Genomic DNA, 56,107 nt, shown 5'->3' on the forward strand with positions numbered 1-56,107 from the left:
GTGAGGGAAACGCCCGGTCACATTCCGAACCCGGAAGCTAAGCCTCACAGCGCCGATGGTACTGCAGGGGGGACCCTGTGGGAGAGTAGGACACCGCCGGACTTCCTTTAACAGAAAGGCCACCCAACGCAGGGTGGCCTTTCTGCGTTAACATGCTCGACGGAAGGAGTCCCGACATGGCCGAAGATGGCAAGCCCTCGCGCGACCGCAAGGATGACGACGCGAGGCAGTCTCGCCGCTATGTCGATGGAGACCGTTCCGAGCGCTCTTTCCGTCAAGGCCCTGCCCGCGGCGATCGTCCGCAGCGCAGTGATGGGGACCGTCCGCGCCGTGAGAGTGACCGCCCGTACCGCGCTGGTGGGGATGATCGTCCGCGTCGCGATGGTGACCGTCCGTTCCGTGGTGGCGATGACCGACCGCGTCGTGACGGCGACCGCCCGTTCAGGGGCTCGGCCGCTCGCACGGATCGTCCTCGCGGTGACGGTGACCGACCTTATCGCTCTGGTGGGGACGACCGACCCCGCCGGGATGGGGATCGTCCCTCTCGGGGTTCCGCCGACCGCACCGATAGGCCGTTCCGCGCTGGCGATGACCGACCGCGTCGGGACGGGGACCGTCCGTACCGGGGCTCTTCGGATCGCACGGATCGTCCGCGTCGTGACGGTGACCGTCCGTTCCGCGGGGGCGACGACCGACCGCGCCGCGACGGCGACCGTCCGTACCGGGGCTCTTCGGATCGCACGGATCGCCCGCGTCGTGACGGTGACCGTCCGTTCCGTGGTGGGGATGATCGACCGCGTCGTGACGGTGACCGTCCGTTCCGTGGTGGCGTCGATCGTCCGCGTCGCGATGGTGATCGTCCGCGTCGCGATGGGGATCGTCCGTTCCGCAGTGGTGGGGATGACCGACCGCGCCGTGACGGCGACCGTCCGTACCGTGGCGGCGACGACCGTCCGCGCCGGGACAGTGACCGCCCCCGTCGTGACACGTATGCGGCAGACCGCCCGCGCGACCCCGAGATTCCCGATGACGTCACGGCCCGCGATCTGCATCCTTCGGCCCGCAACGAGCTGAAGACCCTCAGCAAGGAGAACGCCGAGCAGGTTGCGCGTCATCTCGCCATGGCGGCCCAGCTCATCGACGAGGATCCCGAGCGTGCGCACCTGCATGCGCTGGCGGCCTCCCGTCGCGCCGGCCGCGTCGCGGTGGTCCGCGAGTCGGTGGCGATCACGGCCTACGCCATGGGCGACTTCGCCCTGGCGCTGCGAGAGCTGCGCACCTACCGTCGCATCTCCGGGAGCGATGACCAGATCGCACTCATCGTCGACAGCGAGCGCGGCATGGGGCGTCCTGACCGCGCGCTGGAAGAGGCGCGTTCCGTCGACCGCGCGGCCCTGCCGACCGCGACCCGCGTGGCGCTGGCGATCGCGATGTCGGGAGCACGCTTGGACCGAGGGGAGACCGAGCTGGCACTCGGCGAACTCGAGATCCCCGAGCTCAACCCCGACCTCGCGTTCGACTGGAGCCCTGCGCTCTTCGCCGCTCGTGCCGCAGTGCTCGAGGACCTCGGTCGCCTCGAGGAGGCGTCGTTCTGGCAGGAGCGCGCCGAAGTGGCGTCGGCGGCCCTGGGGCATGGCGACGACGAGGAGCTCATCATCGAGGACGCCTACGAAGACCTCGCCGACGAACCGGAGAGCATCGAGTTCGACGGAGACGAGCCTGTCGAGGCCGAGCATATCGAGGCCGAGAGCGCCGACTCCGATGGTGCCGACTCGGATGGCGCCGAGCCCGCAAGCACGGAGCCGGGCGAGGCAGAGCAGCCGGAGGACGCGGAGCGATCCGAGTGAGCCTGTTCTCCCGGGAGAAGCGCACGCCGCTGACCGACGTCGACGTGGTGCTCGCCGATCTCGACGGCGTGGTCTATGCCGGGGCCGGCGCGATCCCGCACGCGATCGACAGCCTCAAGAAGGTCGAGGCATCCCGTCGCCTCGGGTACATCACGAACAACGCCTCGCGCACCGACGCGTCGGTCGCCGCACACCTGACGGAGCTCGGCCTGTCCGTCGCCCCGGACGAGGTCGTCACCAGTCCGCAGGCCGCGATGCGCCTCGTCAGCAGCCTGATCCCGGCCGGATCCACGATCCTTGTCGTCGGGGGAGAGGGTCTCGTCGACGAGGTGCACAAGGCCGGGTTCCGGGTCACCCGCAGTGCCGACGACTCGCCGGCTGCCGTGGTCCAGGGCTTTGCGCCCGAGGTGGGCTGGAAGGACCTGGCGGAAGCTGCGTTCGCCCTGAAGCTCCCCGAGGACGAGGGCGGGATCCCCTGGATCGCGACGAACACGGACTGGACGATTCCGCAGTCGCGCGGCGTCGCACCCGGCAACGGAACGCTGGTGTCGGCCGTGCACACGGCGATCGGTCGTCTTGCGACCGTGGCGGGTAAGCCCGAGACGCCGATCTTCGAGGAGGCTGTCGCGCGGTTCGATGCGAAGCATCCGCTCTTCATCGGCGACCGTCTCGACACGGACATCGCAGGGGCGTCCCGCGCGGGCATCGAGTCGGTCCTGGTGCTCACAGGCATCGACCGCCCCAAGCATCTTCTGGCTGCCGCCGAGGGATCGCGTCCGACCTACATCCTCGGCGATCTGCGCGAACTGGACGAACCGTACCCGCAGACGCAATTCAAGGGCGACACCGTCACAGTGCGGGGCGCGTCCGTCCGCGTCGACGGCCCGGACGTCACGATCCTCAGCGAGGGCGACCGCCCGATCGACCTCGTGCGCGCTGGCGCCGAGGCGATCTGGCGCACCGGCCGGCAGATCTTCGGCTTCCGCGTGCCCGAACGCCTGTACGCAGATCCGTTCCACCGCCCGTAATCCGTCGGAACGTCGCCGTCTCGCCGTAGGCTGAGAGGGTGAGCGAGAACACGGAACCGGATCCTTCGGACGGACTCTGGAGTCGGCTGCGCCTGATCGAAGGGCAGCCGCTGGATTCTCGCGCCGCCGCTTACCAGACTCTGCACGACGACCTGGCACGTCGGCTGGAGAGCGCGCCGCGCGTCGCCGCGTCCGCGCAACCGGGCCCCGATCGCGGATGACAGCCCGACTGGATGCCGCACTCGCAGAGCGCGGTCTCGCGCGGTCTCGCACGCACGCGGCCACGCTCATCGACGGCGGTCTCGTCACAGTGAACGGGAAACCCGTGGTCAAGGCGTCCGCCAAGGTCGAAGACGGCGACGTGATCGATGTGGCCGGGGCCGATCATTACGTCAGCCGCGGCGCGCACAAGCTCATCGCCGCGCTGGACGGATTCGGCCTCGATCCTTCCGGATCCGTCGCTCTGGACATGGGTGCGTCCACCGGCGGCTTCACCCAGGTCCTGCGTGAGCGCGGGGCACGGCGGGTCCTCGCCGTCGACGTGGGGCATGAGCAGCTCGCGGCGTCGGTCCGGGCGGACCCTGGCGTGATCGCCGTGGAGGGGTTCAACGTCCGCCACATGGATGCGGAGGCGTTGGCCGCCGCGACCGGGGAGAGCTTGAGGCCGTCCCTCGTGGTCGGTGACCTGTCCTTCATCTCCCTGACGCTCGTGCTCCCCGCGATCGCGATCACGGCCGCGCCCGAGGCGGACGTCGTGCTGCTCATCAAGCCCCAGTTCGAGGTGGGGCGCACGGCGGTGCGAGGCGGGCTCGTGACCAACCCGACGATCCGTGCCGACGCGGTGGCCCGTGTGCTGTGGAGCGCGTGGGATCAGGGGTTCGGCGTCCGCGGTCTGCTGCCGTCGCCGATTCTCGGCACGCATGGCAACGTCGAGTACCTGGTGCATCTGCGAGCGGGGGATCGTTCCCGAGGCTCGGAAGGCAATCCGACAGAATGGATGAGCACGATCGACGAGATGGCAGGAGGCCGATGAACGAGCGCAGGATCCTCGTCGTCGCACACGCACGCCGCGATGAGACCGTGCAAGCCGCCCGACGGGTCGTCTCCGCGCTCCGTGGCGCGGGGGCCCGACCGGTGATGTCGGCGGACGACCGTGCCGAGCTGACGGCCGAGGACGAGTTCTTCGCCGACCTCGACGTGCTCGGATCGGACATCCCGGTCGAGGACATCGAGCTCGCCATCGTGCTGGGCGGTGACGGCACCATCCTGCGTGCGGCCGAGCTCGTGCGCGACGGCACCGCACCCATCCTCGGCATCAACATGGGCCACGTCGGCTTCCTCGCCGAGATTGAGCGCGACGACATGGACGCCGCCGTGGCGCGCGTCATCGACCGCGACTACTCCGTGGAGGAGCGCATGGCGCTCGCCGTGCGCGTGAAGGACGCCGATGGATCCGTCGTCTACAGCACCTGGGCGCTGAACGAGGCGACGGTGGAGAAGGCGAGTCGCGAGCGGATGATCGAGGTGGTCGTCGAGATCGACGGGCGCCCGCTGACGAGCTTCGGCTGCGACGGCATGGTCGTGTCCACCCCGACGGGGGCGACCGCATACAATTTCTCGGCGGGCGGACCGGTGATCTGGCCGGGTGTCGAAGCCATCGCCGTGGTGCCGCTGTCGGCCCATGCCCTGTTCGCGCGACCGCTCGTGGTCGCACCCGGCGCACCCGTCGCGATCGAGCTGCTGGACCGCAACGACGGCACCGCGATCCTCTGGTGCGATGGGCGGCGTTCGCACGAGCTTCCGCGCGGCGCGCGCGTCATCGTACGCCGGTCCTCGCGTCCGGTGCGCCTGGCGCGGCTGCACCCGAGCGTGTTCACGGACCGGCTGGTGCGCAAGTTCCAGCTGCCGGTCTCCGGCTGGAGGGGATCCGAGTCGTGATCGAGGAGATGCGCCTGCGGGATCTCGGAGTCATCGCCGAGGCGGTGCTGCAGATCGGGCCGGGATTCACCGCGATCACCGGTGAGACCGGCGCCGGCAAGACCATGGTCGTGACGGGTCTCGGACTCCTGCTGGGAGCCAGGGCGGACTCCGGCGCCGTCCGCGCGGGCGCGGCGCAGGCCTCCGTCGCCGGAGTGTGGATCGTGCCGACGAGGGGATCCGTCGCGGACACCGTCGCCGATGCCGGAGGTGAGCTCGAACCCTACGACGACGAGCGCGGCGAGCTGTACGTCTCGCGCACGCTCAGCGCCGAGGGGCGCAGCCGCGCGAGCGTCGGCGGGCGCGCGGCCCCGGCCGGGGTGCTGGCCGACCTCGCAGACGATCTGGTCGTCGTGCACGGGCAGTCCGAACAGCTGCGCCTGCGGTCCGCCGCCGCGCAACGAGACGCGCTGGACCGCTTCGGCGGATCCGCGATCGCGGTCGTCAGGACCGAGTACGAGGCCGCCTGGGAGCGCTGGCGCACCCTGTCGGCCCAGCTCGAGGAGATCAGCGGCAACCAGGAGCGGCGTCGGAGGGAGGCCGAGGACCTTCGCGAAGCGCTGGCGCTCATCGAGGCCACCGATCCACAGCCGGGGGAGGACGACGCGCTCGCCGAGCGCGCCGAGCGCCTCGCGAACGCCGAGGAGCTGCGCCAGTCCGCGGCCCTCGCCCGGGCGGCGCTGTCGGACGAGGACGGCGACAACGACATCACGACGCTGGCAGCCGAAGCACGGCGTGCGCTGGAGCGAGCGGGCGATCCCGAGCTCACGTCGATCGCCGAGAGCATCGCCGAGATCGGCTACCGCGCCGCCGATATCGCTGCGCAGCTGAGCGGCTACCTCGCCGATCTCGACGAGTCCGGGCCGCATGAGCTGGCGGCGGTCGAGGAGCGCAGAGCGGCTCTCGCAGGCCTCGTCCGCGCCCATGGGACGCTCGACGCCGCACTGGACCTGTGGAACACCGGATCCGCGCGGCTCGCCGAGCTCGATGACGACTCCGACCACATCGAACGGCTCACCGTCCAGCGCGACGCCGCCCGCGCGGCCCTCGACGAGGCGGCCGCGGCGCTCACGGCGACGCGCACGGAGGCCGCCGGCCGGCTCGGTGCCGCCGTGACCGAGGAGCTGCACGCCCTCGCCATGCCGGATGCCCGTCTCGTCGTCGCGGTCACCGAGGGAGCCGAGAGCGCGCACGGCCGCGACGACGTCGCCATCCTGCTCGCCCCGCATCCCGGGGCGGATCCGCGATCCGTCGCGAAGGGCGCCTCGGGCGGCGAGCTGTCGCGTGTGATGCTCGCGATCGAGGTCGTCATCGCCGGCACGGATCCGGTCCCGACCTTCGTGTTCGACGAGGTCGACGCCGGCATCGGCGGTGCCGCGGCAATCGAGGTGGGCCGGCGCCTGGCACGCTTGGCGCGCACCTCGCAGGTCATCGCCGTCACGCACCTCGCCCAGGTGGCGGCCTTCGCGAACAATCACCTGAGCGTCGTGAAGGCGAACGACGGACAGGTCACGGCCTCCAGCGTCCGTCGCCTCGACGGCGAGGATCGCGAGGCCGAGATGGCGCGGCTGCTGTCCGGTCTCGCCGATTCGGGCGCCGCCCTCGAGCACGCGCGCGAACTGCTCGCGCTGCGGGAGGACTGAGCCCGAGGTCTTTGCGGAGGACGCGCCGGCAGGTCAGCGCAGGTCGCGCACCGAGTCGCGCACGATTACCGGCATCGGCAGGAGTTCGTGCGCCAGATCGCGCTCGCCGAGCAGCATCTCCACGCCGACTCGCGCCATCTGCTCGTAGGGGAGCCGTGCGGTGGTGAGACCTGGACGGACCAGCGAGGCCAGATCCTCGTCGTCGAACGACACGATGGAGATGTCCGCGGGGATGCGCAGGCCGCGCTCGCTCAGCGCCTGATAGATGCCGAAGGCGACACCGTCGGTGGCTGCGATGATCGCGGTCAGGTCCGGGTGGGCGTCCAGCATCCGCTGGGTCTGCACGAAACCGTCGGCCGTCGTCCAGTTCTCGAGGACGACCTCGACCGGACCGGCGATGCCGCGCTCGGCGAAGGCGTCCCGCATGCCGTCGAGGCGCCGCGCGATGGTGACGGATCGGCGCGGATCGCTCGCGACATGCGGGATGTCGCCGACGAAGCCGACGCGTGTATGGCCGGCATCCAGCAGCACTGAGGCCATCGCATGGCCCGCGGCGTACTCGTCCGGCAGGACGCTGGGCAGGTCATCAGGCGTGCGACCGTTGACGATGACGACGGGGATGCCGCGCGGAGCCGCCGGCACATCGACCATGCGCGCGGCCATCAGGCCGACGATCACGCCGTCGACGCGGCGATCGATGAGCTCGTCGAAGGCAGCGGCCAGCTGCGTGGGGTCATCCCCGGTCTCGGCGATGAGCACGGTATGGTCCAGCTCCTTCGCGGCGCGCAGGGTCCCGCGCACCATCGCCGACGCGAAACGGGTGATCGTGACCTGATCCGAGATGAAACCGATCGAGCGGGTCTTCCCCGAGCGCAGGCTCTGCGCCGCCGGGTTCGGCTTGTAGCCGAGCTGCGCCGCGGCGGTGCGCACCCGTTCGACCGCATCCTCGGACAGCCGGGAAGGACGGTCGTTGAGGATGAGGCTGACCGCGGTCTTGGACAGACCGGACAGCCGTGCGACGTCCGCCAGCGTCGGTCTCGGTGCGGTGGACATCGGCGGCCTCCTCTCCTTCGCGTTCCTCTAACCTAGCCGATCCGCCACATTTGGTGAATTAATTTATCAACGTCTGTTGCGGACCACCCACGGCAGGTGTTACCGTCGGATAAATCGGTTCACCACCCGTTGATCTGCGCAGGATTGCGCAAAGCCGATTCACTCTCAGAGAGGAGAAGTTGATGGCACGCGAGTTCGGACCTGTCATGGGACGACGTGATCTTCTGCGGCTCGGAGGCTATGGCCTCGCAAGCGCCGCCCTGCTGGGCATGGGGGCGGGCCTGACGGGCTGCGCACCTTCAGGGGGCGGTTCGAGCACCGGCACCCTGACCATGCTGTACTTCGGCGATCAGAAGTCGGCGACCACCCTGCAGAACGCCCTCCAACCCAAGGTCAAGAAGATCGACAAGGACCTTTCGCTGAAGGTCAGCGCGATCAACGGCAAGGACTGGAACGACTTCCTCGCCAAGGTGCTCACCCTGATCGCTTCGGGACAGGCTCCCGACATCGTGAGCGTCGCGACGGAGGGCTTGCAGCTCATGGTCGGCAAGAAGCTCATCACGCCGCTGGACAGCTATGTCACCAAGGACATGTCGACCCTGAAGTCGAGCTACTTCAACGACATCCACCCGGCGCTCATCGAGGCCATGATGGTCGACGGGCACCTCTACAACATGCCCGACAGCTTCAACGCCGGCAGCATGTTCTACAACTCCGACGTGCTGCAGAAGGCGGGGGCCTCGGCGCCGGCCGCGGGCTGGACGATGGACGACTTCCACTCCACCGCCGAGAAGATCTCGAAGCTCGGCGGCGACATCCTTCCCTTCGACTGGGTGGTGCGCCTCTGGGGCAGCTGGACGTCTTTCCTCTACGCCAACAACGGGAACCTCATCGAAGAGGGCAAGTACGGCGGCGGGGACTGGCTCTGGAGCAAGGCCTACGAGGCGGGCGACAAGAGCATCCAAGGACGCCAGGGCGGATGGAAATGGGGCGCGCCGACGGCGAACTCCGACGCCGCGATCGAGGCGCTGCAGTACGTCATCGACCTGCAGAAGGCCGGCTACTCGCCCTCACCCGACGTGGGCGGCGGCGGCACCCTCCAGGGGCTGTTCTCGTCCGGCCGCATCGGCATGACGATCGGCGGAGGGTTCTGGGCGGGCGGTCTGCACAACGCGGGCATGAAGGACGGCAGCTTCGAAGTGCAGGCGTTCCCGACCTGGAAGAGCAACAAGTCGCTGTTCGGCACCGGCGGGTACTCGATCTTCGAATCGTCTAAGAAGAAGGACGCCGCCTGGGAGGTCATCAAGATGATGATCGAGGCGGAGACCTTCGACATCATGTTCCCGGGCAACATCACCACGACAGGGCGCAAGTCGCTGATGACCGCGGAGCGGTACGCGAGCACGGGCCCGAAGAACTGGCAGGTCTTCTACGACCAGCTCGACGGCTCCGTCCCCATCTCGGCGCCGTCGTACTACAACGCGCTCGCGACCTCCCTCAACCAGCGCACGACGGAGGCCATCTCCTCGGGGAATGCGAAGGCGGCGCTCGACGCGATGCAGTCCGACCTCGAGAAGGTGGCGAAGGGCAGCTGATGTCCGCGACCACCTCCATTCCGCACGCAGCACTGCGTGTGTCGCCGGGCGAGGTGAAGCCTCCCCGGGCCGTCCGCCGCCCTGGTGCGCGCCGGGCGGCCCGGCGGGAGGGGATGTTCGGCTACGCGATGATCGCGCTGTCGATGCTGTTCGTGACGGTGTTCACGTTCATCCCCATCCTGGCCTCGCTCGGGCTGTCGTTCTTCCACTGGGACGTCATCTCCCCGCCCACCTGGGCGGGGCTGGAGAACTACCAGCGCTTCTTCACCGACGGTCCCGTGCTGCAGTCCTTCGGCGTGACGACCGTCATGGCGATAGCGATCGTCGCCCTCCAGCTGACACTGGGGCTGTTCCTGGCGGTGCTGGTCAACCAGCGCACCTCGACCTTCGGGCGGACCTTCTTCCGCACGGCGTTCTACCTTCCGCTGCTCGCCTCGACGGCGGCGGTCGCCATCTTCATGGGCTACCTGTTCGACGCGAAGTTCGGCGCCATCAACTACTACCTCGGCCTCCTCGGGATGTCGGACGTGCCGTGGCTGACCAGCCCCTTCGGCGCCCAGGTGACGATCGTGCTGATCGTGGTCTGGCAGCAGGTCGGCTTCACCTTCGTGCTGTTCGTGTCCGCCCTCATGGCGGTGCCCACGGACGTGCTGGAGGCGTCGTCGATCGACGGTGCGGGTCCGCTGCGCACGCTGTTCCGGATCAAGATCCCGTTGATCAGTCCCACGATCCTGTTCGCCGCCGTGATCGCTTTCATCAACGCGATGCAGCTGTTCGACCAGCCGTTCATCATGACGAAGGGCGGGCCGGGCACGGCCACCACGACCGCGACGATCTCGATGTACCAGACCGGGTTCCAGAACCTGCAGTTCGGCTACTCCTCGGCGATCGCGATCATCCTCCTCCTGGTGATCCTCGCGATCACCGGGATCCAGTTCCTCGCCTCCCGGAAGCTGGTGTTCTACCAATGAGCGCGACATCCTTGATCGTGACGGGCCGCCGCCGGCGGTCCCGCAGCGGCGGTCCCTGGGACCGCTCCTGGAGCGTCGGCAAGATCGCCGGCCTCGTCGCCCTGATCGTCGCCGCGGTGTTCGCCCTCGGCCCGTTGCTGTGGACGCTGACCACGTCGCTGCGGTCGCCCTCGCAGGCGTTCAACAACCCGCCTCAGTGGATTCCGTTCAACGCCGACTTCAGCAACTATGCGGCGGTGTTCGACCAGATCCCGATCGGGCAGTTCTTCCTGAACAGCACGATCGTGACCCTGCTGATCGTGGTCGGCCAGACGATCACCTGCACCCTGAGCGGGTACGCGTTCGCGATGATCTCCTTCCCGGGCAAGAATCTGATCTTCGGCGCGTTCCTGGCGACCATGATGGTGCCGTTGCAGACGATCATCATCCCGGTGTTCCTCATCGTGAAGTCACTGGGACTTCAGGACGGGCTCGGTTCGCTGATCGTCCCGGCGCTCGGCAGCGCATTCGGCACCTTCCTGATGCGGCAGTACTTCATGCAGATGCCCAGGGAGCTCGGCGAAGCGGCGCGGATCGACGGGGCGACGCAGTTCGGTGTGTTCTTCCACGTGTACGCGCGGATGGCCGCGCCGGCGATCTCGACGCTGGCGATCCTGAACTTCTCCGGGTTCTGGGCGGAGTTCTACCGACCCCTGATCTTCCTGCAGGATCAGAGCACCTTCACCCTGCCGCTCGGCCTGGTCGGACTGCAGGGAAACCTCGGCACGGGCTCGATCTCGGTCGTGCTGGCCGGAGTCGTGCTGTCGATGATCCCGAGCGTGCTGCTGTTCATCGTCGCCCAGCGCTACTTCATCGCCGGCGTCACCGCGGGTTCCTCCCGATGAGCGCCGCCCCCGTCTTCTTCCGCCCCGAGGGCGCCTGGGTGGGCGATGTCATCCCGTTCCAGCAGGACGGCGTCTTCCATCTCTGGTACCTGTACGAGGATCGCGCCGTGCCGAGCACGGGAATGCCCTGGCACCTGGTCACGACCACCGACTTCGTGGACTTCGTCGATCACGGGCTCGCCGTGCCGAGCGGCGGTCCGGACGCGGAGGACTTCAACGTCTACACGGGCTCGGTCGTGCTCGACGACGACGGGGTCGCGCACCTCTTCTCGACGGCGCAGAACCCTCGTCGGGTCGGAACGGATGGGCGCCCGCGGCAGCTGGTCGCCCATGCGACGAGCGCGGACGGCCTGCGCGACTGGGGCAAGCACCCGGAGCACACCTTCGGCGCGACCGAAGGATATGAGACCGGCGACTGGCGGGATCCCTTCGTGTTCCGCGATGGCGACGTGTGGCGGATGCTCGTCGCGGCTCGTCACGAGGACGGTCCGGAACGGCGGCGCGGAACGATCGCGCAGCTGACGTCGACGGATCTCGTGTCGTGGACTCCGGTTCGGCCGTTCTGGGATCCCCGTCGGTACATCGCGCACGAGTGCCCCGACGTGTTCCGCTGGGGGGACTGGTGGTACCTGGTGTACTCCGAGTTCTCCGATGCGTTCTGCACCCGCTACCGGATGGCGCGGTCGCCGAGCGGGCCCTGGCTGACGCCCGAGCACGACACGATCGACGCGCGGGCCTTCTATGCCGCCAAGACCGTCGAGCGCGAGGGACGGCGGTTCTTCGTCGGCTGGATCTCGACCCGCGAGGGCGGCTCGGATGACGGGGCGTGGCAGTGGGCGGGCACGATGGCGGTGCTCGAGGCCGATCAGGATCCGGACGGGACTCTCGCATTCCGTCTTCCCGACGAGTTCGCCGCATCGTTCTCGGTGCCGGTCGCGTCCGGATTCTCCGCACTGCCGGCGTCGTTGTACGGCGCGGACCGGTTCGCCCAGCTCATCGGCGATGCGGATCTGCCCGATTCGTATCTGCTGACCGCCGAGATCGACATCGCGGCCGGCGTGGAAGAGGTCGGGCTGCTGGTGCGCGCCACTGCGGACGGCGACCAGGCCGGAGCGATCCGGCTGGAGCCACGACGCGATCGGGTCGTCTTCGACCGCTGGCCACGAGCCCTCACCGGCGGCGAGCAGTGGCAGATCTCCGGCGACGTGCCGTTCGTCCTCGAACGCCCCTGCCCGCTGGCACCGGGGCGCCACCATGTGCAGATCGCGGCCGACGGCGACATCCTCGTCGCGGTCATCGATCGTCGGGTCGCTCTGAGCACCCGTCTGCACCGCCGCGCGGGCGAGCGCATCGGCTTCTTCGTCAACGGCGGCGCCGCCGAACTCGTCTCCCTCGACGTCCGCATCCGGTCGTGAGGAAAACCGCCGTCATCAGCATCCCCGGAGAATCGCCGTGACCCCATCGCTCATGCACTTCCGTCCTGCACGCAACTGGATGAACGACCCGAACGGGCTCGTGTTCCACGGCGGCCGGTACCACCTCTACTTCCAGTACAACCCCGAGGGCGCGACCCACGGCTTCATGAGCTGGGGGCACGCGTCCAGCACCGATCTCGTCCGGTGGGAGGAGCATCCGGTCGCGATCCGCTACACGGACGAGCACGAGATCTTCTCGGGCTCGGTCGTGTTCGACGAGCACGACACCAGTGGCCTCGGCGCTGCGGGGACGCCGCCCCTCGTCGCGGTGTTCACGCTCGCCGACCAGGTCGCGCGCCATCAGGCACAGGGCATCGCCTCGAGCCTGGACGGCGGGCGCAGCTGGCGCCTGTACGAGGGCAACCCGGTGCTGGACCGGGGGTCTGCCGACTTCCGGGATCCGAAGGTGTTCCGCTACTCAGGGCCGGCGGGCGAGTACTGGGTGATGGTCGCGGTCGAGGCCGTCGAACGCCGCGTCGTGCTGTACCGTTCCGACGATCTGAAGACCTGGGCATACTTGTCCGATTACGGTCCGCGTGGGGCGACCGGGGGTGTGTGGGAGTGCCCTGATCTGTTCCCGCTCGCGGTCGACGGCGATCCCTCCGAGGTGCGCTGGGTGCTGCTGATCAGCCTCAACCCCGGTGGCATCGCCGGGGGATCCGGGACGCAGTACGTCATCGGCTTCTTCGACGGGGTGCGCTTCGTCGCAGACGAGCCGATCCCCCCGGCGGCACCCGGTGAGGGGTGGGAGAACAGCCGTGTTCAGCTCGAGGCATGCGACTGGCTCGACCACGGGCGGGACTTCTACGCCGGGGTGACGTTCTCCGGACTTCCCGATGAGGAGCGGATCCTCGTCGCGTGGATGAGCAACTGGGATTACGCCGGGCTCCTCCCCGTGGACGTCGGATCCCCGCAGCGCGGTGCCATGGCGCTCGCGCGCCGGCTGTCCCTCGTCCGCGCGGATGGGCGGGTGCGACTGCGTCAGGAGGCGATCGGGCCGGAGGTCGCGACGATCGTCGCGCGCGCCGACGTGCGGGCGGAGGGGCCGGTGGAACTGATCGGCGAACTGCCGGATCGGTGTCGGATCGATGTGTGCGTCCGTCTGGACGGAGCCGACGGTTTCGACCTGAACCTGGGCGACACCTCGATCGTGGGGTACTCGGCGGCCGAGGGCATCCTGTGGCTGGATCGACGTCTCGCCGCCGACACGATGCCCGACGGATTCGCCAGCATCGAGCAGGTGCGGATCGGTGCGCACGGGCGCATCGAACTGGTCATCTGGCTCGATCGTGACGCGATCGAGGTGTTCGCGTCCGGGGGCACCCGCACGATCACCGATCTGCTGCCCGAGCGCGACGACGCGGGCGCGTCGATCGCGGGGCGAGGCGGTAGCGTTCTCATCGAGCGGTTCGAGGTGGGCGCAGTGCGCGACCTCGTCCGCACAGGGAGTTCGGCCGACATGAAGGGGCAGACGGCGTGACGGAGCAGGTGGCAGTGATCGGAGAGGCGCTCGTCGACGTCGTCGAGGGAGGCGAGACGCACCCCGGGGGATCACCCATGAACATCGCTGTCGGGCTCGCGCGACTGGGGCACCCCACGACCCTGCACGCGCGGATCGGCGCCGACGCCCACGGCGATCTGGTCCGCGCGCACCTCGACGAAGCCGGCGTTGCGCTCGGCCCCGACACGCTCGTGCCGGGATCCACCTCGACGGCGATCGCGCGCGTGGATGCCGACGGCAAGGCCAGCTACGAGTTCGACATCGACTGGGACATCCCGGTGCCCGACGTGAGCGGCGCCCGCCTCGTGCACACCGGATCGATCGGCGCGCTGCGGGAACCGGGCGCCACGGCGGTCCGTGCCGCGCTCAGCGCGGCCGCGCCCGGGACGCTCCTGACGCTCGACCCCAACATCCGCCCTGATGTGATCGGCGCGCGCGACGAGGTGCTGCGCCGGGTCGCCGACCTGGCCGGGCTGTGCCAGGTCGTCAAGCTCAGCGACGAGGATGCGGCCTGGCTCGCCCCGGAGGCGACGCTCGAGCGGGTGCTCTCCGACCTCGCCGCGCACGGTGCGCGGTTCGTGGTCGTCACCCGCGGGGCGGAAGGATGCCTCGCGCTCGTGGACGGCGCATGGTTCGCGCGTCCGGCGCGTCCCGTCGTCGTCGCGGACACGATCGGCGCGGGCGACGCGTTCATGTCCGGGCTGCTGCACGCCCTGCTGCATGACGGCACCGACCGTCTGCTCGCGGCGGGGGAGCCGCTCGGGGACGACGCGGTGCTCGCGGCTCTGGAGGCCGCCCTCACCAGCGCTGCGCTGACCGTGGCCCGTGCAGGAGCGAACCCTCCGACCTCGGCGGAACTGGACGAGGCACTCCGCGCGTCGCGCGAGTGACGCAAGGCGATCGCGCTGATAGGATTAAAGCCCGTGATGCAGAACTCAGCCGCGCGGACAGACAACGACACCACCAAGCACATCTTCGTGACGGGCGGTGTCGTTTCCTCGTTGGGCAAGGGCCTGACGGCAGCCAGCCTCGGCAACCTGCTCACCGCCCGCGGACTGCGCGTCGTGATGCAGAAGCTGGATCCCTATCTGAATGTGGATCCGGGCACGATGAACCCTTTCCAGCACGGCGAGGTCTTCGTCACGGATGACGGTGCGGAGACCGACCTCGACATCGGACACTACGAGCGCTTCCTCGACATCGAGCTGAGCCAGGCCGCGAACGTGACGACCGGCCAGATCTACTCGCAGGTCATCGCCAAGGAGCGCCGCGGCGAGTACCTCGGCGACACCGTGCAGGTCATCCCGCACATCACCGACGAGATCAAGCGCCGCATGCGCCTGCAGGCCGATGAGACGCCGCGCCCCGACGTCATCATCACCGAGATCGGCGGCACGGTCGGCGACATCGAGTCGCAGCCGTTCATCGAGTCGGCGCGTCAGATCCGCCATGAACTGGGCCGCAAGAACGTGTTCTTCGTGCACGTGTCGCTGGTGCCGTTCATGGGTGCGTCCGGCGAGCAGAAGACCAAGCCGACCCAGCACTCCGTCGCGACGCTGCGCTCGATCGGCATCCAGCCGGACGCGCTCGTGCTGCGCAGCGACCGGCCCGTCACCGACTCGAACAAGCGCAAGATCGCGCTCATGTGCGACGTCGACGAGGATGCGGTCGTGAACGCGGTCGACGTGCCCAGCATCTACGACATCCCGACCATGCTCAACGACCAGGGACTCGACACCTACATCGTCGAGGCGCTCGGGCTCGGCAAGGCCACCGATGTGGACTGGTCGCGGTGGCAGAAGGTGCTGCAGGCGGTGCACAACCCGAAGCACGAGGTCACGATCGGCCTCGTCGGGAAGTACATCGACCTGCCCGACGCCTACCTCTCGGTCACCGAGGCGCTCAAGTCCGGCGGCTTCGCACACGAGGTCGCCGTGAAGATCCGCTGGATCCCGTCCGACTCCTGCGAGACCCCTGAGGGGGCGGCGAAGGCGCTCGCCGACGTCGATGGCATCTGCGTGCCCGGCGGCTTCGGCATCCGCGGCATCGAGGGCAAGCTCGGGGCGCTGCGCTTCGCCCGTGAGCAGGGCATCCCGGCCTTGGGACTGTGCCTGGGACTGCAGTGCATGGTCATCGAGTACGCCCGCAACGTCGCCGGGATCGAGGGTGCCTCGTCCAGCGAGTTCGACCCCGACACCGCCGAGCCGGTCATCGCGACCATGGCTGAGCAGGTCGAGATCCTCGACGGCGGCGACCTGGGTGGCACCATGCGCCTGGGGCTGTACAAGGCGGCGCTCGGCGAGGGTTCGCTCGCCGCCGAGCTCTACGGTGCGACCGAGGCCTCGGAGCGGCACCGCCACCGCTACGAGGTGAACAACGCCTATCGCGACCGCCTGGCGGACGCGGGGCTCTCGTTCTCCGGCCTCAACCCCGAGCTCGACCTCGTCGAATACGTGGAGCTGCCGCGCGACGTGCACCCGTTCTACATCGCCACCCAGGCGCACCCCGAGCTGCGCTCGCGCCCGACCGAGCCGCACCCGCTGTTCCGCGGGCTCGTCGGCGCCGCCATCGAGCGGCACCGCTCCAGCGAGCTGTTCGACGACGAGGACTGACGTGACCGACCCCACCGCCGCGCCGCGGGACGAGCCGCTCGAGGCCGAGGTGCTCGCCAGCGCCGAGGTCTATCGCGGCGCGGTGTGGGGGATCCGGGAGGATCGCGTCCGCTACGGCGGCGGTGAGATCGTGCGGCAGTACATCGATCACTCCGGCGCCGCGGCAGTCGTCGCCATGGACGAGGACGGGCGGGTGCTGCTCATCCAGCAGTACCGGCACCCGATCCGTCAGCGCGACTGGGAGCTGCCCGCCGGACTGCTCGACGTCGTGGGTGAGGATCCGATGGACGCCGCGCGGCGCGAACTCGCCGAGGAGGCGGATCTCGTGGCCACCGGGTGGGAGCCGCTCGTCTCCACCTATACGACACCGGGCAGCAACTCCGAGATCGTGCACATCTACCTCGCCACGGGCCTGAGCCCGGCGAGGGAGACCTTCGCGCGCACGGACGAGGAGGCCGACATCCGGCTCGCCTGGGTGCCGCTGCACGAGGCCGCTGATGGAGTGCTGGCCGGACGGCTGCGCAACGGAATCCTCGCGGTGGGCGTGCTGGCGGCCGAACGGCGCCTGTCGTCCACGGGGCGGCAGAGCCGCGGAGCCTGAGGTGCAGCTCGACCGGGCGCTCGACGCGTATCTCCGGCACGTGACGATCGAGCGGGGGCTTGCCGGGCACACGCTCGCCGCATACCGGCGCGACCTGGACGGATACCTGACGTGGCTGGGCGCGCAGGGGATCACCGACACCGAGGCGATCACCGCAGAGACCGTCGCCGCGTTCGTCGCGGAGCGCGCGAGCTCCGAACCGCCACCGGCCGCATCGAGCCTCGCCCGACTGCAGTCCTCCGTGCGCGGCTGGCATCGCTTCCTCGCCCGTGAGGGCATCGCCGACGCGGATCCGAGCGCGCGCCTGCGTCCGCCGAAGCAGCCTCGGCGCCTGCCGAAGGCGCTGACGATCGACCAGGTCGAGCGGCTGCTCAGCGCCCCGTCGGCCGAGGATCCGATCGGGGTCCGCGACCGTGCCCTCCTCGAGCTGCTGTACGCCACGGGCGCGCGCGTCTCAGAAGCGGTCTCGCTGGACGTCGACGACCTCGCGCACGGCGAGCTGCTGAGGCTGCGGGGCAAGGGGTCCAAGGAGCGCATCGTGCCCGTGGGCTCGTATGCCAGGGCCGCGGTCGACGCGTATCTCACCAGGGTGCGTCCGGCGCTCGCGGCGAAGGGGCGCGCGTCGGCGAAGCTGTTCCTCGGCGCACGTGGCGCGCCGCTCAGCCGTCAGAGCGCTTGGCTGATCATCCGCGCCGCCGCCGAAGGCGCGAAGATCACCGCGGAGGTGTCGCCGCACACGCTCCGGCACTCCTTCGCGACCCACCTGCTGCAGGGCGGCGCCGACGTGCGCGTCGTGCAGGAGCTTCTCGGGCACGCCTCGGTCGCGACCACGCAGATCTACACGCATGTCTCGGTCGACACCCTGCGTGACGTCTACGTCACGGCGCATCCGCGAGCACGCTGAGCGCAGCTCATGTTTCCGGCAGGTGACATTTTCAATGGTTTGAAGTCAGACCATTGACACTGGCTGATCCGAGTCGCCAGAATCGCTGCACACGCTCCCTCCACTGAAAGCAGGCAGCACTCCATGAGCGAATCGACAAAGGCGCCCGACTCACACCCGATCGACGACGACGCCGCAGCCCTGGCCGCCCTGGGCTACAAGCAGGAACTGCACAGAGGGATGTCGGGGTTCAGCAACTTCGCCGTCTCCTTCTCGATCATCTCGATCCTCGCGGGGTGCATCACCTCGTATGCGATCGCCCTGAAGTCCGGCGGACCGTCCGCCATCAACATCGGCTGGCCGCTCGTCGGCGTCTTCGTGCTCATGGTCGCGCTCGCGATGGCCGAGGTGTGCTCGAAGTACCCGACCGCCGGCGGGCTCTACTTCTGGGCCGGCCGCCTCGCGAAGCGCAACAAGCGCCAGTGGGCGTGGACCGTCGGCTGGTTCAACTTCCTCGGCGAGGTCGCGGTCACCGCCGCGATCGACTTCGGCGCCGCGACCACGATGATGGCGTTCGCCAACCTCGTGTGGGGCGTGGAGGTGAACCCCTTCAACACGTTCGGGCTCTTCGTCGTCCTGATCGTGATCCATGGCCTGCTCAACACCTTCGGCGTCAACATCGTGAGCCTGCTCTCGAACGTCTCGGCCTGGTGGCACATCGTCGGAGTGCTCATCATCGTCGCGGTGCTGTGGATCATGCCGACCCAGCATCAGTCGGCCGGCTGGACCTTCACCGGCTTCTACAACGGCACCGGCTGGTCGTTCGCCCCGTACGTGTTCCTCATGGGCCTGCTCATGGCGCAGTACACCTACACCGGATACGACGCCTCGGCCCACGTCGCGGAGGAGACGAAGAACGCCTCCATCGCCGCCCCGAAGGGCATCGTGATGAGCGTCGTGATCTCGATCATCGGCGGCTGGATCCTGCTGTACTCGATCACCGCGGCCATCCAGGACTCCTCGGACAAGGGCATCGAGAAGCTGCTCGGCAGCGCGACGGGCCTGCCACCGGCGCAGATCTTCCTCGACGCGCTCAACAACCCGACGATGGCGAAGTTCCTGCTCTTCATCGTCTGCGGCGCCCAGTTCTTCTGCGGCATGGCCTCCGTCACGGCCAACTCCCGGATGAGCTACGCGTTCTCACGCGACAACGCGATCCCCGGGTCGCGGCTCTGGGCGAAGGTGAACAAGCGCACCGGAACCCCGACGAACTCGATCTGGCTCTGCGTGGTCCTGTCGATCATCCTCACGATCCCCGCGATGTGGAACCTGACGGCGTACCTCGCGGTCACCTCGATCGCCGTCATCGGTCTGTACATCGCGTACGTGACCCCGGTGTTCCTGCGGCGCCTCGACAAGAGCTTTGTGCCGGGACCGTGGAACCTCGGGCGGTGGAGCACGATCGTCGGCTGGATCGCCGTCGTGTGGGTCGTCGTCATCATCATCCTGTTCGTGCTTCCCCCGGTGAATCCGGTCACGATCGACACGTTCAACTACGCACCGATCGCGGTGATCGTGGTGGCGCTCCTGGCCACCGCCCTGTGGTTCGCTTACGGTAAGCGCGACTTCATGGCATCCAGCGTCGAGGCCGAGCACCTCACGGTCGCACCGGACAAGCTCCTGGAGGAATGATCAGGACATGACGGACGCGATGGACTCTCCTCTGGTGGATGCGGCGCTGCACCCGGTCCGCGGCCACATGGCCTTCGAGAGCTGCGTGGAGCAGCTCGGATCGGCCATCAGGCTCGGGATCTTCCGGGTGGGGACGAAGCTGCCCGGCGAGCGTGAGCTCGCCGAGAAGCTCAGCGTCTCCCGCGCCACCCTGAGAGAGGCCATCAGCGCCCTTCGCGCCGCCGGGCTCGTCACGACGACCCGGGGGCGCGGAGGGGGCACCGTCGTCCTCCCGGCCGCGGAGCAGTGGCCGACAGACCAGACCCCGCCGCGACGTGCCGAGATCGACGACGTCATCGTGTTCCGCTCCGTCATCGAACCGGGCGCCGCGTATCGCGCGGCCCTGACCGACCTCGATGCTGCGCAGCGCACGCTCCTCACCGACAGCCTCGCCGACCTGTCCGCGGCCGAGACCCCCGCCGACTACCGGCAGGCGGATGCTCGGCTGCACCTGGCGATCGCGACGGTCTGCGGATCCGATGAGCTGGCGCGCTCCTGCAGCGCCGTCCAGGTGCGGATCCACCAGCTGCTCGCCGAGATCCCCTTCCTCAAGACCAACATCGACCATTCCGAGACCGAGCACCGCGCCATCGTCGCGGCGATCCTGGACGGCTCCGCCGACCGGGCCCGCGACATCATGACCGCGCACTGCGACGCCACTGCCGCGCTTCTCAAGGGCCTTCTGAAGTAAAGGACACCGCTGCACATGACCTCCTCCGACCTCACTGTCCCCGTCCGCAACGACCGGATGCTCACCGTCGAGCAGCTGCGCGGGCGGATCCTCGACGGCTCGCTCGACACCGTGATCCTCGCGTTCACCGACATGCAGGGGCGGCTGCAAGGCAAGCTCCTGCACGCACGCTTCTTCCTCGACTCGGTCCTCGGGCACGGCACCGAGGGCTGCAACTACCTGCTCGCCGTGGACGTCGAGATGAACACGGTCGACGGCTACGCGCACGCCTCCTGGGCCGACGGCTACGGCGACATGGAGTTCGTGCTGGATCTGGCGACCATCCGGCTGCTGCCGCATCGTCCTGGCACAGTCATGATCCAGTGCGACCTCGCAGGGACGAACGGCGACGCCGTGCGAGTCTCGCCGCGCGAGATCCTGCGGGCGCAGACGGAGCGCGCGGCCGCTCACGGCTGGAAGGCCCTCGCCGGCACCGAGCTCGAATTCGTGATCTTCAACACGCCGTACGACCGGGCGTGGGACACCGGCTATCGCGATCTGGAGCCGGCCAACCGCTACAACATCGACTATTCGATCCTCGGATCCACTCTCGTCGAGCCGCTCCTGCGCGAGATCCGCAACACCATGTACGCCTCGGGGCTGAACGTGGAGTCGGCGAAGGGGGAGTGCAACTTCGGCCAGCACGAGATCGCGTTCCTCTACGACGAGGTGATCACCACGGCCGACAACCACGCGTTCTACAAGACGGCGTCGAAGGACATCGCCCGCCAGCACGGCCAGTCGATCACGTTCATGGCGAAGCCGAACCAGCGCGAGGGCAACTCCTGCCATGTGCACATGTCGCTGCGGGGCAAGGACGATGACGCCCTGGTGTTCTGGGATGCGGAGCGCGGTGCCCGCACAGCGCTGTACGACCACTTCATCGCCGGCGTGCTGGCGACCATGCGCGACTTCACGCTCTTCTACGCGCCGAACATCAACTCGTACAAGCGATTCGTGAAGGGCTCGTTCGCACCGACGGCGGTCGCCTGGGGCATCGACAACCGCACGAGTTCCGTGCGCCTGGTCGGCCGCGGCGCGGGCGCGCGCATGGAGAACCGTCTTCCCGGCGGCGACATGAATCCGTACCTGGGGCTCGCGGCCATGCTCGCGGGCGGTCTGTACGGCATCGAGCACGAGCTGACGCTGGAGCCGGAGACCAAGGGCAACGCGTACGAGTCCGGAGCGCCGACCGTGCCGTCGACCATGCACGAGGCGCGCGAGGCCCTCGCACAGTCCGCGATCGCGAACGAGGTGTTCGGGGAGGACGTCGTGCGGCACTACGTGAACTACGCCGACGTCGAGATCGCCGCCTTCGACGCGGCGGTCACCGACTGGGAGCTGCGCCGCGGCTTCGAGCGGCTGTGAACAGGTTCATCGGAGACTTCGAAAGGCTGTGGGCATGAGGATCCCTTCTTCCCGCTATGGCGCGGCCGGCGCCTTCACCGTGCTGAACCCCGCCACCGGACACCCGGTGGGGGAGGTCGGGCTCGCGGACCTCGCCGAGACCGATGCGGCGATCGAGCGCGCCCATCGCGCATACCCCGCGTGGCGGGCGATCGCCCCGGGCGAGCGCGCGAGGCTGCTGCGTGCGTTCGCGAGCGTCGTCGAGGCGCACATCGACGAACTCGCCGCGCTCGAGGTCGCCAACGCCGGCCACACGATCGGCAACGCGCGCTGGGAGGCCGGCAACGTCCGCGACGTGCTGAACTACTACAGCGCGAGCCCCGAGCGGCACTACGGCAAGCAGATCCCCGTGGCGGGCGGCATCGACGTCACCTTCCACGAACCGCTCGGCGTGGTCGGCATCATCGTGCCGTGGAACTTCCCGATGCCGATCGCCGGCTGGGGGTTCGCCCCCGCGCTCGCCGCAGGCAACACGGTGGTTCTGAAGCCCGCCGAGCTCACTCCGCTCACCGCGATGCGCCTGGGTGAGCTCGCGCTCGAGGCCGGGCTGCCCGAGGGCGTGTTCACCGTCATCACGGGCAAGGGCAGCGTGGTCGGCGACCGGTTCGTCACGAACCCCCTCGTGCGCAAGGTGTGCTTCACCGGATCCACCGAGGTGGGCAAGGGGATCATGCGCGGCTGCGCCGATCAGATCAAGCGCGTGACGCTCGAACTCGGCGGCAAGAACGCGAACATCGTCTTCGACGATGCGGACCTCGAGGCGGCGGCCGCGGCGGCCCCGGGCGGAGGTCTCGACAACGCAGGGCAGGACTGCTGCGCCCGCTCTCGGATCCTCGTGCAGGAGAACGTCTACGAACGCTTCCTCGAGCTGCTTCAGCCCGCCGTCGAGGCGTTCCGGGTGAAGGATCCCTCCGCCGAGGACGCGGAGATGGGACCGATGGTCTCGGCGCGGCAGCGGGACGCGGTCGCAGCGCACCTGGACGGCGCCGACATCGCGTTCCGCGGGCGGAGTGTCGAGGGCGCGGACTGGGACGGCGGGTTCTGGCTCGCTCCCGCCGTGGTGCTGCCGCGCAGCGCGAGCGACCCGGTGTGGGCGCAGGAGCTCTTCGGCCCCGTGCTGGCCGTCATGCCGTTCCGCGACGAGGCCGACGCGATATCCAAGGCCAACGACACCGAGTACGGCCTGAGCGGATCCATCTTCAGCCGCGATATCGGCCGCGCCCTGCGCGTGGCCCGCGGCGTGGAGAGCGGCAACCTCTCCATCAACTCGCACTCCTCGGTGCGCTACTGGACCCCGTTCGGCGGGTTCAAGCAGTCCGGGCTCGGGCGCGAGCTCGGACCGGACGCGCCGGACTCCTTCTCCGAGGTGAAGAACGTCTTCATCTCGACGACGTACTGAACTCCTCCCCACACAGCGAAAGGCATCACAGGAATGGGAAAGCTCGAAGGCAAGGTCGGTGTCATCACCGGCGGCTGCAGCGGTATCGGACTGGCGACGGCGAAGAAGTTCGTGGCGGAGGGTGCGAAGGTGGTCATCGGCGACCTGGACGAGGCGAACGGCCCCCGCATCGCGGAGGAGCTCGGCGGCGTGTTCGTCAGGGTGAACGTGACCGATCAGGCCGAGGTGGAGAACCTCTTCAAGGTCGCGCACGACACCTACGGCCGCATCGACATCGCCTTCAACAACGCCGGGATCTCGCCCGCGTCCGACGACTCTATCCTCAAGACCGGGATCGACGCCTGGAACCTGGTGCAGGACGTCAATCTCACCAGCGTCTACTACTGCTGCAAGGCGGTGCTGCCGTACATGCTCGAGCAGGGCAAAGGATCCATCATCAACACCGCATCGTTCGTGGCGATCATGGGCGCCGCGACGTCGCAGATCTCGTACACGGCCTCCAAGGGCGGCGTGCTCGCGATGACCCGCGAGCTCGGCGTGCAGTTCGCCCGCAAGGGCATCCGCGTCAACGCCCTCTGCCCCGGCCCGGTGAACACGCCGCTGCTGCAGGAGCTCTTCGCGAAGGACCCCGAGCGCGCCGCGCGCCGGCTCGTGCACGTGCCGATGGGGCGTTTCGCCGAGCCCGAGGAGATCGCGAATGCGGTGGCGTTCCTCGGCAGCGACGAGTCGAGCTTCATCACGGCGATGGACTTCCTGGTCGACGGCGGCCTCTCGAACGCGTACGTCACGCCGCTGGATTCGGACTTTGACTGACACGCGCCCCGTCATCGGGCTCACGACCTACCGCCAGGCCGCCGACTGGGGCACCTGGCGGCAGGTCGAGGCCGACCTCCTGCCGAGCGACTACGCGCGCTCGATCGAGCGCGCGGGCGGCGTGCCGCTGCTCCTGCCCCCGGTCGCGGCGGCGGGCGCCGCGGGCGACGTGCTCGCACGCCTGGACGGGCTCCTGATCGCGGGCGGCGCCGACGTGAACCCGGCCCGATACGGGCAGGAACCGGATCCGAGTGTGGTGCGCTGGTACGACGACCGCGACGCGTGGGAGCTCGCGCTGCTCGCCGAAGCGGAGCGGATCCGCCTGCCTCTGCTCGGGATCTGCCGCGGCATGCAGGTGATGGCGGTCGCCGCTGGGGGGACCCTCGTGCAGCACCTGCCCGATGTGGTCGGCCACGATGAGCACGGGGGAGGGCCGACGTCGTACGGCTCGGCTGCGGTGCGCATCGATGCCGAAGGGCGGGTGGCGGACCTGGTGGCGCCCGAGATCACGGTCCCCGTGCACCATCACCAGGCCGTCGCGGAGCATCCGGGCTATCGCCCGGTCGCGCACGACACCGATGGCGTGCTGCAGGCCATGGAGGGCGAGGGTGATCGGTTCGCGGTCGGAGTGCAGTGGCATCCCGAGACCGATGAGGATCCCGGCCTCTTCGGCGGACTGATCGCAGCCGCGAAAGAGCGCATGCGCAGCCGCTGATACCGCCGGATCGGCGTGTGGAGCCGGAGCCGGAACCTCGTCGGCGGCTATGATCGTTCGAGCACGACGAGCAGGAGAAACGTGGCGAAGAAGACGAAGGACGACACCCCGATCGGGCCGACCGGGCGTCCCTACCAGGGCTTCCCCATCCCCGCTCCGCTGAAGGCTCACGGCCCCGCGCGCATCATCGCCCTCTGCAACCAGAAGGGTGGCGTCGGCAAGACCACGACGTCGATCAACCTCGCCGCGTCGTTCGCCGAGTACGGCCGTAAGGTGCTCGCCGTCGACTTCGACCCGCAGGGCGCGCTGTCGGCAGGCCTCGGGATCCCGACCCACGACATCCCGACGGTCTACGACCTGCTGCTGGATACCAAGCGCGATCCGCGCGAAGTGATCGTGCACACCCACGTCGAGGGTCTCGACCTGATCCCCGCGAACATCGATCTGTCGGCCGCCGAGGTGCACCTCGTCAACGAGGTCGCCCGCGAGACGATCCTCTCGCGCGTGCTGCGCCAGGTCGCGGGGGAGTACGACGTCATCCTGATCGACTGCCAGCCTTCGCTGGGTCTGCTCACCGTGAACGCGCTCACCGCTGCGCACGGCGTGCTGATCCCGCTGGAGTGCGAGTTCTTCGCGCTGCGCGGCGTCGCCCTGCTCATCGAGACGATCGACAAGGTGCGCGACCGGCTGAACCCGTCGATCATGCTCGACGGCCTGCTCGCCACCATGTACGACGCGCGCACTCTGCACTCCCGCGAGGTGCTGGAGCGCGTGGTCGAGGCGTTCGGCGACGATGTGCTGGAGACCGTGATCGGGCGCACCGTCAAGTTCCCCGACGCCTCGGTGTCGGGCGTGCCGATCACCGAGTTCGCGCCGGAGCATCCCGCCGCACAGGCGTACCTGCGACTGGCCCGGGAGCTGGTCGCCCGTGGCGCCGTCGCCTGACTCGGACGCATTCGCGCCGGAGACGGCGGAGCCCGGATCGGTCCCCGAGGTCGCCTCCGGGTTCCGCGTCTCCCTGTCGAACTTCGACGGGCCGTTCGACCTGCTGCTGAATCTCATCTCGAAGCACGAGATGGACATCACCGAGGTGTCGCTGAGCAAGGTCACAGACGAGTTCATCGCGTACCTGCGCGAGCTCGGCCCCGACGAGGATCTCGACGAGACGAGCGAATTCCTCGTCGTCGCGGCGACCCTGCTCGACATGAAGGTCGCCGGGCTCCTGCCGCAGGGCGAGCTCGTGGATGCGGAGTCCGTCGCGCTCCTGGAGGCCAGGGATCTGCTGTTCGCGCGCCTGCTGCAGTACCGCGCGTTCAAGGAGGTCTCCGCCTGGTTCGCCCGCAGCCTGCAGTACGAGGATCGGCGCCACGCCCGCGCGGTGCGGCTGGATGAGAAGCACCGTGCGCGCACGCCGGAGCTGGTGTGGACGCTCAGCGCCGCGGACTTCGGCACGCTCGCCCTGCTCGCGTTCGCGCCGAAGGAGATCCCCACGGTCGGCCTCGACCACCTGCATGCGCCGCTCGTGAGCATCCGCGAGCAGGCCGCGATCGTGGTCACGCTGCTGCGCAGCGCCGAATCCGTGACGTTCCGCGAGATCGTGGCGGGGGCTGTGGAGCCCGGGATCGTGGTGGCGCGCTTCCTCTCCGTGCTCGAGCTGTACCGGCATGCGGCGCTGAGCTTCGAACAGCTGGAGCCGCTCGGCGAGCTGACCCTGCGCTGGTCGGCCGAGCACTGGACCGACGAGATGCTGGCCACGTTGGGAGCCGACTATGACCGATGACACCATGACCGATGAAACGGTGACCGATGACGCCGTGACCGTGGAGCAGCCGCTCACGGAGAAGCTCGAGGCGATCCTGCTCGTCATCGACGAGCCGCACAGTCTCGTCTCGCTCGCCGCGGCCGTCAGCGCGCCCGTGCCGGCGGTGCGCCAGGCGATCGAGTCCCTCGTCGACGAGTACGACGGCCGAGGGCACGGCCCGCGGCGCGGCTTCGAGCTGCGCGAGGTCGGCGGGGGCTGGCGGCTCTACGTGCGCGAGGACTACGACGACCTGGTCGCCGACTTCGTGGGCGGCCAGGCGCCGGCAAGGCTGTCCCAGGCAGCGCTGGAGACGCTCGCCGTGATCGCCTACAAGCAGCCGGTGACCCGCAGCCAGGTGGCCTCGATCCGGGCGGTCAACGTCGATTCGGTGGTGCGCACGCTGCTGGGGCGAGGGCTCATCACCGAGCTGTTCCAGGACTCCGAGACGGGCGCGATCAACTACGGCACGACCGACGCCCTGCTGCAGAATCTCGGCATCAACTCGCTCGACGAGCTGCCGCCGATCTCCCCGCTGCTGGACGACGGCTCCGAAGGCTTCGACGAGAGGATCGCCCGATGACCCCCGCCCCCGCTGACCCGTTCGCCGCCCCTGAGGGCGTGCGGCTGCAGAAAGTGCTCGCGAACGCCGGCGTCGCGTCGCGTCGCGTGATCGAGCAGTACATCGTCGAGGGACGGATCAGGGTGAACGGATCCGTCGTCACAGAGCTCGGCCGACGGATCGACCCGGAGAACGATCTCGTCGACGTCGACGGCACAGCCGTGCAGTTGGACACCGGCAAGCGCTACGTCATGCTGAACAAGCCCACCGGCGTGGTCAGCACGATGAAGGACGAGAACGGCCGGCCGGATCTGCGGCGCTTCACCAAGGACTACGAGGAGCGTCTGTACAACGTCGGTCGCCTGGATGCCGAGACCAGCGGGCTGCTCATCCTCACGAATGACGGAGATCTCGCCCACGTACTTGCGCACCCCTCGTTCGGCGTGACAAAGGTCTATATCGCGAAGGTCGAGGGCACCGTCACCGCGCAGACTATTGCGAAGCTCACACGGGGTGTCGACCTCGAGGACGGACCGATCGCCGCCGACAAAGCCCGCCTGCTGGATTCGTCCGCGGGATCCAGCCTCGTCGAGCTCACGCTGCACTCCGGACGCAACCGGATCGTGCGCCGCATGCTCGCCGCGGTCGGACACCCGGTCACCGAGCTGGTGCGGCGCCAGTTCGGCCCGCTGCACCTGGGAACGCTCCCTGCGGGGAAGTCCCGCGAACTGACTAAAATCGAACTCGGCGCGCTTCTGACCCTGTCGCGCCAGGATTCCCCCGCAGAAGGCGCGTCGAATGCGCCGGTGACCGACCGGGGAGACGCGCAGGAGAACGAGTGAGCGACACGAGCAGGACGCCGATCGAGCGTGCCGCGCGGCTGTCCGGAACCATCCGGATCGTCGGCGCGGGCCTTCTCGGCGCCAGCATCGGGCATGCCCTGACGGCGAAGGGCGTCGACGTCGCCCTCGCCGACACCTCTCCCGCGCAGCTGCGCCTCGCGATCGACTACGGCGCGGGCCGCGCCGCCCGGACCGATGACGCACCGTCGCTGGTCGTCGTCGCCGTGCCACCGGACGTGACGGCCGACGTCATCGAGGCGGAGCTCGCCCGGTTCCCGGGGGCCGTGGTCACCGATGTCGCGAGCGTCAAGCTCGAACCGCTGCGCGTGCTCCGCGAGCGCGGCGTCGACCTGACGCGCTACATCGGATCCCATCCGCTCGCCGGTCGCGAGCGCGGCGGAGCGATCTCGGCGCGGGCCGACATCTTCATCGGACGCCCGTGGGTGGTGTGCCGTGACGAGGAGACCCGCGCCGCGGATCTCGCGCTCGTCGAGGGCCTGGCGCTCGATCTCGAGGCGATGCCGCTGGAGATGACGCCCGAGGAGCACGATCGCGCGGTCGCGCTGACCTCGCACGTACCCCAGGTGGTGGCGAGCCTGCTCGCCGCCCGTCTCGCCGACGCCGAGGACGGCTCGCTCCGTCTTGCCGGTCAGGGCGTGCGTGACACCACTCGGATCGCCGCGTCCGCGCCCGAGCTGTGGGTGCAGATTCTCGGTGCCAACGCGGCGCCCGTCGTCTCGGTGCTCGATGCCCTCGCGGCAGACCTCGCCGAGGTCGCCGACGCGCTGCGCGAGCCGGACCGCACCGGATCCCGGCGCACGGTCGCTGAGGCTATCCGGCACGGCAACGAGGGCGTCGAACGCCTGCCCGGCAAGCACGGCCAGAACCGCCGCTTCGAGTCGTTCGTGGTGATGATCGACGACACCGCGGGTCAGCTCGGCCGCCTGTTCGGCGAACTCGGCGAGCTCGAGGTGAACGTCGAGGACCTGCGCCTGGAGCACTCGCCGGGCGCGCAGTTCGGCCTGGCCGAGATCAGCGTCACCCCCGCCGCACTCCGTGGCGCGGTCGAAGGACTCGAGGCCAGGGGATGGCGGATTGCGAGCATGCCCGATGACTGACCCTTCGACGAGCTCAGGGCCCTCGGCGCAGGCGCCGTTCATCGTCGCGATCGACGGCCCCGCCGGATCCGGCAAGTCCAGCGTGTCCAAGGCCGTGGCGCGACGCCTCGGCTACGGCTTCCTGGACACCGGCGCTGCGTACCGCGCGCTGGCCTGGCACGTGCTGGACCGCGGCGACGACACCGCCGACGAGGCCGCAGTGCTCGCCGCCGCCGCCGACTTCCCGTTCACTCAGGGGCTCGACCCGGACGATCGCCTCGTGCATGTGGGAGCGACGGACGTGACGGAGGCGATCCGCGAACCGCGCGTCTCGGGCGCCGTGAGCGGCGTGGCCCGCGTGCCCGCCGTGCGCGTGCAGGTCAACGACGCGTTCCGCCGGATCGCCCGAGAGGCCGAATACCCCGCAGTGGTGGTGGAGGGGCGTGACATCACGACCGTGGTCGCCCCCGACGCCCCCGTGCGGATCCTGCTCACGGCGGCGCCCGAGGTGCGCGCGGCGCGTCGGGCGGCGGAACTCGACGCGGAGGATGCGGGTGCGGTCGCCGCCGCGCTGCATCACCGCGACGCCAAGGACAGCGCGGTGGTGGACTTCCTCACCGCCGCGGAAGGGGTCGAGGTCGTGGATTCGACCGACCTCGACTTCGAGGAGACCATCGACGCCGTGATCGCGGTGATCGAGCGACGTGCGCCCGGAGCGCAGCGAGGAGCCGACAATGGCTGACGAAGAAGAATACGAGGGCGGCGAAGACCGCCTCGCGGAGAAGCTGGACGCGATGGACGAGGAGCTCGTCGAGTCGCGCGCCGCGACCCTGCGGGCGGGCCTCGACGACTACGACCTGGACGATGAGGATGCCGAGCTTCTCGCCGGCCTCATCGAGGGCGAGGACGGGATCCAGTACCTGCCCGCGCTGCCCGTCGTCGCGATCGTGGGCCGGCCGAACGTCGGCAAGTCCGCTCTCGTGAACCGGATCCTGGGCCGTCGCGAGGCCGTCGTCGAGGACACTCCCGGTGTCACACGCGACCGTGTCACGTACAAGGCCGAGTGGATGGACCGGCGCTTCACGCTGGTCGACACCGGCGGCTGGGAGCCGGACGCGAAGGGAATCGACCGCTCGGTCGCTGCCCAAGCCGAGGTCGCGATCGACCTCAGCGACGTGGTGATGTTCGTCGTCGACGCGATGGTCGGGGCCACCTCGACCGACGAGCACGTCGTGAAGCTGCTGCGCAAGAGCGGCAAGCCCGTCTTCCTCGTCGCGAACAAGATCGACGACGCCCGGCAGGAGCCCGAGGCCGCGGCTCTGTGGAACCTGGGTCTCGGCGAGCCGTACCCCGTTTCCGCGATCCACGGTCGCGGCGTCGCAGATCTCCTCGACGCGATCATGGAGAAGCTGCCCGAGGTCTCCGCCGTCGCCAAGGGCGAGATCGGCGGACCGCGCCGGGTCGCGATCCTGGGTCGTCCGAACGTGGGCAAGTCCTCGCTGCTGAACAAGGCAGCAGGGGAGGAGCGGGTCGTCGTCAACGAGCTCGCCGGCACCACCCGCGACCCCGTGGATGAGATCGTGGACCTGGGCGGCAAGCTGTGGCGGTTCGTGGATACGGCGGGCATCCGCCGACGCGTGCACCTGCAGCAGGGTGCGGACTTCTACGCCTCGCTGCGTACGTCGACGGCGCTGGAGAAGGCCGAAGTGGCCGTGGTCGTGCTCGATGTGAGCCAGTCGATCAGCGTGCAGGATCTGAACATCATCGACATGGTGCTGGAGTCGGGCCGCGCGCTCGTGCTCGCGTTCAACAAGTGGGACCGCCTGTTCGACGACGACATGGAGAACCAGGACCGCCGCCGGTACCTGGAGCGCGAGATCGAGCAGGACCTGGCGCACGTCGCCTGGGCTCCGCGCGTGAACATCTCGGCGAAGACCGGCCGTCACCTGGACAAGCTGGTCCCCGCCCTGGAGAAGGCGCTGGAGAACTGGGACCGCCGGATCCCGACGGGCAAGTTCAACGCCTTCCTCACCGAGCTCGTCGCCGCCCACCCGCACCCGCTGCGGGGCGGCAAGCAGCCCAGGATCCTGTTCGGCACGCAGGCGTCCACGCGCCCGCCGACATTCGTGCTGTTCACGACCGGGTTCCTCGACCCGGGGTACCGCCGGTTCATCCAGCGGCGCCTGCGCGAGCTGTACGACTTCGAGGGCACGCCGATCGTGATCAACATGCGGGTGCGCGAGCGCCGGCAGCGCTGACGGACCGTCCGGTGCCCGCGGACTCGCGGGCACCGGACGGATCATCCCTGGCGGGAGGCGCGCACCATCGCGGTGCGGTCGGGCTCGGTGAACCCGAACTGCCGGTAGAGGCCGTGCGCATCGCTCGTGAAGAGCGTCCAGCGCATGTCCGCGCCCGGGCCGTCGTCGATCATGAGCTGCATCATGCGCTTGCCGAGGCCGTGGCCGCGGTGCGCGTGGTCGACGTAGACGTCGGCGAGGTAGGCGAACCCGACGCCGTCGGAGACGGCTCGGGCGAAGCCGACCTGCTCGCCCGTGTCGGAGCGGTAGACGCCGACGACGCGCCACGCGTTCGCGAGCTGAGTCTCCACGTCGGCGCGCGTGCGCCAGCGACCCCAGTACGCCTCGGTCGAGAGCCAGGTCCACACGGCGTCGGTCTGGATGCGGGAGGGATCGTCGTCCAGTTCGTAGGCGTCGCTCATGAGCACCATTCTTGCAAGTGCAGGAGTGCAACGTTCCGTCGCACAGGGTGATCGAATGACGGGGTGTGGAAAGGTGGAGGCGTGACGATCGTCCCTCCCGAGCCCGGCGAACCCCGGCGGCCCCACGGGCCGCTGAACAGCGGCGACGCCTGGGTGGTGGCCCCGACGGGGGAGCGCTACTGGGGCAGGTACGGGGCTGCGGGGCTTCTCGCGTACGACCGGGAGCGCGGCGTGCTGCTGCAGCACCGGGTCGCGTGGTCGCACCATGGCGGAACCTGGGCTCTCCCCGGCGGAGCCCTGCATGACGGGGAGTCGGCCCGCGAGGGCGCGATCCGTGAGGCGCAGGAGGAGGCCGGCGTTCCGGACGGCGCCGTCCGTGCGCGGTTCGAGAGCGTGCTGGACCTGGGGATCTGGAGCTATACGACCGTGGTCGCCGACGTGGTCGCGCCGTTCGAGCCGGTGATCAGCGATCCCGAGAGCCTGGCGCTGCAATGGGTGCCGGTGGACGAGGTGGATCGTCGTCCGCTGCATCCGGGCTTCGTCACCGCATGGCCGCAGCTGCGCGCCCTGCTGGACGTGCGACCGGTGGTGGTCGTCGACGCCGCGAACGTCGTCGGATCCGTGCCTGACGGCTGGTGGAAGGATCGGGCCGCAGCGACCGCGAGCCTGCGTGACCGCCTCGATGTCTGGGCGCGGCGGGGAGTGGAGGCCGAGCGCGTCGCGCTGGACTCCACGCGCTGGCATCCCCGCGTCGTACTCGTGGTCGAGGGCGCCGCGCGCGACGTCGCGGATCCGGAGGACAGCGAGGATGTGGCCTGCGCGGTGTCGATCGTGCGAGCGCCGGGAGCCGGCGATGACGCCGTCGTCGCGGCTGCGGCAGAGCGAGTGGCCGCGGGAGATCGCGTGTTCGTCGTCACGAGCGATCGCGGCCTGACCGAGCGGATCGAGGCGCTGGCCGTCGTCAGCGATCCGGTCGAGGTGCGGCCTGTGCGCTGGTTGCGTGAGCAGCTCGATGAGGTGGCGCAGCCGGCGGTCGACTAGCGCCGACAGCCCGCCGACCGGGCACACTTCTCCTGCGTGCGTTCAGACGAACATGACGCGTCGTGGCGCGTGATCGTCGTAGGTGCGGCCGATCGGGCTCGTCCAACGCAGCGTTCCATCGGGGAGCTGCCGAGCGGTCCAGCGGTGGCCGTCATCGATATCGGGATGCTTGAGCGCGTGATGCCCTGGGCAGAAGTCGCTCAGGTTGGTGATCTCCGTCGGCCCGCCCCGGGCGAAGTCGTCGTTGTGATCGATCTCGCAGCGGTGGGCGGGAGTCTGGCACCCGCGGAAGCGGCACCGCTGATCCCTCGCCCGGAGGAACCGCTTCATCGCGGTCGACGGCGTGTAGCGATCGACCTTCGTGACCATTCCGGTGGCATCGAGGAACAGCCGGTTCCACCCACCGGCCTGACGGGCGAGATCCCGCGCGATGTCTGGATGCAGCGGACCATGCCCATCGAGCTCCGCCAGCCGGTCGTCCTCCCCGGCGAGAGTGGTTCCCGCGATCGTGACCTGCACGGTCGCGGTGATCCGCTCCAGACCCGTGCCGAGTGCCGCGGAGGGTGTCGAGGCGAGCAGCAGATCGATGAAGGTGTCGGCTTCGATCTCGCGGCGGGTCCGGCCGTCGGCGGCGACGAACTCGGGCCGGGAGCCGGGGCCGGCCGTGGCGGCTTCGCAGGTGTCGGTCCGGGGATCATGCAGGTCATGATCCGGATCGAGGGCGTAGGTTCCTGCTGCCGAGATGCGATCGTACGTCTCCAGCCGCGGGTCGTCGGGCAGGAGGTCTTCGGGGAAGGGGAACTCCTCAGGATCCGCGCCCGCGAAGCGCTCCGAGATCGGGTCGGAGAAGATCAGGTCGAGATCGTTCTCGCGTCGTGTCCGCCCCGTGGCGGCGACGGCCGTCGCGAGGCTGCGGAGGCGATCCATGATCGCGACGGCATAGACCTCAGGCAGTACCGCCGTCAGCAGAGCCAGACCGTCATCGAGGGGTCGGACCGTGACCTGGCGTTCGGATGCTGCTCTGGCGTGGCGCTCCCTGATGCTCTCTCCCGCGAGGCTCGCCGCGATCTGCCGGGCGTGCGGCCGTGTGCGCGCGGGCGTCTCGTGCTCGGCGATCGTGAGGGCGGCGGTCTCGTACACCGCGAGCACCGCGGCATCGAGGCGGCCGTTGAGCACCGCCTCGCGAACGGGAGCGGCCGCGGCGACGACCACGCGGACGTGCTGCGCCGTGATCGATCCCTGACGCAGGGCGTGACGCAGCGCAGGAAGAACTCGTCCAGGGCCTCCGCGTCGTTGAAACCGAGTTCCGCAGCAGTCTTGGAGATGCGCCCGGCAGCGGAGTACTCCGCGATCATCGACCGGCGGATCATGTCGCGGTGCTGGGGATCGGCACGAACGTCTGCGTCGAAGAGCTCGGCCCGGGATGCGAGAAGCTCGGACGCCTCGCCCTCGAGTCGTGCGATCTCAGCCCGCTTCGCCACCCACGCATCCAGCAGTGCGCCGCGATCTGCGGCGGGTGGAGGCGGGGCTTCGGTCATGTCCCCAGTATAGAACAGAAATTCGAAGACAGGAAGGGGTGTGGAGACACTTTCTCCCTGATCAAGAGAGAATTATCGCTCACCGATCGGAGCGATCTCCGTCGTGATCGCGACCGCGCAGGCGGTCGATGTCGCGGCGCTCGCGCTTGGTGGGCCGACCCGCGCCGCGGTCTCGCAGGCCGGCGGCGGCGACCGGATCACGCGGCGGGGTGCGGTCCTCGGCCGCGACGGCGGCGAGCGGTGCGCCGACGCGTTTGACGAGCGTCTGGCGGACGATCAGGATCCGATCGAACCCGCTGATCCGGATCCGCAGCTCGTCGCCGATCTTCACGGTCTGCGCGGCCTTGACCTTGTCGCCGTTGAGGCGCACGTGGCCGGCGCGGCAGGCGGTCGTCGCCGCGGAGCGCGTCTTGAACACGCGCACCGCCCAGAGCCAGCTGTCGATGCGAACAGGGCCGCTCGCCCATGGCTCGACGTTCATGCGGGCGACCCCTGGGCGCGGTCGGCCGGAACGGCACGAGATGGCGCGGTTGCCGGATCCTCTCGGCGCAGCGTCAGCAGCGCTCCGGCCACGATCAGGCCCTGTCCGATCGTGTACGTGATCATGACCGCGGGGCTCGTCCAGTCGGGCATCGCGTCGGGCAGGAACAGGCGGAACGCGAGGATCGTGTCACTGGAGAGGAAGAAGGCGCCGCCCCAGGCGATCATCGCCCGGCAACGCGCCGACGTCGCCGCCGTGCCTGCCAGGACGATGCCGTACGCGCCGACGGCTGCGAGCAGCGCTCCGGTGTGCGGCCCGAGGATCGCGATCATGAACAGCCACCACAGCACGTAGACGACGGTCCACATCGGAAGCCGGCGCACGCGCAGGTGGCGCAGGAACAGCAGGATGTAGGCGAGGTGCGCAACGCCGAAGAAACCCAGCATGAGCGGCAGTTCGGGCGCGAACGGGAAGAACAGCCCGGCCTCATCGCCGAGCCAGGAGAAGAACAGCGCCACGGTCAGCAGGAATGCGGCGCCCCGTGGCGCTAGCGACTTCCAGGCCAGCAGCACGGGCAGCGCGAGCAGCGGCATGAGGAGTGCCTTGGTCGGCGTGATGAGCGGACTGTGCGTCGCGTTCGCGATCACGTGGATCGCGGAGGCCACGATGTACGGCGCGAACGGCCACAGGGCGCGAAGGCGGGTGCGGCTCTGCATCCCTCCATCGTAGGAGTGCGGTGGTGCGTGACCCACCGTGACCGGATCCGCCGGCATCGCTATGCGGCGAGATTCAGGCTCACTAACGGTCGCCCGGAGCGCAGCTCGCCGACGACGGCGAACCCCGCGGTCAGGAACGTCGACAGCGCCCCGTGGAACAGGTCGTTCGATGACACCTTCACGGCGGCGGTGTCGACCGGATACCCCTCGATGATGCGCGCGCCCGACTCGCGGGCGTAGTCGACGGCCGCCGCCAGGAGCGCGGCATTGAGCCCCTTGCCGCGCTGCTCGCGTCGCACCGAGAAGCAGCTGACCGCCCAGACGCTGCCATCGTCGAGCGGCTCCTGCGTGGCAGAGGCGATGGTGCGCGTGTAGCCGAGGCGAGCCTGCGCCGGCCGCGGGCCGATGCGGATCCAGCCCGCGGCCTCGCCGTCGACATAGGCCACGATCCCCGGCGGAGGACCTGTCGTGATCTCGTCCCGCAGGATCTCGACCCGCTGCTCCTTGGTGGTGGCGTTCCAGTCCTTGTTGCGCAGCACGGGCCACACGCACTGGCAGGACGCGCCGTCCCCGCCTCCCGTGAGCGTCCGCTGCACGTCGTCCCACTCCGTGGGCGTCGCTGCCTTCGTCGTGATCGTGGTCATGATCCCGACCCTACGCGGAGCCGTCGACATCCGCGCCGCGCCCGGACCGCGTCGGTTTCGCGGAGCCCTCAGGAGTCGGCTACGATAGGGGAGTTGCCCGCGCTCCGGTGCGGTCGTCCACGGGCTGTGGCGCAGCTTGGTAGCGCACTTGACTGGGGGTCAAGGGGTCGCAGGTTCAAATCCTGTCAGCCCGACCGAACGCAGAACCCCGATCCGCCAGGATCGGGGTTCTTGCGTTTACGTCGGGCGTGCGAAGAGGGGCCACGCGGCGACGAGATCAGACGGCGGCGTAATTCACGATCATGACGCCACGAGGGGTGGTGGATCCGCTCAGCAACTCGAGTTCGGTCCCGAATCCGCCGTCCGGGAAGAGTCGCCGACCGGATCCGAGCACGATCGGATGCACGAACAGTAGCAACTCGTCGATGAGTCGGTGTGCCATGAGCGTCTGGATGAGTTCGCCGCTGCCCATGATGCAGAGGTCCGCACCGTCCGCGTTCTTGAGCCTGGCGACCTCTGCAGGGACGTCGCCCGTCAGCAATGTCGAATGAGGCCAACGGAGAGCTGTCGAGGCCGATCGGGTGGCGACGTACTTCTGCGCTTCGTTGAGACCGTCCCTGAATGGCCCTCCCGCGGCGTTCCAGTGTGCGAGCATGTCGTCGTAACTGCGACGGCCGAGGAGCAGTCGCATGCCGCCCGCTCGCTCTACGCGATCCTGGAGCGCGGCGGCGACATCCTGGTCTGATCGCGCGACGGCCCAGCCGCCTTGGGTGAAGCCTCCTCGGGTGTCTTCGTCCACCCTGCCCGGCGCTTGCATGACGCCGTCGAGGGTGATGTGGTCTGCGACATAGATCCTGGCCATGGCGTTACGCTCCTCGTGTGATCAATAGGAGGCGGTGTCCCGTCTCCGATGATGACGATCGGCGACCGAGGCGATCGACATGTTCGCCAGTTGGCCGTCGACCCTCCGGCGCCCCGTGTCACCACACCATGGGAGGGCGCAGCCGGAGCCGCGCCCTCCCATGACGCCAGGCCTGCGTCGTCACGCCTTCCGGTCGAGCGTCGCTCTCGGGTGGAGGCCTTCCTGGCCGAACACGCGGTGGGCGAAGCGTCGGGCGATCTCCTCATAGAGGGCGGTGTCGGGATGCAGGGAGTCGGGAAGAGGGTGACGGTCTGCATCTGCGGGGCCGTAGAGGGTGAGCCCGTCCAGGTAGGAGATGTTCTCACCCGCTTGGCGACGGACCTCGACGACATGCTCGATGTGCCGGCGGGACTCCGCAAGAGTCAGCGCGCCCCTGCCGATGTCGGCGGGGTCGCCCGCGGTGAAGCAGCGGATGCCTCCGTCATCGAAGAACTCCACGTCGCTGGGTCCCGGGATCTCGTCGCTGCCAGGCCACAGGGTCGATGAGCACAGCACGATCGGGGTGTTCGGATGACCGGCCCGGATCCGATCGATGAAGCCGTGCAGCGCAGGGGCGAAGGTGCGCTGATCCATCGATCGTGCGCCCACGATATTGACGCCCACCTTCAGCGAGATGACGTCTGCGGGCGCGGCGGCGATCGCGTCCGCGACGAACGGGTCGAGCATGCACTGGCCGCCGAAGCCGAGGTTGATGACGTCGAGGTCGGTGAGCTCCGCAGCGAAGACCGGCCAGACGCTTGTGGGCAGATCGGCCTCCGCGCAATGACTGATCGAACTTCCGTGATGCAGCCAGACCGGGCGATCACTCGGGGGAGCGGGCAGCACGGGGGAATCCCCGACGATGTCGACGAGGTCGACGGTCATGCCTTGGGGGAGGAACACCGTCACGACCTTCGGCCCGGCGGGAAGGGGCGCGAGCTCGACGGTCGAGGTCTCGCTGTGTGCGATCACGGTGGCTTCGTCGGCAGCAGGCGAGATGTGCATCGTCTGCGTATCGGGCGCCTGAGCGACCGCCACCGTCGTCCCCTCGACCTGTGCGACGAAGACGTCGCCCGGACGTTCGGCCTCGCCGATCCGGATCCGCGTGCAGCGGACGCGGAGCGTCAACCGTGTGGCTTCCGTATGGACCCGCAGCCGCACTCCGCTCGCGTTCGACGCCATGGCGCGCAGGATCTCTCCGGCCGGAGGGAAATGGCTCCACTGGCTCACAGGTATCCGCACCGGGCGGACGCCGTCCGCGGTTTCGATGAGATCGAGGTGGCCCTCCACGCGCACGGTCCCGCTCGGAAGCGAGACGGTCGTTCCATGGCCTGAGCTGGTCATCTCGTCTCCGTCCGGTGGGTGTTCGCCTCGATGAACTCGGTCGTCCGCGAGAGCACGATCTCCCGCTGGGGCACCTGTGCCCAGCCGTGGTCCGCTCCGTCCACGACGATGAGGTCTGCCTGGTCGCCGTAGATCTCGAGGTAGCGCTCGGCGTAGGCGACGGGGACGAAGTCCTCCGCGCCGTGGAGCAGGCGCACGGGCCCGGTGTAACCGGAGGCGCGACCGTAGACATCGAAGGACACCGCATCGTCGCGCATCGCCGGGCCCAGTCGCATGCCGAGGAAGTCGAAGTACCCGTCGGTGTCGAGCGCGTCGAGCGACCGGCCCTGCAGTGTGCCGCCGCGGATCTCGTCCGCGAACACTGCCGCCGTGGACCACATCGTCAGGGAACGCAACGGCAGTTCGGTCTCTGCGGCCAGGACCGAGGCGATCACCGCGCCGAGGCTCATTCCGACGAGATGGAGGTTGTCGGAATCGACCGTGTCGAGGCCGGCGATCGTTGCCAGGGCCTGGTGCGCGTGGCGGACGTCCAGCGACACGGAGGTGTCGTAGAACTCGCCGTCGCTCTCGCCGTGGCCTGCGCGGTCATAGGCGATGGAAGCGACTCCGACGGCTGCGAGGCGCCTCGCGAGCGCGACGAACGCCGACGAGAACTCCATGTGCGATGCCCCGAAGCCGTGAAAGAGGATCGCGGTGGGGAACGGGCCAGGACCCGCCGGCAGATACTGCGCTCCGCGGAGGGTGATTCCGTCGACCTGGGTCTGGAACGGGGCGATCGTCGTCATGCGGACTCCTTCTGGACGGGCTGCTGGTGCCGGCGGGTCATGCTGTCGTCGCCTCTGTCCTGACCGCCGACGTGACGAGCTCGGACTCGAGGTCGAACTCGTTGCGCGTGTTCCTTCGGAATCCGAGCCACCCGATGAGGAACCCGGCTCCTGCGAGCACCGACACCCCGATGTACAGCATGCTCGGGTTGAGCAGGACGAGCGTCGGCGTCACGACATTGAGTGCGGCGGTGGCGAACCGGGAGACCGCGTAGATCGTGCCCTGCGCGGTGGCGCGGAGCATCGTCGGGAACGACTCCTGCGTCCAGACCTTCATGATCGTCTCGAAGCAGAACGCTCCGAAGAACACGGTCGCGACGGTGGCGATGATGATCGACGGGAGGGTGAAGTTCAGGATGACCGGAAGCAGGTTCGCGGCGACCACGCCGATCGCCCCGATCACGTAGTACGACATCCGCAGCCTGGTGTCCACCACGGCCATGAACCACAGCGCGCCGACGACGGCGGCGGGCATGGCGAGGATCGTCCAGGAGTTGTACTCGGCGATCGAGGAGTGGGAGACGTTGACGGCGACGAAGGTGCCGAAGCTGCCGGCCACGCTCGTCGCCATCGCGGCGAGCGTGTAGTAGCCGACCAGCGTCAGGAACGGGCGGCGGTAGGCGGCGCGCCCGAAGTCACGGAGACGTCCGCGCTCGGCGCGCACCGTGTGGATGCCCGCGCGGCGCTCGTCCCGTGCGACGAGCCATGCCGTCGACTCGGGGATGGTGAGCCGCAGCCCCAGCACGACGAGAGCGATCGCCGCGAAGACGCCGAAGACGATCAGTCCGCCGCGAGGCCCGGCTGCGCCGAAATTGATCGCGAGGAGCACCGCCAGAAGGATCCCGAATCCGCCGAGCAGGTTGGAGAAGACCAGGATCTTGCCGCGATTGCGATCCTGAGCCGCTTCCGCGATCGTCGCGAGGGCGACGGGCAGGTCGGCGCCCACGCCGATCCCGATCAGGGCGATGCCGATCACGAGCATCGGCAGACCGAGGCCGAGCAACGGTGCGGCGGCGCCGAGCACGATGACGGCCATCGTCAGCAGGAAGACCGTGCGCCGCCCCCAGCGGTCGCCGAGCCGGCCGCCGAGGAGGGAGCCGATCGCGACGCCTGCCGTCAGGATGCCGGTGAGCAGGCCCACGTCGTTCGGCGTGAGTCCCGGCTGTCCGGCAGCGGGCGCCTGGAAGAGGACCAGAGCGATCGGGATCCCCGTCGTCACGCCGGTGTCGACGAATGTGGCCATGCCGCAGACGAATCCGACCCACCATGCGCTCAGGGAGCCTCTGTCGGATCTTGATGTGAACATGCGATTACTCCTTCGTAGCCGGGCGGCGGTCTCGCTCCTCGCAGATCCGCGTCACGTCATAGTGCTATACGGGTATAGCACCTGTCAATTCTTGATCAAGCGCGGGGCGTGAGGAGGTCAGCCGAGCGGAGCAGGAGCCGAGATGGATGCCCCCCGGACAAGGGGCATCGGCACGCGGACAGGAAGAGCGAGCCGGGCGTCCTGCAGCAGCATCTCAGCCGCGATCCTGCCGAGCTCCTCATACGGCAGCGCCACAGATGTCAACCGGGGGAGCACTGCCTGGGTCAATGGGCTGCCATCGAAGCCGATGACCGAGACGTCGTGCGGAACCCGCAGCCCTGCATCCGAGAGCGCATGATAGGCGCCGACGGCGAGGGCGTCATTGGCGCAGATCAGCGCGGTCGGGACTCTGCCGGCGCCGAGGCCGCGCGCCACGGCCGCACGTCCGTTCTCGACGTCCCAATCGGTCTCGATCGGCATCGTGCCGGCGAGGGCGGTCCCGGCCTTGCGCAGCCTCGTCTCTATTCCGTCCAGCCGCTCGGTGAGCGCGAGCGGGCTCCAGCCGTTCCACACCGCGGCTCCGGTGAATCCCGGGGGGAAGGATCCGACGAACCAGATCGCGTCGCGATGTCCGGCGTCGAGAAGTACGGATGCCGCCGTCTCACCCGCAGCGCGCTCGTCCGGGATCACCGCGGCGACGTCGGAGGATACGCAGTTCAGCAACACGAGCGGCGCGTTCCGGGTGAGTGGGGGGAGGTCGACGTGCCGGGTGAACATCGATGCGTACAGGAACCCGTCGACGTCCCGGTCCAGGAGGTTCTGCAGGAGTTTGGCCTCGACCTCCGGGTCGCCCTGCGTGTCGACGGTGTAGAGCAGGGTGTTCGCGGCGCGCAGAGTCTGCAGCGCCCCGCGCACCATCGCATTCGCGAACGATGTCGTGCCGATGAAATCTGAGATGAGAGCGACCGTGCCGGACTTCCCGGTGCGGAGTGTCTTCGCCGTGGTGTTGGGGCTGTAGCCGAGCTCTTCGGCCGCGAGCCTGACGCGCGCCGACGTCTCCTCGGAGATGCGCAGATCCGTCCGGCCGTTGAGGGCGAAGGAGGCCGCCGATCTCGACACGCCGGCGCGGCGGGCCACCTCGGTCAGCGTGACGCGCCGCGTACCGCCCTGGCCGTGACCGCTTGAGACCATGTGCCCCTCCTCGTCTCTTCAGGATAGGGCTGAGCCGAGTGAGGAGCGGTCGTCGCCCCTTCCGCCGTCCCCGCCGCGGTGGGACCATGGATCATGGCGACGGATGCCGGCGATGGCGCCGCCGACGCGGCACTGGCGCGCCGGCTGCAGATCCTCGCGACCGAGCACTGGGGGCTTCTCGCCGCGCGCAGCACGGCGCAGAGCGAAGTGCTCACCCGGATCACGATCTACCTGACGCTCGTCTCCGCGGGGCTGGTCACGATCGGACTCCTCGGCCAGGCGTCGCACTTCGCGGACTGGTTCCCTGCGGCCGCTCTCTTGATCCTCGGCTTCCTCGCCGCCGTCGGGCTGCTGACGCTGATGCGGGTGCTCGTGGTCTCGGAGGAGGACTTCATGTACGTCACAGCGATGAACCGGATCCGTGCCGGCTACGCGGACGTGGATCCGGCCGCCGCCGCCTACTTCCTCGCATCGACGCACGACGACGAACTCGGCATGCGGGTGACCTACTCGTTCTTCCGGCATCGCAGCGGAATCGAGCAGATCCTGGGCTCATCGTTGATGCTGAGCGTGCTCGTGAACGCGACCGTGACCGGGATGTTCGTCGGGGGCGTGTGCACGACGCTCGGCGCACCCACGGCTGTCGCGGTCGTGGCCGGCGTGCTGATCGGGCTCTGCGTGGTGGCGCTGGCCGTCTGGTACGCCGGCTTCCGCTACGTCTCGGCCTGGCGCCAGTACGCCCCGCTCAGCCCGAGCGAGGCGCCGCCTCCGCACTGGGGTCCAGGGATCCCGGACCGCCTGCCCGGCGGGTACCCGCGAGGTGCGGCGTCCCCACCGCGGGAATGAGCCTCGCCGGCCACGGACGGACGGCGTCAATCCGGTGTTCCGCGTGGGCGCGACGGGCATAGTGTTCTCGCATGACCGACGTCGCACTGATCACGGGAACCTCTTCCGGCATGGGGCTGCATGCCGCGATCGAACTCGCCCGCAGGGGGTTGCATGTGGTGGCGACGATGCGCGATGTGGGCCGCGCCGGGGAGCTGCAGGATGCGGCGGCGGCCGCCGGCGTCGACGTCGAGGTGCGCGCGCTCGACGTCGTGGATCACGCTGCTGCTGCGAGGCTCGTCGCCGAGGTCGAGGCCGAACACGGCGGGATCCACGTGCTGGTGAACAACGCGGGCCGGGGCAGCGTCGGCACGGCCGAGCAGCTGAGCATGCAGCAGGTGCAGGACCAGCTCGACGTCAACTACCTGGCCCCGGTGAACCTCACCAAGTTGGTGCTGCCGGGCATGCGCGAGCGCGGCAGCGGGCGCATCCTCACCGTCACGAGCGTGGGCGGCACCGTCGGGCAGCCGTTCGCCGACGCGTACTGCGGCGCGAAGTTCGCGGTCGAGGGGTTCATGCAGTCCCTCGCCGTGGTCGCCGAGCGCTTCGGCGTCCGCGTCAGTGTCATCGAGCCCGCGGCCGTCGCCAGCTCTTTTGTCGCGAACGTCGTCCGGCCCGACGAAGGCGGACCGTACGCATCGCTTCTCGCCGCGTACATCGCACGGTCATCGGGGGCCTTCGCGAATGCGCAGACCGCAGAATCGGCCGGTGCCGTGATCGCCGCGGCGGTGATGTCGGACGAATACCGCTTCCGCTGGCAGAGCTCGGAGGGTGCGACCGCGTTCGTCGGCGTCTCGCTCGCCGACCTCGACGGCGAACGTGTGCTGGGCTTCACCCGCCCCTGGATCGCGGCCGGCTGACCCGCCGGGCTGACCCGCCGGGCTGACCCGCCGGGACGGTTCGGCCTGCCGCGGCTTTATTGGCCGCGCGGCGGTGCGGGCGAGCCTCACTGGCGCAGGACTCGATAGGGTGGCGCGGTGATGAGCGCTCAGGATCAGGGTGACGCGGTGCGGATCGCGAATCCCGCGGGCCCGCCGTGGCGCGAGCCCGGCATGCCCGCACTTCTGGCGATGACGACGTTCGCCTTCGCGGGATTCGCGGTGATGCTGCCGGTCGCGCCCCTGCACATGGTCGCGCTCGGAGGGGACGAGTTCCTCGCGGGACTCGTCAACGCGGTGCTCATGGCGGCCACGATTCTCACCCAGCTCGTTGTGGAGCGGATGCGGTCGTGGATCGGGTGGCGGATCAGTCTCGCGCTCGCGTGTCTGCTGCTCGGACTGCCGGCGCTCGGCGAGATCGTCGCGACGACGCCGGGGCAGGTCCTCGTCCTCGCCGCCGTGCGCGGGATCGGGTTCGGCATCGTCACGGTGAGCGGATCCTCTGCGGTCGGCACGCTGTTCCCGCCCGAGCGACGCGGGCGGGCGATCGGCGCCTACGGGCTCGCGGTCGCCGGCGCCCAGCTCGTGCTCACCCCGGTCGCACCCTGGATCGCGGACGAGGCGGGCCTGCCGGCCGCCTTGGCCGTCGCGGCGCTGCCGCTCGTGGGGATCCCGTTCGCGATCGCCGCCGGCGCCGCGATCGCGAAGCATGCACGGGCTGTTGCAACGGCCGACATACAGGACGCAGAACGACCGAGCCGGGCGCCGCACGAGATCCGGAGCGAGGACCGTCGCGCACTGGTGCGGCTCGTACCGCCCATCCTCGCGTTGACCGCCGTCACCTGTGCGGGCGGGGCGATCACCACGTTCACGCCGCAGTTCGTGCCCGATGCGGTGCTCATCGTGGTGTCCCTGTTCCTCTACACCGCGGCCGCGACGTTCGCGCGCTGGTTCGTCGGGGGGCTCGCCGACCGGTACGGCGCAGATCGCTTCATCCTTCCGGGACTCGCGATCGCGGCGCTGGGGCTCGCCGCCATCTCGGCTGCGATCTCCGGCGTCGTCGGGCTCGCCGGCCCGATCGTGCTCGTCGTCGGCGCGGTCCTCGTGGGCACGTCGTTCGGCATCATGCAGAACGTGACCCTGGTGCGGGCGTTCGAACTCGCTGGAGAGCATGCGAGAGGGATCGCCAGCACCGCATGGAACGTCGCGTTCGACGCCGGCACCGGCGTCGGCGCGCTCGCGATCGGCGCTCTTGCCGCGGGAGCCTCGTTCACGCTCTCCTTCGTCGCGTTGACCGCCGTGTGTGTGGTGGCCGGATTCGCTGTGCTGCTCGCCGGCCGGCGCCCCGCGAGGGACGCGGTCGGCGCGAGCGACTGAACCGCGGACCCGAACTCACAGCAGCCGCATAGCTTCGCGGGACCAAAACCGCCGCGATCGTGGTTCTTCCTTATGACGCCGCAGCCAGCGGCGCCAGAGGAGGAGCATCACGATGAATCCCACCGACTACCGCAGGACCGATGAGGCGCTGAACGCGCTCACCGCGCACCAGTACGCGGTGACGCAGGAGGGCGGCACCGAGCCGCCGTTCCGCAACGCCTACTGGAACAACCATGATCCCGGCATCTACGTCGACGTCGTCTCGGGACAGCCGCTGTTCTCGTCGACGGACAAGTTCGACAGCGGGACGGGCTGGCCGAGCTTCACCCGGCCGATCGATGCGGACGCCGTCACCACCAAGACCGACCGCACCGTCGGCATGGTGCGCACCGAGGCGATCTCGGCCGGAGCCGGCAGCCATCTCGGCCATGTGTTCGATGACGGCCCGCGCGATGCGGGCGGGCTGAGATACTGCATGAACTCAGCATCTCTCCGGTTCGTCCCCGCCGCCGAGCTCGAGGAGCAGGGCTACGGCGCGTACCGTGGACTGTTCGAGACCACCCCGCAGACACCAGAGGAGAACGCATCATGACCAGCGGACCTGCCGATACCGGATCCATCGCCCGCGTCCCGGGCGCCGAGACCGCCGTGCTCGCCGGTGGCTGCTTCTGGGGCATGGAAGACCTCATCCGCCGCCAGCCCGGAGTGCTCGGCACGCGCGTCGGCTACACCGGCGGCGGCAACGAGCACGCCACCTACCGGAACCACCCGGGGCATGCCGAGGCGGTCGAGATCGTCTTCGACCCGTCGAAGACCACGTACCGCGACATCCTCGCGTTCTTCTTCCAGATCCACGATCCGTCGACCCTGAACCGCCAGGGCAACGACATCGGCACGAGCTACCGATCGGCGATCTTCCCGCTCAGCCCTGAGCAGGAGCAGGTCGCCCGTGACACGATCGCCGACGTCGACGCCTCCGGTCTGTGGCCGGCCAAGGCCGTGACGACGATCGAGCCCGAGGGCCCGTTCTGGGAGGCCGAGCCCGAGCACCAGGACTATCTGGTGCGGTACCCCGACGGCTACACGTGCCACTTCCCGCGCGCCGGCTGGGTGCTGCCGCGTCGGAACGAGGCCGTCGCGCAGTAAGTGCCACCCCACTCTTCGGGCCCGTCGGATCGCTCCGGCGGGCCCGAAGTCGTCTGAGCGAGTGCGGCCGTGGCGAGGATCCGGTCTGTCCGAAGGATCCGGTCCGGCTCAGCCGGAACGACCGTCGCGTTCGGCCCGCGCGCGAAGGAGCTGATCCTGCCAGTCCGCGGGGACGCGCTCGGCCGGGCCCGGTGCGGACTGGTCCTCGGGGTGGCTCCGCGGCGGGGCGAGCTCGGGACCGTCGACCATCTGCGACGTGCGATAGTCCCAGAACCAGTCCTCGCCGGGCTCGTAGCTCTGGATGAAGCGGTGGCCCGTCCCGGTCGCATGCGCGGTGGCGTGCTGGCCGAGGGAGTCATCGCAGCAGCCCACGTGCCCGCACTGCACGCAACGACGCAGGTGGAACCACCACCCTCCGTCGCGCTCGCATTCCACGCAGCCCGGGCCTGATGGCGGCCGCCGTGTGTCGATTCCCTGGATCATGTCCCACCTCCGGGTGCGGATCAGCGGATGAGGTTGCCTTCGGCGTCGCGCGGGCGCACCGGGTGCTCGCTGAGGATGGAGAGCCGATTGAACATGTTGATGGTCAGCGCGACCCATTCCGCGGCCGCGAAGACGTCATCGCCCAACAGCCCGCGGGCGGCGGCGAGATCGGCCTCCGCCTCCTCGCCGAGCGGCATCCGGGTCGCGGCCTCGGCGATCGCCAGCATGGCCTTCTCCCGCTCGGTGAAGAGGTCGGATTCGCGCCAGGCGGGCAGCACGTCGAGCTTCTGCTGGGTGATGCCGGCGCCGCGCGCCTCCCGTGCGTGCAGGTCGAGGCAGAACGCGCACGCGTTGATCTGCGACGCGCGCACCTTGATGAACTCGGCTTCGGCGGTGCTGAGCCCGTGCGCTGCCGTCGCTCTCGCGACGGCGTCCGAGTACTCGGACGCGGCCTTCCACGCATCGGGGATCGCCTTGTCCAGGTAGGGGCGCATTCTGTTCCTCTCATGCGACGTCGATGCTCGACGAGTTCACCGTACCGCGCGCGGCGAGGTGTTCTCACGGCGCCGGCGCCTCCGGACCGGCCGGTGCCCCGGCTACTCGTAGCGGAGCGACTCGACGGGATCCTGGCGCGCGGCCCGTGCCGCGGGGAGGGTGCCGGCGAGGAAGGCGATCACCATGACCAGCAGGATCACCGACACGATGGACCTCGCGTCGAATGCGACGAGCTGCAGTCCGGACAGATCGGACAGCAGCGTGCGCCCCAGGATCCGGCTCACGACGCTGCCGACCAGCATGCCGCCGAGCACGCCGAGGGCGCTGCCGAGGAACCCGATGAACGTCGCCTCCAGGCTGAAGAGCCCGAACACGCGCCCGGATCCCATGCCCATCGCCTTCATCAGACCGATCTCGCGGGTCCGTTCCTGCACCGACATGTAGAGGGTGTTGATGATGCCGAAGCTCGCGGCGAGCAGCGCGATGATCGCGAAGGCGTTCAGGACCAGCACGATCCCGTCGATCACCGCCTTGAAGGTGCCGAGCTGCTGCGCGACCGTCGTCGAGCTGAAGCCCGCCGCGGTCAGGCGATCCTGCAGGGATTTCACCTGGGCGGGGGAGGAGGAGGCCTCGAACCAGGCGCGGGCCTGCGTGTACCTGTTCTGCTGATCCGCGTGGACACCCGTCTGCTGGGCTTCGTAGAGTGCGCCGGTCAGGGCATCGTTCGGCAGCATGCTCGCGGCGCCGCCGGTCAGGGTGAAGGTGGATTCGGAGACGCCGGAGACCGTCGCCTCGATCGTGTGCTGAGTGCGGGTCGCATCGGTCACCGCGAGCGTGACGGTTTTGCCGACGGCGTCGGCGGCGCTCGAGAAGCCGAGCGGAGTGACGAAGTCGGTGGGCAGCGCGAGCTGCAGATCGTTGCTCGAATCACTCGGCGCAGAACCGGCTGCGAGCTTCACGGTCTGCCCGGCGACGAGGCCGCCGGCGCTGATCACGTACTTCTTGCCGTCACCGAACTGCACGTAGTCGACCGAGACCGCGCGGACCGGCTTCACCGCGGTCACGCCCTTCACGCTCGCGAGTGCGTCCAGGTCACTCTGCGTCAGCACGGCGACGGTGCTGACGCCACCCCTCCCGCCACCCGTCGTCGCCGTGTTCGGGTCGTACTCCCTCGGGGCCGTGCTGCCCGGTGCGGTGCTGGCGTCGACCTTCTTGGTGACCGTCAGCACGTCGCTCGCACCGAAGCCGGAGACGGTGTCGTCGATGTACTTGTTGATGCCGGTGCCGAGGCCGTTGGTGATGGTCAGAGTGAACGCGCCCACGAAGATCGCGAGGATCGTGAGCGTGGTGCGCGTCTTCGAGCGGAAGGTGCTCGAGACCGCGGTGCCGATGAGGTCGAGGGTCTTCATGCCGCCATCTCCTCGATCAGCCCGTCTTTGATGTGCACGCGCCGGTCGCACCTCGCGGCGAGGTCCTCGTCGTGGGTGACGATCACCAGCGTGATCCCGTGGTCTCGGTTCAGGGCGAACAGGATGTCCTCGACGACACCTCCGGTCACCGAGTCGAGGTTGCCCGTGGGCTCGTCGGCGAAGATGATGCGCGGGTCGTTGACCAGCGCACGGGCGATGACGGTGCGCTGCTTCTGACCGCCGGAGAGGTTCACCGCCTTGTTCCTGGCCTTGTCGGCGAGATCGAGCTGCGCCAGCGCGGCCATGCCGCGGCGCTTCCGCTCGCCCGCACCGATGCCGGCGATCTTCAGCGGCAGTACGACGTTCTCGAGAACGCTCTGATTCGGGGTCAGGAAGAACTGCTGGAAGACGAACCCGAAGGTCTTGTTGCGGATCCGGTTCAGCGCCGCCCCCCTCAACATCGCCGTGTCCTGGCCGCTCAGCGCGATGGCCCCCGAACTCGGTTCATCCATCAGCGCCATCAGGTGCATGAGCGTCGACTTGCCCGATCCGCTCTTGCCGATGATCGCGATGCTCTCGCCGGCCGCGATGTCCAGGCTCACCCCCTTCAGCGCGTCGAAACGACCGCTCCCTCGGCCGTAGGACTTGTGCACGTCGCGCACGGAGAGCACCGGCGCCGATGGTGCGGGGATCGTGGGGGCAGGACTCGTCATTCGCGCTCCAGGACTCGGTGGCGGATCCGCCGCGTTCAGCCTCGCCGATCGCCGGGGGAACCGCATCGTCTCACGGGATGAAATGCGCGTACTCCGCACGCGGTATGCCGATGCCGCTGAGGCGGGGTCAGGCGTCCAGGAGCTTCTCCGACTGATCCACGACGCCCAGCGCCGCCGCCTGCGCGGCATCCGGATCCTGGTTGCGGATCGCGTGGAACAGCGCCTCGTGCCGGTCGGCGCTCGTCGCCACGATCGCCATGGATCCTGGCGCGTTCGCGGTGACCGCGTTGAGCAACGAGGAGTCGAAGCTCGCGTAGATCCCGGCGAGCAGGTCGTTGTGCGCGGCCACGGCGATGGCGAGATGGAACGCGACATCGTGCTCGATGAACACGTCCTGGTCGTCTCGGCGGGCAGCCGCATTCCTCGCGACGAGTTCGGTCTCGATGACCGTGAGATCGGCGGCGGTCCGATTCTGCGCCGCCTCCCGGGCCGCCAGCACGTCGAGGGCACGGCGTACGCGCATGACCTCCAGGGCGTCGGCGTCGCGGAGGGTGCGACGCAGCGCCACCTCCGTGGGATCGCGGGCGATGACATAGGTGCCGTCGCCCTGTCGGCTCTCGAGGAGGCCGAGCTGCGCAAGAGCGCGCACGCCCTCGCGGACGGAGGGGCGACTGACGCCGAACTGGGCGACGAGCTCGGCCTCGCTGGGGATGCGCTGGCCGATTCCCCAGGTGCCGGCAGCGATCTCGGTCTGGAGGCGCTCGACGACGGTGTCGACCAGTGAACGGCGTTGGATCGGTTCCACGGTTCCATTGTGGGCCATGTTGGCCGTATGGTTGTCAGACGTCAGATAACCTGATGAATATCCACATGATGACCCCCGATCATCCAAGCCGGCGAAGACGCCGGACGAGGAGCAGGAGCACGATGGCAGCTGGTCCCGAGCGCAGTCCGCTCGTCGCGGCAGGTCTGGTCGACGCGCACATCCATCCGGACAAGACATCCTGGGGCGACCGGTGGATGACACGACGGCCGGCCGCGACGCTCGACGAGCTGATACGCAACAACATCCTCGCCCTCTCGGAGTACGGCAAGAGCGTCGAGGACCGCGCCCACGCGCTGATGTCCCACGCGCTGCGCAACGGCACCCTGGCGATGCGTGCCCATGTCGATGTCGGCACCGCCGTAGGCCTCGCCCACGTCGAGGGCGTGCGAGCGGCGGCCGAGCGGATCGGTCCGGATCTCACCGTGCAGATCGTCTGCTTCCCGCAGTTCGGCCTGCTCACCGATCCGGGCGCGCTCGACCTCATGGCGGCGTCGCTGGATGCGGGAGCGGACATCGTCGGGGGCATCGACCCGCTCGGCCGCGACGGCGATGTCGCGGGCCACCTGGACGCTGTATTCGGGCTCTCCGCGCGGTCCGGGCGGGACCTCGACATCCACCTGCACGACGGGGGAGAGGAGGGTCTGGCGCAGATCCGCGAGATCGCCGCCCGCACCCGCGCCGCGGGCATGCAGGGCCGCGTCACGGTCAGTCACGCCTTCGCCCTGTGCGACGGGTCGCTCCCCTCGCTGCGCGCCACACTGGACGAGATCGCCGATGCCCGCCTCTGGATCACCACCTGCGCGCTCGGTCCGGATCCGGTACCCGACCTGGACCTGTTCGAGTCCCACGGCGTGCAGCTCGCCGCGGGGTCGGATGGCGTGCGCGACAGCTGGAGCCCGTACGGCACCGGAAGCATGGTGGATCGCGCTCATCTGCTCGGCTACCGGACCGGAGCCATCACCGACGCCGACCTCGAGCGCTGTTACCGGATCGCCTCGACAGAGGGCGGCCGGATGCTCGGCATCGCAGACCTGACCCTCGACGCGGACGCCACGAGCGCCACCCGCCTCGAATTCGACGCCCCGACCATCGCCCAGCTCGTGGTCGACCGACCTGCACCCCTCCGTGTCATCCGGCACGGCCGGGTGCTCTGACGCATCCCCCTCACATCCGCAACACCTCACCTCAACCCGAAAACACAGGAGTTTCTCGTGGTCCTTCGCAAGACAGCACTCGGCGCCGCCGCCGTTGTGGCGGTCGCCGCTCTGGCTCTGGCCGGCTGCACCGGCACCCCCAAGGGGCAGACGTCCGGCCCGTCCGAGCTCTCGCTCGATCTCACCAAGCTCGCCACCACCACGCCCGCCGGCACCGAACCGGTGGACCAGTTGAAGTGGAACCTCCCGTACGAACCCTCCTCGATCGATCCGATCTTCACCTGGAACTATGCGGAGAACACCGTCACCGCGAACCTGTGCGAGAGTCTGATGCGGATCAAGCCGGATCTTTCCATCGAGCCGGGCCTGGCCAGCAAGGTCGAGACTCCTGACGACACCACGCTGGTGTACACGATCCGCGATGGCGTGACGTTCTGGGATGGCAACCCGCTGACGGCGGAGGACGTGGCCTACTCGCTGCAGCGCCAGATCGGCCCCGACGCCAAGAGCTACTGGTCCGACTACTTCCACAACGTCGCATCGGCGACCGTCACCGGTCCGCTCCAGGTCACCGTCAAGCTCTCCCAGCCCGACGTGCTGTTCGGGCAGGCGATGAGCTCCGCCGCCGGCGCCATCGTGGAGAAGGCCGCCGTCGAAGCCGACGGACAGGCGTTCGGCACGCCGAAGGGCAACCTGCAGTGCACCGGGCCGTTCAAGGTCGGCGCTTGGAACTCCGGCAAGAGCCTGACGCTGGAGCGCAATGACGCGTATTGGGATGCCTCGGTGAAGCCGAAGGTGAAGGAGATCTCGTTCAGCTTCATCGCCGACGAGTCCACCGCCATCAACGCCCTGCGCACCGGCGATGTGGACGGCCAGTTCTTCTACCTGCCGCCGGCCGGTCTGTCTCAGCTGCAGAAGAGCGACAGGGTGACCACCACGTTCGGCAAGTCCTTCGTGTTCTGGACACTCGCGGCGATCAACAAGGACGGCGCGATGGGGGACGAGAAGATCCGTCAGGCGCTGTCGCTCGCGATCGATCGCAGCGCACTCACGAAGGTCGTCTTCCAGGGCGCGGGCATCCCGGCGCCGACGATCGCCGGCCCCGACATGTGGGGCTACGGCAAGGACGAGTTCTCCGCCGCGTACAAGAAGTTCGACGTGAAGCCTGATCTGGAGAAGGCGAAGAAGCTGGTCGAGGAGGCCGGCTCGCCGAAGACGCCGATCGTCCTCGCGGTGCAGGGCAGCTCCGCCGTGCACGAGCAGACCGCCAGCGTCATCCAGGCCGCGGGACAGGCGATCGGTCTGAACGTGCAGACGAAGGTGATCCCGGTCGAGCAGTTCGGCAACCTCTACTTCGACCCCACCGCGCGCAAGGGCCTGGACGGCTTCTTCACGACGAACTACGGCGACTTCGCGGATCCGCTCGGGGTGTACAGCTTCTTCGAGTCGACCAACTCCCACGACTACATCCAGTGGAACGGCGCCGACGACCAGATCGCCAAGGCTCTGCAGACCACGGACGACGCCGAGCGGGCCAAGCTCGTCGTCGACATCCAGGAGAAGGTCACCCAGGGTCTGCCCTGGATCCCGCTCGCGTACGAGCCGACCACGATGATCCAGAACAAGCGGATCTCCGGCGCCGTGCCGTCCTTCGCCTACCTGTACTCACCGTGGGCGGTCGCGATCGGCGGGACGAAGTAGTCCCATGTCCTTCTCGTCCTTCCTGCTGAGGCGCATCGGGGGGCTGCTCCTGGTACTCCTGGTGACCTCGTTCCTCGTGTTCGGGTTGCTGTACCTGGCCCCGGGCAGCCCCCTCGCCTTCATCCTCGGTCCGCGCGGCGGCAGCGCTGCGCAGATCGCCGCCGCCACGGCGCAGTACCACCTGAACGACCCCTTCGTCGTGCGCTACATCGCCTGGCTGGGCGATGTGCTGCACGGCGATCTGGGCCGCTCGATCGTGTACCGCCAGCCCGTGTCGGATCTGCTGGCCTCGCGTGCGGGCACGACGACGGCGCTCGTCGCCCTCGCCGCGGTCATCATCGCGGTCGTGGGCATCCTGGCCGGCACCGTCGCCGCCCTGCGCGGCGGGTGGGTGGACCAGGTCGTCTCGACCCTGTCCGCCATCGGCCTGTCCACGCCCGTGTTCGTGGTCGGCGTCGCGCTGATCAGCCTGTTCGCGGTCGGCCTCGGGTGGTTCCCCACCTTCGGTGTGGGATCCGGCGGGTTCGACACGCTCTGGCACCTGATCCTGCCTGCCATCGCCCTGAGCGTGGCCAGCGCCGCCTACCTGGCCCGCATTACGCGGGCCGCGGTCAACGAGGAGAGCGGACGTGAGCACGTGCAGACCGCGACCGTCCGGGGGCTCTCGCAGGGACTGATCGTCCGCCGCCACGTGCTGCGCAACGCGCTGATCCCGATCACGACCGTGCTCGGCCTCACGATCGCGACGCTCATCGCGGGCGCCGTGGTGGTGGAGAACGTGTTCGCCCTGGACGGCCTGGGATCGCTGCTGGTCAAGGCGATCCTGCAGCGTGACTTCGCCGTAGTTCAGGCGGTCGTTCTGGTGCTGGTCGTGGCCTTCGTCGTCGTCAACGCGATCGTGGATGTGCTGTACACGTTCATCGATCCGCGCATCACCCTGGGGAGCAAGCGATGAGCGCCGGAACGACGACCGCCATCGCGGTGGCGAAGGACGCCTCGGTGCGTCGGGGGGACAGCCTGCTGCGTCGCGTGTGGGATCGCCTCGGCGTCATCGGCTCGATCGCGGTGGTGCTGCTCACGATCATCGTGCTCGCCGCCGTGTTCGCCCCCTGGGTGGCGCCGGCGGATCCGAACGCGCCCGACCTGCTCGCCGCGCTCGCGGGCCCGAGCGCCGGTCATCTGCTCGGCGCCGACGCCCTCGGCCGCGACATCCTGTCCCGGCTGATGTTCGGCGCGCAGGTGACCCTCGCTGGCCCCGGACTCGTGATCCTGCTCTCCACGATCGTCGGCACGGTGCTGGCGCTCGTGGCGGCGTGGTGCGGCGGTCGTGTCGATGCGGTGATCGTGTGGGTGCTGGACATCCTGTTCGCCGTGCCTGGGATCGTGTTCGGTCTCATCGCCGTGGCGATCTGGGGGCCGAGCCTGTTCACCGTCGTGTGCGGCCTCGCCATCGCCTATGTGCCGTACGCGGCCCGCGTGGTGCGCGGCGCGGCGCTGCGCGAGCGCAACCTCCCGTACGTGTCAGCGGCGTGGCTGCAGGGGCACTCGGGATTCGGGATCACCACGACGCAGATCCTGCGCAACGTGCAGCCGATCGTGATCGCACAGGCGGTCTCGTCGCTCGGCTTCGCGGTGATCGACCTCGCCGCCGTGTCCTTCCTCGGACTCGGTGTGCAGCCTCCCACCGCGGACCTCGGCCTGATGGTCAAGAGCGGGTTCGATTCGACACTGCGCGGGTACCCGGGCGAAGCGATCGCAGCGGGCGCTCTCATCGTCCTCATCGTCTGGTGCGTCACCGTCATCGGCGACCGCCTCGTCACCAACGCAAGGAGCATGTGATGGCGCAACCGCTTCTCCGGCTCGAGGACGTCAAGGCCACCCTGCGCCTGCGTCGCAGCGAGCAGACGCTGCTCAACGGGGTCTCGTTCGAGATCGGCGAGGGCGAGGCCCTGGGGCTGGTCGGGGAGTCCGGATCCGGCAAATCACTCACCACGCGGGCGATCACGCGCATGCTGGATCCGGCGTTCCGGGTGTCCGGGACGATCGAGTTCGCGGGCGCCTCCGTGCTGGGCATGTCCGCCGCCGCTCTCCGCCGCTATCGGCAGACCGACGTCGGGATGATCTTCCAGGATCCGCGCGCACATGTGAACCCGGTCCACACGGTGGGGGACTTCCTCACCGAGGTGCTCGTGCGGGACAGGGGCGTGGATCGAAGAGATGCCGAACGTCGAGCGGTGGCGCTGCTCGACGAGGTCGGCGTGCGCAATGCCGAAGCGCGCCTGCGGCAGTATCCGCACGAGCTCTCCGGCGGCCTGCTGCAGCGCGTGATGATCGCGAGCGTGCTACTGGCCGAGCCGCGGCTCATCCTCGCGGATGAGCCGACGACGGCGCTGGATGTCACGGCCCAGTCGGATGTGATGGCCATCCTGGATGAGCAGCGCAAGGCGCGCGGGCTCGCTCTGCTGTTCATCACGCACGATCTGGAGCTCGCGGCAGCCTGCTGCGATCGGCTGGCGGTGATGTACGCCGGTGAGATCGTGGAGCAGGGGCCGCACGTGTACGAGGATCCGCAGCATCCGTACACGATCGAGCTGCTGGGCGCGCGTCCGAGCATCGACGAGCGGGTCGCGCGGCTTCCCGTCCTCACCTACAACCGAGAGATCCACGAGCAGCGGAAGGCCTTCGCATGAGCGCCGGCGCAGAACCGATCATCGTCGCGAAGAACCTCCGCAAGGTCTTCCCGGCCCCGCGCGGTGGGAGGGGTGAGCCGATCGTCGCTGTCGACGACGTCTCGTTCGACCTGCGGCCCGACGAGTGCCTCGCGATCGTTGGCGAGTCCGGCTCGGGCAAGACCACCGTGGCCAGGATGCTCGTGGGGCTGGAGTCCGTCACCGGCGGCGAGCTCACCGTGCGCGGCGAGTCGCGCGCCAAGGGCGTGCGTCACCTCGCCGACCGGAGACGCTGGGCGCGCGAGGTGCAGTACGTGTTCCAGGATCCGTACTCGTCGCTCAACGGTCGGCAGCGGATCGTCGACATCATCTCCTCGTCGGTGGCGCTGCACGGGACGGCGAAGACCGCGACGCCGCGCAGCGCCGCGCAGACGATCCTGGAGAGCGTCGGGCTCGGGGAGGGGTTCTGGGCGAAGTTCCCGCACCAGCTCTCCGGCGGGCA

57 protein-coding genes, 1 tRNA gene and 1 rRNA gene (1 of these 59 cut by a window edge) are annotated in these 56,107 nt (G+C 69.1%); 42 read left to right on the forward strand and 17 right to left on the reverse strand.

The genetic code is table 11. From position 1 onward, the window contains the following. Window positions 1–102, forward strand: a 5S ribosomal RNA gene (rrf, locus tag AC1DCT_RS00005); the annotation flags it as partial. Window positions 103–107: 5 nt separating this feature from the next. Here rrf and AC1DCT_RS00010 read toward each other — a convergent pair. Further along, on the reverse strand, window positions 108–1,115 hold the full coding sequence (locus AC1DCT_RS00010; protein WP_477426849.1) for a hypothetical protein: 1,008 nt from the start codon (window positions 1,113–1,115) through the stop codon (window positions 108–110). Between the two features lie 6 nt (window positions 1,116–1,121). Between AC1DCT_RS00010 and AC1DCT_RS00015 the strand changes: the two genes are divergently transcribed. From AC1DCT_RS00015 to recN, 6 genes are read left to right on the forward strand one after another with little or no spacing between them, the layout of a single operon-like run. Further along, window positions 1,122–1,847, forward strand: a complete 726-nt coding sequence (locus tag AC1DCT_RS00015) for a hypothetical protein (RefSeq protein ID WP_477426851.1) — start codon at window positions 1,122–1,124, stop codon at window positions 1,845–1,847. Then, window positions 1,844–2,875, forward strand: coding sequence for an HAD-IIA family hydrolase (locus tag AC1DCT_RS00020; protein ID WP_477426853.1), 1,032 nt, complete (start codon window positions 1,844–1,846; stop codon window positions 2,873–2,875). Before AC1DCT_RS00015 ends, AC1DCT_RS00020 begins: the two co-directional genes overlap by 4 nt. A gap of 38 nt (window positions 2,876–2,913) precedes the next feature. Further along, a complete protein-coding gene (locus tag AC1DCT_RS00025) occupies window positions 2,914–3,096 on the forward strand; it encodes a hypothetical protein (RefSeq protein ID WP_440735231.1) in 183 nt (60 codons plus the stop codon). Next, window positions 3,093–3,908: a TlyA family RNA methyltransferase gene (locus AC1DCT_RS00030; RefSeq protein ID WP_440735230.1), complete on the forward strand. Its 816-nt coding sequence runs from the start codon at window positions 3,093–3,095 to the stop codon at window positions 3,906–3,908. The genes AC1DCT_RS00025 and AC1DCT_RS00030 overlap by 4 nt, the downstream gene beginning before the upstream one ends. Beyond that, window positions 3,905–4,813: an NAD kinase gene (locus AC1DCT_RS00035; protein WP_440735229.1), complete on the forward strand. Its 909-nt coding sequence runs from the start codon at window positions 3,905–3,907 to the stop codon at window positions 4,811–4,813. The genes AC1DCT_RS00030 and AC1DCT_RS00035 overlap by 4 nt, the downstream gene beginning before the upstream one ends. Then, window positions 4,810–6,495, forward strand: a complete 1,686-nt coding sequence (gene recN / locus AC1DCT_RS00040) for a DNA repair protein RecN (protein ID WP_440735228.1) — start codon at window positions 4,810–4,812, stop codon at window positions 6,493–6,495. The genes AC1DCT_RS00035 and recN overlap by 4 nt, the downstream gene beginning before the upstream one ends. Window positions 6,496–6,528: 33 nt before the next feature. Here the strand turns inward: recN and AC1DCT_RS00045 are convergent, their stop codons facing one another. After that, window positions 6,529–7,548, reverse strand: coding sequence for a LacI family DNA-binding transcriptional regulator (locus AC1DCT_RS00045; RefSeq protein WP_441977073.1), 1,020 nt, complete (start codon window positions 7,546–7,548; stop codon window positions 6,529–6,531). A gap of 182 nt (window positions 7,549–7,730) precedes the next feature. On the opposite strand from AC1DCT_RS00045, the gene AC1DCT_RS00050 reads away from it, so the two are divergent. The 22 genes from AC1DCT_RS00050 (at window position 7,731) to der (ending at window position 31,422) form a co-directional block, all read left to right on the forward strand. Further along, window positions 7,731–9,143, forward strand: a complete 1,413-nt coding sequence (locus AC1DCT_RS00050; protein ID WP_441977072.1) for an ABC transporter substrate-binding protein — start codon at window positions 7,731–7,733, stop codon at window positions 9,141–9,143. Next, window positions 9,143–10,114, forward strand: coding sequence for a carbohydrate ABC transporter permease (locus AC1DCT_RS00055; RefSeq protein ID WP_441977071.1), 972 nt, complete (start codon window positions 9,143–9,145; stop codon window positions 10,112–10,114). Before AC1DCT_RS00050 ends, AC1DCT_RS00055 begins: the two co-directional genes overlap by 1 nt. Beyond that, a complete protein-coding gene (locus AC1DCT_RS00060) occupies window positions 10,111–10,998 on the forward strand; it encodes a carbohydrate ABC transporter permease (protein ID WP_440735224.1) in 888 nt (295 codons plus the stop codon). The genes AC1DCT_RS00055 and AC1DCT_RS00060 overlap by 4 nt, the downstream gene beginning before the upstream one ends. Next, on the forward strand, window positions 10,995–12,413 hold the full coding sequence (locus AC1DCT_RS00065; RefSeq protein WP_477426856.1) for a glycoside hydrolase: 1,419 nt from the start codon (window positions 10,995–10,997) through the stop codon (window positions 12,411–12,413). The genes AC1DCT_RS00060 and AC1DCT_RS00065 overlap by 4 nt, the downstream gene beginning before the upstream one ends. 37 nt (window positions 12,414–12,450) lie before the next feature. After that, the gene (locus AC1DCT_RS00070) at window positions 12,451–13,953 is read left to right on the forward strand and encodes a glycoside hydrolase family 32 protein (protein WP_477426858.1); all 1,503 of its coding nucleotides are present in this window, start codon (window positions 12,451–12,453) and stop codon (window positions 13,951–13,953) included. Next, window positions 13,950–14,864, forward strand: coding sequence for a PfkB family carbohydrate kinase (locus AC1DCT_RS00075; RefSeq protein WP_477426860.1), 915 nt, complete (start codon window positions 13,950–13,952; stop codon window positions 14,862–14,864). Before AC1DCT_RS00070 ends, AC1DCT_RS00075 begins: the two co-directional genes overlap by 4 nt. A 36-nt stretch (window positions 14,865–14,900) precedes the next feature. Then, the gene (locus AC1DCT_RS00080) at window positions 14,901–16,586 is read left to right on the forward strand and encodes a CTP synthase (RefSeq protein WP_477427733.1); all 1,686 of its coding nucleotides are present in this window, start codon (window positions 14,901–14,903) and stop codon (window positions 16,584–16,586) included. 1 nt (window position 16,587) lies between these two features. After that, window positions 16,588–17,187, forward strand: coding sequence for an NUDIX domain-containing protein (locus tag AC1DCT_RS00085; RefSeq protein WP_477426862.1), 600 nt, complete (start codon window positions 16,588–16,590; stop codon window positions 17,185–17,187). A 1-nt stretch (window position 17,188) separates the two neighbouring features. Beyond that, window positions 17,189–18,091 (forward strand): site-specific tyrosine recombinase XerD, encoded by a 903-nt coding sequence (gene xerD, locus AC1DCT_RS00090; protein WP_477426864.1) that lies wholly within the window; start codon window positions 17,189–17,191, stop codon window positions 18,089–18,091. Between the two features lie 123 nt (window positions 18,092–18,214). Beyond that, entirely contained in the window at window positions 18,215–19,762 is a 1,548-nt protein-coding gene (locus AC1DCT_RS00095; RefSeq protein WP_477426866.1) for an amino acid permease, read from the forward strand. 7 nt (window positions 19,763–19,769) lie between these two features. Further along, on the forward strand, window positions 19,770–20,492 hold the full coding sequence (locus AC1DCT_RS00100) for a FadR/GntR family transcriptional regulator (protein ID WP_477426867.1): 723 nt from the start codon (window positions 19,770–19,772) through the stop codon (window positions 20,490–20,492). A 15-nt stretch (window positions 20,493–20,507) separates the two neighbouring features. Further along, entirely contained in the window at window positions 20,508–21,899 is a 1,392-nt protein-coding gene (locus AC1DCT_RS00105; protein WP_477426869.1) for a glutamine synthetase family protein, read from the forward strand. Between the two features lie 34 nt (window positions 21,900–21,933). Next, complete coding sequence (locus AC1DCT_RS00110) at window positions 21,934–23,337, forward strand: aldehyde dehydrogenase family protein (protein ID WP_477426871.1); 1,404 nt, start codon at window positions 21,934–21,936, stop codon at window positions 23,335–23,337. Window positions 23,338–23,370: 33 nt separating this feature from the next. Next, the gene (locus AC1DCT_RS00115; RefSeq protein ID WP_477426873.1) at window positions 23,371–24,150 is read left to right on the forward strand and encodes a 3-oxoacyl-ACP reductase; all 780 of its coding nucleotides are present in this window, start codon (window positions 23,371–23,373) and stop codon (window positions 24,148–24,150) included. Beyond that, window positions 24,143–24,865 carry a gamma-glutamyl-gamma-aminobutyrate hydrolase family protein gene (locus AC1DCT_RS00120; RefSeq protein WP_477426874.1) on the forward strand — a complete coding sequence of 241 codons (723 nt, stop codon included), beginning with the start codon at window positions 24,143–24,145 and terminating at the stop codon, window positions 24,863–24,865. Before AC1DCT_RS00115 ends, AC1DCT_RS00120 begins: the two co-directional genes overlap by 8 nt. A gap of 81 nt (window positions 24,866–24,946) precedes the next feature. Continuing rightward, the gene (locus tag AC1DCT_RS00125) at window positions 24,947–25,810 is read left to right on the forward strand and encodes a ParA family protein (RefSeq protein ID WP_441977059.1); all 864 of its coding nucleotides are present in this window, start codon (window positions 24,947–24,949) and stop codon (window positions 25,808–25,810) included. After that, on the forward strand, window positions 25,794–26,645 hold the full coding sequence (locus AC1DCT_RS00130) for a segregation and condensation protein A (protein ID WP_440735211.1): 852 nt from the start codon (window positions 25,794–25,796) through the stop codon (window positions 26,643–26,645). Before AC1DCT_RS00125 ends, AC1DCT_RS00130 begins: the two co-directional genes overlap by 17 nt. A 4-nt stretch (window positions 26,646–26,649) precedes the next feature. Further along, a complete protein-coding gene (gene scpB, locus AC1DCT_RS00135) occupies window positions 26,650–27,246 on the forward strand; it encodes an SMC-Scp complex subunit ScpB (RefSeq protein ID WP_440735237.1) in 597 nt (198 codons plus the stop codon). Next, a complete protein-coding gene (locus AC1DCT_RS00140) occupies window positions 27,243–28,067 on the forward strand; it encodes a pseudouridine synthase (RefSeq protein ID WP_440735210.1) in 825 nt (274 codons plus the stop codon). Before scpB ends, AC1DCT_RS00140 begins: the two co-directional genes overlap by 4 nt. After that, entirely contained in the window at window positions 28,064–29,185 is a 1,122-nt protein-coding gene (locus AC1DCT_RS00145) for a prephenate dehydrogenase (RefSeq protein ID WP_441977058.1), read from the forward strand. Before AC1DCT_RS00140 ends, AC1DCT_RS00145 begins: the two co-directional genes overlap by 4 nt. Further along, window positions 29,178–29,906 (forward strand): (d)CMP kinase, encoded by a 729-nt coding sequence (gene cmk, locus AC1DCT_RS00150; protein WP_441977057.1) that lies wholly within the window; start codon window positions 29,178–29,180, stop codon window positions 29,904–29,906. The genes AC1DCT_RS00145 and cmk overlap by 8 nt, the downstream gene beginning before the upstream one ends. Continuing rightward, window positions 29,899–31,422: a ribosome biogenesis GTPase Der gene (der, locus tag AC1DCT_RS00155; RefSeq protein ID WP_440735207.1), complete on the forward strand. Its 1,524-nt coding sequence runs from the start codon at window positions 29,899–29,901 to the stop codon at window positions 31,420–31,422. Before cmk ends, der begins: the two co-directional genes overlap by 8 nt. 41 nt (window positions 31,423–31,463) lie before the next feature. Here der and AC1DCT_RS00160 read toward each other — a convergent pair whose 3' ends face one another. Further along, the gene (locus AC1DCT_RS00160) at window positions 31,464–31,883 is read right to left on the reverse strand and encodes a GNAT family N-acetyltransferase (protein ID WP_441977055.1); all 420 of its coding nucleotides are present in this window, start codon (window positions 31,881–31,883) and stop codon (window positions 31,464–31,466) included. Between the two features lie 81 nt (window positions 31,884–31,964). On the opposite strand from AC1DCT_RS00160, the gene AC1DCT_RS00165 reads away from it, so the two are divergent. Then, on the forward strand, window positions 31,965–32,924 hold the full coding sequence (locus AC1DCT_RS00165) for an NUDIX domain-containing protein (protein ID WP_477426878.1): 960 nt from the start codon (window positions 31,965–31,967) through the stop codon (window positions 32,922–32,924). A gap of 42 nt (window positions 32,925–32,966) precedes the next feature. On the opposite strand, the gene AC1DCT_RS00170 is transcribed toward AC1DCT_RS00165, so the two are convergent. From AC1DCT_RS00170 to AC1DCT_RS00185, 4 genes are all read right to left on the reverse strand, one after another. Then, a complete protein-coding gene (locus AC1DCT_RS00170) occupies window positions 32,967–34,349 on the reverse strand; it encodes an HNH endonuclease signature motif containing protein (protein ID WP_477427734.1) in 1,383 nt (460 codons plus the stop codon). 192 nt (window positions 34,350–34,541) lie between these two features. Beyond that, window positions 34,542–34,943 (reverse strand): RNA-binding S4 domain-containing protein, encoded by a 402-nt coding sequence (locus AC1DCT_RS00175; RefSeq protein ID WP_477426880.1) that lies wholly within the window; start codon window positions 34,941–34,943, stop codon window positions 34,542–34,544. Further along, the gene (locus AC1DCT_RS00180; protein WP_477426882.1) at window positions 34,940–35,659 is read right to left on the reverse strand and encodes a lysoplasmalogenase family protein; all 720 of its coding nucleotides are present in this window, start codon (window positions 35,657–35,659) and stop codon (window positions 34,940–34,942) included. The genes AC1DCT_RS00175 and AC1DCT_RS00180 overlap by 4 nt, the downstream gene beginning before the upstream one ends. Window positions 35,660–35,718: 59 nt before the next feature. Then, window positions 35,719–36,303: a GNAT family N-acetyltransferase gene (locus tag AC1DCT_RS00185; protein WP_477426884.1), complete on the reverse strand. Its 585-nt coding sequence runs from the start codon at window positions 36,301–36,303 to the stop codon at window positions 35,719–35,721. A gap of 120 nt (window positions 36,304–36,423) precedes the next feature. Here AC1DCT_RS00185 and AC1DCT_RS00190 point away from each other — a divergent pair. After that, window positions 36,424–36,497, forward strand: a tRNA-Pro gene (locus AC1DCT_RS00190). Between the two features lie 83 nt (window positions 36,498–36,580). Here AC1DCT_RS00190 and AC1DCT_RS00195 read toward each other — a convergent pair. The 5 genes from AC1DCT_RS00195 to AC1DCT_RS00215 form a co-directional block, all read right to left on the reverse strand. Beyond that, window positions 36,581–37,165, reverse strand: coding sequence for a dihydrofolate reductase family protein (locus AC1DCT_RS00195; RefSeq protein ID WP_477426886.1), 585 nt, complete (start codon window positions 37,163–37,165; stop codon window positions 36,581–36,583). 180 nt (window positions 37,166–37,345) lie between these two features. Then, window positions 37,346–38,548, reverse strand: a complete 1,203-nt coding sequence (locus AC1DCT_RS00200) for an SGNH/GDSL hydrolase family protein (RefSeq protein ID WP_477229299.1) — start codon at window positions 38,546–38,548, stop codon at window positions 37,346–37,348. After that, complete coding sequence (locus AC1DCT_RS00205) at window positions 38,545–39,333, reverse strand: alpha/beta hydrolase (protein ID WP_441976979.1); 789 nt, start codon at window positions 39,331–39,333, stop codon at window positions 38,545–38,547. The genes AC1DCT_RS00200 and AC1DCT_RS00205 overlap by 4 nt, the downstream gene beginning before the upstream one ends. Window positions 39,334–39,370: 37 nt before the next feature. After that, window positions 39,371–40,678: an MFS transporter gene (locus AC1DCT_RS00210; protein WP_477426888.1), complete on the reverse strand. Its 1,308-nt coding sequence runs from the start codon at window positions 40,676–40,678 to the stop codon at window positions 39,371–39,373. A gap of 117 nt (window positions 40,679–40,795) precedes the next feature. Continuing rightward, complete coding sequence (locus tag AC1DCT_RS00215; RefSeq protein ID WP_477229298.1) at window positions 40,796–41,869, reverse strand: LacI family DNA-binding transcriptional regulator; 1,074 nt, start codon at window positions 41,867–41,869, stop codon at window positions 40,796–40,798. A 93-nt stretch (window positions 41,870–41,962) separates the two neighbouring features. Here AC1DCT_RS00215 and AC1DCT_RS00220 point away from each other — a divergent pair, with 93 nt between their 5' ends. The 5 genes from AC1DCT_RS00220 to msrA all read left to right on the forward strand — a co-directional run bounded on the left by AC1DCT_RS00220 (window position 41,963) and on the right by msrA (window position 46,155). After that, entirely contained in the window at window positions 41,963–42,715 is a 753-nt protein-coding gene (locus tag AC1DCT_RS00220; RefSeq protein WP_477426890.1) for a hypothetical protein, read from the forward strand. Between the two features lie 71 nt (window positions 42,716–42,786). After that, complete coding sequence (locus tag AC1DCT_RS00225) at window positions 42,787–43,614, forward strand: SDR family oxidoreductase (protein WP_477229296.1); 828 nt, start codon at window positions 42,787–42,789, stop codon at window positions 43,612–43,614. A 120-nt stretch (window positions 43,615–43,734) separates the two neighbouring features. After that, window positions 43,735–45,009: an MFS transporter gene (locus AC1DCT_RS00230; RefSeq protein ID WP_477426891.1), complete on the forward strand. Its 1,275-nt coding sequence runs from the start codon at window positions 43,735–43,737 to the stop codon at window positions 45,007–45,009. Between the two features lie 112 nt (window positions 45,010–45,121). Beyond that, entirely contained in the window at window positions 45,122–45,601 is a 480-nt protein-coding gene (gene msrB, locus AC1DCT_RS00235) for a peptide-methionine (R)-S-oxide reductase MsrB (protein ID WP_477426892.1), read from the forward strand. After that, window positions 45,598–46,155 carry a peptide-methionine (S)-S-oxide reductase MsrA gene (msrA, locus tag AC1DCT_RS00240; protein WP_477426894.1) on the forward strand — a complete coding sequence of 186 codons (558 nt, stop codon included), beginning with the start codon at window positions 45,598–45,600 and terminating at the stop codon, window positions 46,153–46,155. The genes msrB and msrA overlap by 4 nt, the downstream gene beginning before the upstream one ends. A gap of 108 nt (window positions 46,156–46,263) precedes the next feature. Here the strand turns inward: msrA and AC1DCT_RS00245 are convergent, their stop codons facing one another. From AC1DCT_RS00245 to AC1DCT_RS00265, 5 genes are all read right to left on the reverse strand, one after another. After that, window positions 46,264–46,638, reverse strand: coding sequence for a UBP-type zinc finger domain-containing protein (locus tag AC1DCT_RS00245; protein WP_440731390.1), 375 nt, complete (start codon window positions 46,636–46,638; stop codon window positions 46,264–46,266). Between the two features lie 20 nt (window positions 46,639–46,658). Beyond that, on the reverse strand, window positions 46,659–47,132 hold the full coding sequence (locus AC1DCT_RS00250) for a carboxymuconolactone decarboxylase family protein (RefSeq protein WP_440731391.1): 474 nt from the start codon (window positions 47,130–47,132) through the stop codon (window positions 46,659–46,661). 102 nt (window positions 47,133–47,234) lie between these two features. After that, window positions 47,235–48,542, reverse strand: coding sequence for an ABC transporter permease (locus AC1DCT_RS00255; RefSeq protein WP_477426896.1), 1,308 nt, complete (start codon window positions 48,540–48,542; stop codon window positions 47,235–47,237). Next, window positions 48,539–49,255 (reverse strand): ABC transporter ATP-binding protein, encoded by a 717-nt coding sequence (locus AC1DCT_RS00260; protein ID WP_477426898.1) that lies wholly within the window; start codon window positions 49,253–49,255, stop codon window positions 48,539–48,541. Before AC1DCT_RS00260 ends, AC1DCT_RS00255 begins: the two co-directional genes overlap by 4 nt. Window positions 49,256–49,382: 127 nt before the next feature. Continuing rightward, on the reverse strand, window positions 49,383–50,060 hold the full coding sequence (locus AC1DCT_RS00265) for a FadR/GntR family transcriptional regulator (RefSeq protein ID WP_477426899.1): 678 nt from the start codon (window positions 50,058–50,060) through the stop codon (window positions 49,383–49,385). Window positions 50,061–50,182: 122 nt separating this feature from the next. On the opposite strand from AC1DCT_RS00265, the gene AC1DCT_RS00270 reads away from it, so the two are divergent. The 6 genes in view from AC1DCT_RS00270 to AC1DCT_RS00295 are tightly spaced (at most 57 nt apart) and all read left to right on the forward strand, a layout consistent with a single transcriptional unit that may run on beyond the window. Continuing rightward, window positions 50,183–51,235: an amidohydrolase family protein gene (locus AC1DCT_RS00270; protein WP_477426900.1), complete on the forward strand. Its 1,053-nt coding sequence runs from the start codon at window positions 50,183–50,185 to the stop codon at window positions 51,233–51,235. Between the two features lie 57 nt (window positions 51,236–51,292). Continuing rightward, window positions 51,293–52,936 (forward strand): ABC transporter substrate-binding protein, encoded by a 1,644-nt coding sequence (locus tag AC1DCT_RS00275; protein WP_477426902.1) that lies wholly within the window; start codon window positions 51,293–51,295, stop codon window positions 52,934–52,936. A gap of 4 nt (window positions 52,937–52,940) precedes the next feature. Further along, window positions 52,941–53,891, forward strand: a complete 951-nt coding sequence (locus AC1DCT_RS00280) for an ABC transporter permease (RefSeq protein WP_477426904.1) — start codon at window positions 52,941–52,943, stop codon at window positions 53,889–53,891. Further along, the gene (locus AC1DCT_RS00285) at window positions 53,888–54,775 is read left to right on the forward strand and encodes an ABC transporter permease (RefSeq protein WP_477426906.1); all 888 of its coding nucleotides are present in this window, start codon (window positions 53,888–53,890) and stop codon (window positions 54,773–54,775) included. Before AC1DCT_RS00280 ends, AC1DCT_RS00285 begins: the two co-directional genes overlap by 4 nt. Continuing rightward, window positions 54,775–55,626, forward strand: a complete 852-nt coding sequence (locus tag AC1DCT_RS00290) for an ABC transporter ATP-binding protein (RefSeq protein WP_477426908.1) — start codon at window positions 54,775–54,777, stop codon at window positions 55,624–55,626. Before AC1DCT_RS00285 ends, AC1DCT_RS00290 begins: the two co-directional genes overlap by 1 nt. Continuing rightward, on the forward strand, window positions 55,623–56,107 hold the 5' portion of the coding sequence (locus AC1DCT_RS00295; protein WP_477426910.1) for an ATP-binding cassette domain-containing protein. The gene runs 346 nt beyond the window's last position; the window shows 485 of its 831 coding nt (coding positions 1–485); the start codon lies at window positions 55,623–55,625; the stop codon falls past the right edge of the window. Before AC1DCT_RS00290 ends, AC1DCT_RS00295 begins: the two co-directional genes overlap by 4 nt.

The sequence above is a fragment of the Microbacterium sp. 10L49 genome (genome assembly GCF_056395125.1).

Coding starts and splice junctions, on each gene's coding strand:
- AC1DCT_RS00080 (WP_477427733.1), top strand. CDS start 14,901: ATGCAGAACTCAGCCGCGCGGACAGACAACGACACCACCAAGCACATC.
- AC1DCT_RS00250 (WP_440731391.1), bottom strand. CDS start 47,132: ATGCGCCCCTACCTGGACAAGGCGATCCCCGATGCGTGGAAGGCCGCG.
- AC1DCT_RS00270 (WP_477426900.1), top strand. CDS start 50,183: ATGGCAGCTGGTCCCGAGCGCAGTCCGCTCGTCGCGGCAGGTCTGGTC.
- AC1DCT_RS00110 (WP_477426871.1), top strand. CDS start 21,934: ATGAGGATCCCTTCTTCCCGCTATGGCGCGGCCGGCGCCTTCACCGTG.
- AC1DCT_RS00100 (WP_477426867.1), top strand. CDS start 19,770: ATGACGGACGCGATGGACTCTCCTCTGGTGGATGCGGCGCTGCACCCG.
- cmk (WP_441977057.1), top strand. CDS start 29,178: ATGACTGACCCTTCGACGAGCTCAGGGCCCTCGGCGCAGGCGCCGTTC.
- AC1DCT_RS00180 (WP_477426882.1), bottom strand. CDS start 35,659: ATGCAGAGCCGCACCCGCCTTCGCGCCCTGTGGCCGTTCGCGCCGTAC.
- AC1DCT_RS00215 (WP_477229298.1), bottom strand. CDS start 41,869: ATGGTCTCAAGCGGTCACGGCCAGGGCGGTACGCGGCGCGTCACGCTG.
- AC1DCT_RS00105 (WP_477426869.1), top strand. CDS start 20,508: ATGACCTCCTCCGACCTCACTGTCCCCGTCCGCAACGACCGGATGCTC.
- AC1DCT_RS00140 (WP_440735210.1), top strand. CDS start 27,243: ATGACCCCCGCCCCCGCTGACCCGTTCGCCGCCCCTGAGGGCGTGCGG.
- AC1DCT_RS00260 (WP_477426898.1), bottom strand. CDS start 49,255: ATGACGAGTCCTGCCCCCACGATCCCCGCACCATCGGCGCCGGTGCTC.
- AC1DCT_RS00095 (WP_477426866.1), top strand. CDS start 18,215: ATGAGCGAATCGACAAAGGCGCCCGACTCACACCCGATCGACGACGAC.
- AC1DCT_RS00055 (WP_441977071.1), top strand. CDS start 9,143: ATGTCCGCGACCACCTCCATTCCGCACGCAGCACTGCGTGTGTCGCCG.
- AC1DCT_RS00225 (WP_477229296.1), top strand. CDS start 42,787: ATGACCGACGTCGCACTGATCACGGGAACCTCTTCCGGCATGGGGCTG.
- AC1DCT_RS00160 (WP_441977055.1), bottom strand. CDS start 31,883: ATGAGCGACGCCTACGAACTGGACGACGATCCCTCCCGCATCCAGACC.
- msrA (WP_477426894.1), top strand. CDS start 45,598: ATGACCAGCGGACCTGCCGATACCGGATCCATCGCCCGCGTCCCGGGC.
- AC1DCT_RS00030 (WP_440735230.1), top strand. CDS start 3,093: ATGACAGCCCGACTGGATGCCGCACTCGCAGAGCGCGGTCTCGCGCGG.
- AC1DCT_RS00010 (WP_477426849.1), bottom strand. CDS start 1,115: ATGACGCGCAACCTGCTCGGCGTTCTCCTTGCTGAGGGTCTTCAGCTC.
- AC1DCT_RS00280 (WP_477426904.1), top strand. CDS start 52,941: ATGTCCTTCTCGTCCTTCCTGCTGAGGCGCATCGGGGGGCTGCTCCTG.
- scpB (WP_440735237.1), top strand. CDS start 26,650: ATGACCGATGAAACGGTGACCGATGACGCCGTGACCGTGGAGCAGCCG.
- AC1DCT_RS00285 (WP_477426906.1), top strand. CDS start 53,888: ATGAGCGCCGGAACGACGACCGCCATCGCGGTGGCGAAGGACGCCTCG.
- der (WP_440735207.1), top strand. CDS start 29,899: ATGGCTGACGAAGAAGAATACGAGGGCGGCGAAGACCGCCTCGCGGAG.
- AC1DCT_RS00195 (WP_477426886.1), bottom strand. CDS start 37,165: ATGGCCAGGATCTATGTCGCAGACCACATCACCCTCGACGGCGTCATG.
- msrB (WP_477426892.1), top strand. CDS start 45,122: ATGAATCCCACCGACTACCGCAGGACCGATGAGGCGCTGAACGCGCTC.
- AC1DCT_RS00255 (WP_477426896.1), bottom strand. CDS start 48,542: ATGAAGACCCTCGACCTCATCGGCACCGCGGTCTCGAGCACCTTCCGC.
- AC1DCT_RS00205 (WP_441976979.1), bottom strand. CDS start 39,333: ATGACGACGATCGCCCCGTTCCAGACCCAGGTCGACGGAATCACCCTC.
- AC1DCT_RS00115 (WP_477426873.1), top strand. CDS start 23,371: ATGGGAAAGCTCGAAGGCAAGGTCGGTGTCATCACCGGCGGCTGCAGC.
- AC1DCT_RS00060 (WP_440735224.1), top strand. CDS start 10,111: ATGAGCGCGACATCCTTGATCGTGACGGGCCGCCGCCGGCGGTCCCGC.
- AC1DCT_RS00015 (WP_477426851.1), top strand. CDS start 1,122: ATGGCGGCCCAGCTCATCGACGAGGATCCCGAGCGTGCGCACCTGCAT.
- AC1DCT_RS00200 (WP_477229299.1), bottom strand. CDS start 38,548: ATGACCAGCTCAGGCCATGGAACGACCGTCTCGCTTCCGAGCGGGACC.
- AC1DCT_RS00210 (WP_477426888.1), bottom strand. CDS start 40,678: ATGTTCACATCAAGATCCGACAGAGGCTCCCTGAGCGCATGGTGGGTC.
- AC1DCT_RS00290 (WP_477426908.1), top strand. CDS start 54,775: ATGGCGCAACCGCTTCTCCGGCTCGAGGACGTCAAGGCCACCCTGCGC.
- AC1DCT_RS00175 (WP_477426880.1), bottom strand. CDS start 34,943: ATGAACGTCGAGCCATGGGCGAGCGGCCCTGTTCGCATCGACAGCTGG.
- AC1DCT_RS00065 (WP_477426856.1), top strand. CDS start 10,995: ATGAGCGCCGCCCCCGTCTTCTTCCGCCCCGAGGGCGCCTGGGTGGGC.
- AC1DCT_RS00045 (WP_441977073.1), bottom strand. CDS start 7,548: ATGTCCACCGCACCGAGACCGACGCTGGCGGACGTCGCACGGCTGTCC.
- AC1DCT_RS00220 (WP_477426890.1), top strand. CDS start 41,963: ATGGCGACGGATGCCGGCGATGGCGCCGCCGACGCGGCACTGGCGCGC.
- AC1DCT_RS00230 (WP_477426891.1), top strand. CDS start 43,735: ATGAGCGCTCAGGATCAGGGTGACGCGGTGCGGATCGCGAATCCCGCG.
- AC1DCT_RS00035 (WP_440735229.1), top strand. CDS start 3,905: ATGAACGAGCGCAGGATCCTCGTCGTCGCACACGCACGCCGCGATGAG.
- AC1DCT_RS00050 (WP_441977072.1), top strand. CDS start 7,731: ATGGCACGCGAGTTCGGACCTGTCATGGGACGACGTGATCTTCTGCGG.
- AC1DCT_RS00185 (WP_477426884.1), bottom strand. CDS start 36,303: ATGACCACGATCACGACGAAGGCAGCGACGCCCACGGAGTGGGACGAC.
- AC1DCT_RS00245 (WP_440731390.1), bottom strand. CDS start 46,638: ATGATCCAGGGAATCGACACACGGCGGCCGCCATCAGGCCCGGGCTGC.